Here is a 55,945-nt window from a genome sequence, read left to right as displayed (position 1 = left end):
AAACCCTAATTGATACAAAAGGTCTTACAGGTGATATCACTAAAGACGTGTTAGTAGCAAACGGTTTAGCCTCTAAAAATGACCTTGTGAAAATCATGGGTCGTGGCGAATTCAAAGCAGGAGTTTCAATTACTGCCGACAAATTCACCAAATCTGCGGAAGAATTAATTTCAAAAGCAGGAGGTAAAGCAATTACTCTTTAATCTCTTATTTACGTAATGAAAGAATTTATACAGACACTTACAAACATTTGGAACCTCAAGGAACTTAGGGAAAAAATTATTTTTACCTTAGGGTTAATTCTTGTGTATAGATTCGCATCTTATATTTCTCTCCCGGCCATTAACATGGCCGAGGTAGGGAATTTATTGGAATTATATAAAAATCAAGGTGGTAGTCAATCAGGAGCAGGTCTTCTAGGACTACTTTCTTCGTTTACTGGGGGGGCGTTCAGCCGGGCCTCTATTATGGCTCTTGGAATCATGCCTTACATTTCTGCTTCGATTATCGTGCAGTTAATGGGGATGGCCATTCCTTACCTTCAGAAACTTCAGAAAGACGGACAGAGCGGTAGAAATACCCTAAATCAAATTACGCGTTGGTTAACCATTGCTGTTTGTTTGGTGCAAGCCCCGTCTTACCTTACCTCAATTACGCAGATGTTCCTTCCGTACTCTCAATTCCAAAGCGCGTACTATGTAGAGCCCAATTCAATTATGTTTTGGCTTCCTAGTATTGTGATCTTGGTTGCTGGATCCGTTTTCGCGATGTGGCTTGGAGAAAAAATCACGGACAAAGGAATCGGTAACGGTATCTCAATTCTAATTATGGTAGGGATCCTAGCGGATCTTCCTTCCTCTTTCTTGCAAGAAATTGCAACGCAAACTGGAAAAGGAGGGTTAGGAACTATTATGATTCTGATTGAAGTATTGTTCTGGATGCTGGTCGTATTGCTAGGAGTCATCCTTTCGGTTGCCGTAAGAAAGATTCCAATTCAGTATGTATCGCGTGCGCAAGCTCGAGGAGGAGTGAACCGTAATTTAATGCAGGGTGCAAGACAGTGGATCCCTTTGAAAGTGAATGCTTCCGGAGTAATGCCCATTATCTTTGCCCAAGCACTAATGTTCGTTCCTGGTTTATTAACCAATATGGATGAGACTAACACATTTTTGGCTGGTTTCAAAAATGTTTTTAGCTGGCAGTACAATGTGCTGTTTGCAATCTTAATTATTGTATTCACATTCTTCTATACCGCAATTACAATTCCTGTGAATCAGATGGCTGAGGATCTAAAAAGGAATGGGGGGCTTATCCCTAAAGTAAGACCGGGGAAGGAATCGGCTGATTATCTGGATGATATATTGTCCAAAATTACTTTGCCGGGTTCAATATTTTTAGCTATCTTTGCAATCCTTCCGGCACTTGTGTACGGAACTCTGGTTCAGACAGATAGATTCGCCTTATTCTTTGGGGGAACTTCTCTGTTGATTATGGTGGGCGTTATATTAGATACCATTCAACAAATCAATACGTACTTGTTGAATCATCATTATGACGGATTAATGCAATCGAAACTCTCCAGAACCACAAATTTTGAATAGATAGATGGCTAAGCAAAAACATATTGAACAGGATGGCGTGATCGTGGAAGCACTTTCTAACGCCATGTTTCGCGTGGAGCTTGAAAATGGGCATATTTTAATTGCACATATTTCTGGCAAAATGAGAATGCACTATATTAAACTCTTACCTGGTGACCGGGTAAGACTCGAAATGTCCCCGTATGATTTAACGAAGGGGCGCATCACTTTTAGATATTAAAAATAATTACAATGAAAGTAAGAGCATCGATTAAAAAAAGAAGTGCTGATTGCAAGATTGTACGTCGTAAAGGAGTACTTTTTGTAATCAACAAAAAAAACCCAAAATTTAAACAAAGACAAGGCTAACATTAAATTATGGCGAGAATTTCCGGTATTGATTTACCAAAAAACAAAAGAGGCGTTATCGGTTTAACTTATATTTATGGAGTAGGTAGAAGCACAGCTTCTGCTATCCTTAAAAATGCCGGTATCAGCGAAGACAAAAAAGTCAACGAATGGAATGACGATGAATTGGCGGCTATCAGAAACTACATCACAGACAACGTAAAAGTTGAAGGTGAGTTACGTTCAGAGGTTCAATTGAACATCAAACGTCTGATGGACATAGGATGCCAACGAGGAATACGTCACAGACTCGGATTACCTTTAAGAGGCCAAAGAACGAAAAACAATTCTAGAACCCGTAAAGGAAGAAGAAAAACAGTTGCTAACAAGAAAAAAGCAAGTAAATAATCGTTAGAATTATGGCAAAACAAAGTAAAGTAGTTAAGAAAAGGAAAGTAAAAGTTGAGGCTATTGGAGAAGCACATATTCAAGCGTCTTTCAACAATATTATCATTTCTTTAACCAATAAAAGTGGGGAAGTAATCTCTTGGGCATCTGCCGGTAAAATGGGATTCAGAGGATCTAAAAAGAACACTCCTTTTGCAGCTCAAATGGCTGCTGAAAACTGCGCTACTGTAGCTCACGATGCGGGACTACGTAGAGTAAAGGTGTTTGTGAAAGGACCCGGACAAGGGAGAGAATCCGCTATCCGTACCATTCACAATTCAGGTATTGAAGTTAGTGAAATCGTAGATGTGACTCCAATGCCACACAACGGATGTAGACCACCTAAAAGAAGAAGAGTTTAATTTTTAGATTTAACCTATGGCTAGATATATTGGACCAAAAACAAAGATTGCGAGAAAGTTTGGTGCTGCAATCTTCGGAGACGACAAGAACTTCGAGAGAAGAAAAAACCAACCCCCAGGACAACACGGACCGAACAAAAGAAGAGGTGCGAAGAAGTCTGAATATGCGAATCAGCTTGCTGAAAAGCAAAAAGCTAAATATACTTATGGTATTTTAGAAAAGCAATTTGCAAACTTATTTGAAAAAGCCTCCAGATCCAGTGGCGTAACTGGGGAGATCCTACTTCAACTATGTGAATCAAGACTTGATAACGTAGTATACAGAGCAGGATATGCAAAATCAAGAGCAGGTGCAAGACAATTGGTTTCTCACAGACATATTACTGTGAATGGTGAGTTAGTGAACATCCCGTCTTATTCCCTTAAGCCTGGTGATGTAATTGCAGTAAGAGAGAAATCAAAATCTCTAGAAGTAATTGCAGATTCACTTGCTTCCAAATCCACCTACGAGTGGTTACAATTCAACGATGAAAAGAAGGAATGTAACTTCGTAGCTGTTCCCGAAAGAATTCAGATTCCTGAAGACATTAGAGAACAGTTTATCGTGGAACTATACAACAAATAATAATTAAATCAATTTTTGCTCAACCAACAATATGGCAATTTTACAATTCATAAAACCCGATAAGGTAATTCTATTAAACTCTGATGATTTTAGAGGTCAGTTTGAATTCAGACCTTTGGAACCTGGTTTCGGTCTTACCATCGGTAATGCTTTGAGAAGAGTATTACTTTCTTCTCTAGAAGGATATGCTATTTCATCTATCAAAATTGAAGGTGTAGAGCACGAGTTTTCAACTATTCCTGGAGTAATCGAGGATGTAACAGAGATTGTTCTTAATTTGAAACAATTGCGTTTGAAAGCGAAATCTGAAAATGAGGCCTCTGAGCAGGTTGTAGCTAAAATTTCTGGTCAAACTCAAGTGACGGCTGGCGATTTAGGTAAATCAATGAACGGTTTTGAAGTGTTGAATAAAGATCTTGTGATCTGTAATTTAACTAAAGACGTAAGTTTTGAAATTACTTTCAATGTAGAGAAAGGAAGAGGATATGTTCCATCGGAACAAAACAAGTCCAACAATGCTCCCCTAGGAACCATTGCGATTGATTCTATCTTTACGCCGATCAAGAAAGTACAGTATTCTATTGAAAACTACCGTGTAGAGCAAAAAACAGACTACGAAAAATTAGTTATTGACATCGAAACTGACGGTTCGATCACTCCACAGAATGCTTTAACAGAAGCTTCTAAGATTTTGATCTACCACTTCATGCTATTCTCTGACGAAAGGATTACCCTGGAAACAGAAGCAGTGAAAGCTTCAATTCAATACGACGAAGAAACTCTTCATACTAGACAACTACTGAAAACTAAATTATCTGATTTAGATCTATCGGTAAGAGCGCTTAACTGTCTTAAGGCAGCGGAAGTTGAAAGTTTAGGAGAACTCGTTTCTTACAGTAAGTCTGATTTAATGAAATTTAGAAATTTCGGTAAGAAATCTTTAACTGAATTAGAAGAATTAGTACATTCAAAAGGTCTTAACTTCGGTTTTGACGTCGCAAAGTATAAACTAGATGCTGATAAATAATTAACAATGAGACACGGTAAAAAATTTAATCACTTAGGAAGAACAGCGCCACACAGAAAGGCAATGCTTTCTAATATGGCTTGTTCTCTTATTGAGCATAAAAGAATCAACACGACTGTGGCTAAAGCGAAAGCTTTAAGAGTTTATGTTGAACCCCTTTTAACAAAAGCAAAAGAAGATACAACTCACAACAGAAGAACAGTGTTCTCTTACTTACAAAGCAAAGAAGCGATTACGGAACTTTTTAGAACCATCGCTCCTAAAATTGCAGGTAGAGAAGGAGGGTATACCCGAATCATCAAAACAGGTTTTAGACTTGGGGATGCTGCGGATATGGCTATGATCGAACTGGTTGACTTCAACGAGCTGTATAATCCAAACGAAGAGGAGAAGAAAACGACAAGAAGAAGCCGCAAGACTTCCACTAAAAAAGCTGAAGCAGTAGCTACTCTTCCAACGAAAGAGGAAGAAAAAGCTCCAGAAGCTGTGGAAGAGCCAAAAGCTGAATCCAACGAAGAAAAATCAGAAAACTAATCGTTTTTTGATTTCAAATAAAACAGTCCGCTTAAGCAATTAAGCGGACTGTTTGTTTTTACTAGTCTTGACCTCTTGCTTTTTTGAGTTCAATCACGTTATCCCCTTGGTCAAGTACGATACTATCTCCAAAGGCGCGGATTTCAATGTCGTGATCTTTGTAGATCGCCTCATTGTCTTTTGAGTCCACTTGAGGAACCGTTAAGGTCAGTTGATTGCTTTTAAGCGTAATGGTGTTGCCTCCATTTTCAGAGGCAAAGGTTACGTTTGTGTTCGATCCGTCGAACGCAACATAACGAAAGGTGCCAGGTTCCATGGTGTGTCTTAGATTGGCGCTATCGACTTCCACAGTGCTTATTGTATCTTGCGAATCTGCAACGACAAGGCCTTTGTTTCCTTCCGTTTTTGAACAACTAATTAGTAGGACTGCAGGAAGGGCTAGGAGTAAAAGTTTTGATTTCATCTTCTTATGATTTTTATAGATACCGAAAGTTACAATATTTTCAGTAAACCAAAGGGTGCAGAAAAGACTCGCTAAAATTTACATAAATGCTTTATTTTGATTATTTTTGTAGGATAAGTTTTTAGCTTACTAACATTTAATTATTTACACAATGAGTTACATTTCGTACATCGAAGCAAGACAAATTTTAGATTCTAGAGGAAATCCAACTGTAGAAGTGGATGTCTTTACAGAGAATGGTTCTGTGGGACGCGCTGCCGTTCCTTCAGGAGCTTCTACTGGAGAACACGAGGCCGTAGAACTTAGAGACGGAGGTAGTGATTATTTGGGGAAAGGAGTACTCAAGGCAGTAGAGAATGTTCGCGATGAAATTGCACCCGAACTCATTGGAATTCCCGTACACGAACAAAATTTGATTGATCAGATCATGATTGATCTTGACGGAACTCCCAACAAAGGTAGACTTGGTGCCAATGCTATCCTAGGGGTTTCTCTTGCGGCAGCTAGAGCAGCTGCAAAAGATTTAAGAATGCCACTATACAAATACGTAGGCGGTGTGAATGCAAATACGCTTCCGGTTCCGATGATGAATGTCATTAACGGAGGATCTCATTCGGATGCACCGATTGCTTTCCAAGAATTTATGATCATGCCTGTGAAGGCTGATTCCTTCTCCCATGCACTACGCAAAGGGACAGAAATCTTTCACCAGTTAAAATCCATTTTAAAATCTCGTGGCCTTTCTACAGCTGTAGGAGACGAAGGAGGTTTTGCTCCCACGTTTAAAGGGACTGAAGATGCCTTAGATACGCTTACCCAAGCCATTGAAAAAGCTGGATATAAACCAGGTGACGATATTATGTTCGCCCTAGACTGCGCAGCGTCTGAATTTTACAAAGAAGGGACTTACGACTACCGTAAATTTGAAGGCGACAAAGGAGCTCACCGTTCCCGTGAAGAACAGGTAGATTACTTAGCTGAACTCGCTGCGAAATACCCTATTATTTCTATCGAGGACGGAATGCAAGAGGACGACTGGGAAGGTTGGAAAATGCTCACTGATAAAATTGGAGACAAAGTACAGCTAGTGGGAGACGATTTATTTGTAACCAATGTAGAGCGCCTTTCAAGAGGGATTAAAGACGGTATTGCAAATTCTATTTTAGTAAAAGTGAATCAGATCGGAACTCTTTCCGAAACGATGGCCGCGGTACAAATGGCACAACACAACCGTTATACCTCAGTAATGTCTCACCGTTCCGGAGAAACAGAAGATTCAACCGTTGCGGATCTTGCGGTGGCTATGAACTGTGGACAAATTAAAACAGGGTCTGCTTCTAGATCCGATCGTATGGCGAAATACAACCAGCTACTTCGCATCGAAGAAGCGCTTGGAGATACGGCCGTATTCCCAGGTTTGGAAGCCTTTAAAATCAATCGTTAAACGAAATTAAACTATGCAAAACATCGGATATTCCGGTGTTTTTTTTATGAATCAAATGGACATGTAATCAGGCAGATAAAGGGAGTAGGGCTTTTCAAATTTTCCCGTGCATTTTTTTGAATCAAAATCATAGAAAAATTTAATTGAGATCCCGAGGGTATCACTTGATTTGTAAGTCTTTTTTGCGTAATTTTAACAAAAAATATAGAACAATATGTCAGACAACAAAGTAATATTAAGTTACGATGGAAATTCTTTTGAGTACCCAATTGTAGACAGTACAATCGGAGACCGAGGAATTGATATATCAAAATTGAGAGCCCAAACGGGACTGATCACCTTGGATTTAGGGTATAAAAACACAGGTGCAACTGTAAGTGAGATCACCTACCTAGACGGAGATAACGGAGAACTTTATTACCGTGGATATCCAATCGAACAAATTGCAGAGAAATCCAACTTTACGGAAGTAATGTATTTACTTTTGAATGGAGAACTTCCTACACAAGGACAATTTGCAGAATTCGAACAAGGAATTAAAAAATACAACTACGTGGCTGAGGATATGAAGAAAATCATCGATGCTTTTCCTCGTTCTGCCCACCCAATGGGAGTGCTATCCTCTTTAACTTCGGCTTTAACAGCGTTCAATCCGAAAGCGGTTGATGTTCGTAGCAAAGAAGGGTTAGACCATGCTGCGGAAATGCTAATCGCCAAATTTGCACATTTATGTGCATGGACCTTTAGAAAAACGCAAGGTTTCTCTCTGAACCACGCGGATAACAATTTAAATTATGTAGAGAACTTCTACAGAATGACTTTCCGTATGCCAAACCAAGATTTCGAAGTGAATCCAGTCATTGTAAATGCATTAGATAAACTTCTAATTCTTCATGCAGACCATGAGCAGAACTGTTCTACCTCTACGGTAAGAATGGTAGGTTCTGCCCATACAGGTCTTTTTGCTTCTATTTCTGCTGGGGTTTCTGCACTTTGGGGACCACTTCATGGTGGAGCCAACCAAGCAGTAATTGAAATGCTAGAAAGAATCGAGCAGGACGGTGGCGATGTAGCGAAATACGTAGCCAAAGCGAAAGACAAAGACGATGATTTCCGATTGATGGGCTTTGGACACCGTGTGTACAAGAATTTCGATCCAAGAGCGAAAATCATCAAGAAAGCAGCAGACGACATTTTGAACTCCCTAGGAATAGACGACAAAGCGCTTGATATTGCAATGCAATTAGAAAAAGTCGCTTTAGAGGATGAATATTTCATCGAAAGAAAACTATATCCAAACGTGGACTTCTATTCCGGTATTATTTACCGTGCCCTTGGAATTCCAACAGAAATGTTTACCGTTATGTTTGCACTGGGTAGACTACCAGGATGGATTTCTCAATGGAAAGAAATGAGACTTATGGAAGATCCAATTGGACGTCCAAGACAAGTATACAAAGGAGCGGCGGCAAGAAATTATGTCGACATGGCAAATCGCTAAGCTCTCAAGATCTTATATTCAATTCCGTTTCTCTTCCCTAGAGAAACGGAATTTTCATTAAAATTAGAATGATTCTTTTGTATCCATTTCTTTGATTATATTTGTAACAATCTCAACTTATGAAATTAAATATCACAAACGAAACGGCTCGATTAAAATCTGTAGTACTAGGTCAACCTGCTTCCCTTGGTGGGATCCCACTTTTAGAGGAAAGCTACGATGCCAAATCCTACCATTCCATTCAGAATGGAATTTATCCGAGTGAGTCCGATGTCATTCATGAAATGACAGAATTTGAAAAAATTCTGCTTAAGTATGAAATTGAGGTTCTACGCCCTGAAATCATCGAGGATTACAATCAAGTCTTCGCGAGAGACGTAGCCTTCGTGATTGACGACAAGATGATTATTTCCAATGTGATTCAAGACCGCGCAGACGAACAAGATGCCTACCGTAAGATTTTTGAGAAAGTAAAATGGAGGGATATTATCAATCTTCCAGAAAGTGCACACATTGAAGGTGGAGACGTGATCGTCTGGAATGATTTTCTGTTTGTGGGAACCTGCTTTTCAGAAGATTATAGAAATTTCAAGACAGCTCGTACAAATGAATATGCAATCAATATTTTAAAGGAATACTTTCCTAAAAAACGGATTATAGATCTTGAATTAAAGAAGAACGATACGGTTCCGTTTGAAGGAATTCTTCATTTAGACTGTACTTTTAATCCGATTGGAAAGGACAAATGCATCATTTACCAGAATGGATTTGTAGATCAGAGTGACTATAGGCTTCTAATTGATATTTTCGGCGAAGAAAATTGTTTCCATGTGAGCGATCAAGAAATGTTTGAAATGTGTCCAAACGTCTTTTCTATTTCGCCAGAGATCGTTGTGTCCGATTCCAGTTTTACAAGAATGAATACGTTTCTAAGAGAAGAGTGGGGCATCACGGTAGAGGAAGTTCCTTATCGTGAAATCTCAAAAATGGGAGGGCTTCTAAGATGCTCTACCATGCCACTTGTCAGATCCAACTAAAGATATTTTTTAAGTTTTTTAATCTCGTCCTCATTCACATAAGTTTCGTAGGTAGGAATTGCTGAGGAGTGAAAGGATTTAGCGCCTGTATGGAGTTTTAATAGCTCTACATTGTCCGACCTAACTTCACCACCCACGAGTATCTCAATTTTTCCAGCATACAATTCTACAAGCTGTTTAAGGCGGTCTTTTCCTTCCATAGCGCTTGAGGCTCCACCTGAAGTTAGAACGGTGGAAAAGCCAAGATCTATGAGCTGCTTAAAGGCTTGGTCAAGATCTGGAGTTCGGTCGACGGCGCGATGGAAAGTACACGGTAGGTCCCCCGCAAGCTCAATCAGTTCTTTGTTCTTTTCCGTATCGATGTGGTTCCCTTCGTTTAAAATTCCAAAAACAAACCCATCGGCTCCAGATGCTTTGAATTGCAAAAGATTCTTTTTCATTTGCTCAAATTCAGTCAGGTTGTAAAGGAACGAACCTTCTTTGGGTCTCAACATGACGCGAATAGGCTTCGTTGAAATACTCTTTAAGTATCGAAACTCGTCAATATTGGGAGTAAGTCCTCCCACATTCCTTTCTGCACAAAACTCAATTCGATCTGCGAGCGAGTTTAGGGCGATTTGTGCGGAGGTAATCTCAAAGCACGCTATTTCTAAAGTATAATCCATAGGGTCTTAAATTAAGTGGAGAGCCGATTTCAATTGGTTCTCTTGGGAGGTATGACAGGCGTAGGTGAACCCTTGCTGTAGGCTATAGGCACCTGTTTCTCCTTGTTTGTTTAGAGCGATAAAGCCGATTTGAGTATCCTTTAGAGATCTCTTCTGATTGATAAAATTTTGGTAAATACGTTCAACTGCTTTTTTGCATGCCGTTTGGGGACTATGACCTTGGCGCATGAGCTCCACGACTAAGAAAGAACCCACGGTTCGAATCACTTCTTCTCCATGGCCTGTGGCACTAGCCGCACCGATACTGTTGTCAACAAAGAGCCCCGCTCCAATGATAGGAGAGTCTCCGACTCGACCGTGCATTTTGTAGGCCATTCCAGAAGTCGTACATCCTCCGGAAAGGTTTCCATCCTTGTCAAGGGCGAGCATTCCGATTGTATCGTGGTTTTCAATATTGACTTTGGGTTGATAAGTGGAAGATTTTAGCCACTGCTCCCATTCCTTTTTGCTTGTCTCGGTTAGTAGGTCTATTTTTTGAAACCCTTGCTCGAGGGCAAATTGCAACGCTCCTTCCCCCACAAGCATGACATGGGGTGTTTTTTCCATCACGGCGCGTGCAATTGAAATTGGATTTTTGATATGCTCGAGTGCAGCCACGCTGCCAATCCCTGCGTTTTCATCCATGATGCAGGCATCGAGAGTCACTCTTCCATCGCGATCGGGTCGACCTCCATAGCCTACACTTCGTTCATTGGGATCGTCTTCGACTAGCCGCACTCCTTTTTCAATGGCATCAAGCGCGCGCCCTCCCGATTGAAGTACTTTCCATGCCTCTTCATTTGCTTTTATTCCAAAATCCCAGGTAGAAATCACCACGGGACCTTTGGGCACCTCGGATTTAGAGACCTTGGGTTGGGCTCCTAGTTTAGGGGTGAGGAGTCCGCCTAAAGCGCCAAGAGTAGTCAATTTTAAAAAAGTTCGACGATCGTGCATGTGTGGGAAGTTTACCTTACTAAAGTAGTCAAATTAATCGGACTGGAAAAGATTTGGCATTCGACTAATTATGGCTATTTTTGTTTTCTAAATTCAAAGAATGCAATCAACCAGTACACTTCTCATGATAGAGCCCGTTTCGTTTGGGTACAATGCCCAAACAGCGGAGAATAATTATTTTCAAGTGAACTCCGAAGGAGATTCAACCCAAGCGCAAGCTTTGCAAGAGTTCAATCAATTTGTTGAAAAATTGAGAGCTGCAGGGGTCGAAGTTATTGTCGTAAAAGACACCTTGGAGCCTCACACGCCGGATTCTATTTTCCCAAACAATTGGGTGAGTTTCCATAAAGACGGTAGTGTATATCTCTATCCTATGTTTGCTCCAAATCGTAGGGACGAGAGACGAATGGATGTATTAGAGAAAGTAAGAGCAGAGGGATTCGAGGTTTCAGAAATTATCGATCTTTCCTCTTCCGAGTTGGATGGAAGATATTTAGAAGGAACGGGCAGCATGATCTTTGACCATGAGAATAAGATTGCTTATGGTTCGGTATCACTTCGTTTGGAAGAAGAGCTATTCAACGAATTTTGCTTAAGAATCGGATACCGTCCGATTGCTTTTCACAGTTTTCAAAGTGCCGGAAATGAGCGCTTACCCATCTACCACACGAACGTTATGATGTGTGTTGCTGATAAGTTTGTGGTGGTTTGTTTGGATAGCATCGACGACGAAATGGAAAGAGAAAAAGTGCAAGAAACCATAAAAGCTTCGGGTAAAGAAGTGGTAGAAATCTCCGAGGAGCAAATGCATCAATTTGCGGGTAATATGCTGCAGGTTGAAAATAAGGAAGGAAAGAAATACCTAGTAATGAGTGAATCGGCTTATAAATCCCTTTCAAAAGAGCAGGTGGAACTTCTTGAGTCTTACAACGAGATATTGTATTCAAATCTGTCTACCATCGAGGAAAATGGAGGCGGAAGTGCACGTTGCATGCTAGCGGAGGTTTTTCTTCCAAAAGCGTAAAAGAGAAAATAGTAGGTAGATATAGGATAAGAAATGCAAATCAAAAACATGTTACGTCTTCTAGAATAGGAGACGCAATTTTTATTTTCTTAGATGTTTGTGCAGTGTCCTATTCTTCTTCGTGAATTTAGTTTAGCGCAATAAAATCGAAAAGCCAGAGTAGGGTTAAACTCTGGCTTTTCTCCAAAAATATTGAAATGAAATGAAATGAATTCTAATGGGGTTTATTGCGTTCTTGATTTAGCATCTGTGTTTGCATCTTTGATATCTCTAACCTTTTTCACTTTTTTATTTCCAAAATTGTAAGTGATTGAGAGCTCGATCGATTGATTGAAATTGTTGTTGGTTACATTGTTGTAGTTCCCATTGCTTTGGAGATCTTTCACTTTGACCACATTCGTTTTTAATAGGTCAAAGACCTGCAGGTTAAAAGTCCAATCATTCCAGATCTTTTTTATATTCATATCGAGGGAAGAGATGGGCTCTAAAGTTCCTATGTTTAAGATCTGAGAACCGATATGGAAAAAGTTAACGCCTAAGAACCAATCTTTCTTGCTGGAAAGTCTAAGGGTATTGTTCGTTTGGAACCAAATTGAATTGGTTGCTGTATCAATGGTAAAGGGATCAAATTTATCTCCTGTAATCGGGTCTGTATCTAGGAAGGCATCTACTTTTGCATGCTGTAGACCAATGGAAGTATTGGTGGTCCAAATCCCCTTAAAGTAGCTTTTTTGCATTCCCAAGGATACGGTGCTTTGCGTTTTATCTCCGTAGTTGGTTCGAATGTATCTTAATTCCTCGCCGCTTTGCAAAGGGACTTGAGAATAATCATCTCTGGTTAGGTTGTGGCCAATAATTAAGAAGTAGGAGTTTTTGTACATGTAGGTCAGTTCATGGTTGTAAACTTCTGCCGCTTTCACAAAAGGGTTGTTTTGTATGTAGTTCGTTGGCGTAAGATAGAGGCGGACCGGATTCAGTTCCCAGAAACTTGGTCTTTTTATGCGACTAGAAAAGGCGTAGGAAAGATTGTGGTTTGAATTAATCCCATAGCTTGCACTTGCATACGGTAGTATATTCGTATACTTGCGATCGATTGTAAGATCGGTCCCTAGTACTTCTCCTTTTGCTTTTGTATTTTCTAGACGAGAACCTATTTTTGCGGAAAGTCGATCCGAAAATTGTTTTTCTAGAGTAAGGTAAAGTCCGCTTATGGTTTCGTCGTAAACGAAATGGTTCGATTGATTAGGATCCATAACAAAATCCCCTGTGCTTAAATCTAGATTCTCTAGGTAGGTATCGTTGTCCGTTTTGGTCCGGCCATAATTCGCCCCTATAGAAGCAGTGAAATCATTTTTGAACTTTTGAATATAGTCCGCTGTGGCTGCGTAATTGTCGATTTTTTGAGGGGTCCTTTGTTTGAACTCCTGTTGTAAATCTAAAGTTTCTTCAAGGGAATTTGAACGGTGGGTGGTGTTGTGTGTAAACTGCTTTTTTTCGAAATGAAGATAGGCTGCGTTCAGATTTAACTTGCTTCCCAAATCGTCCGTGCGAAGTTCATAGTTTAAATTCGCGGAGTTGTTTGAGGATTTTTCATTTGCATCTATATGGGTTAGGCTATATTTCGATTCTCCATTTCTTGTTAGTTTATTGAAAAGATCCGATTGTGCATCCTTGCCTTCATTCTGATAAGAATTTAGGCTAAGGGCTATGTTTTGTCGGTCCGCTAGTTCATAATCTAAATTCAGATAGCCCCCAAAAGATTGATTTGGAAACTGGACATATCCTTTCGTTGAATTGTCAAGCTCGGGCGTTCCATTCTCTAAAAGTAGATCTTCGATATGACTACGGTTTCGAGTGCTTAATGAGGTGGATATACCAAGTCTATTTTTTCTTATATTCAGGGATACAGAGCCACTTTGCTGGTTTGTTTTGGATTGGATATTGCTTAGTCTCAAATTTCCGCTAATCCCATCGTCCAGTTTTTTCTTAAGAATTATGTTGATAATTCCGTCGGAGGATTCTACATTGTATTCGCTACCCGGGACCGTAATGACTTCAATTTTACTAATGTTTTCGGCCGGTGTGTTTTTTAATAGCTCTGTAATCGCTTCGGCGCTCATGTTCGTCTTGCGACCGTTCATGTAGATAAGAGCATTGCTCTTACCTAGAATCTTTAGCGTTGTATCGTCTGTGCTCGAAACAAGGGGAGTCTCTTTTAAGAGTCCAAAAGCAGTATTCCCTTTTGCGACTGGAGAGGAGGATACATCATACACGAAACGATCCGATTTTTTTTCGAAAACTTTTTTCGTTAAAGTGATTTCCTGAATATCGGACACTTTCGTCGAATCTGTCGTTTGCCCATAAGAATAGGCGGCGCAGACAAGTAGGATAGGTAGGATTAATTTTCTCATGTTATTTTTTTTGACAGGCTTTCAATGAAATTTGATTTCAAAGAATCACCTTAGTAGTTTTATTCTTGTAGAAGTTTCTTATGCAAAGATATATTATTATTCTAGTATTAGGCAATACAAAGTAGTAAAAATAATTGATTCGTGTTTTAATTTACTGATAATCAGTAGAATAAATTTGCATAAAAATTCCTTTCTGTTCTAATAAGACAGTTAGGGAGAGAAAACGTTACATCAAAATTGAAAAATACTACTCTTCGCGATCAAATTTTGCCAGTTTCTTGTCGATCCATATGGTAGCGAATGGAAAGAAGGCAGCCAAGATGGCAAAAATGAAATCCTCATCGTCCCAAGAATAGATGGTCCTGGCGGGAATTGTGAGTAGCAAATAGAGGGTAAAGAAGAGACCGTGGATATTTCCCACGACGATAATGAAAATCAGTGCAAAATCTGCTTCCGGAAAATAGCGCTTAAGGGGCATCGCCACTAAATATAAAAAGAAGCAGGTCCACGCCTCAATAATACAGGCTTTTTTGAACCAACGAATTACTTTTTCTTCGGTATATTTTGCTATAAATTTGTCGACAGTGGCTTGCATGAATAAAAATTTAAGATTTGTAAAATGAACTTCCTTCTAAATAGTCGTAGACTTCAGGAGGGAGCATCGGACGCACGTTCTTTCCTTCTTTGATCATTTTTCGAATCTCAGTGGCAGAGATTTCAATGATGGGGGCCTCAATTAAAGAGATCATAGGGCCTAACTCGGAAGGGGACTGGGTCTGCTGGTCGTCACTAAGTCGTGGATACACAATGATTTGATGGTTATTCATTATATAGGATGCATTTTTCCACTTAGAAAGCCCTTTCAGATTGTCCTCGCCCATGATAAGACTAAAGCTGTAAGTAGGGTGCTTTTCATGAAGGTATGCAAGAGTGTCTACAGTATAGCTTGGTTTAGGAAGTGAAAATTCAACATTAGAAGCTCGCATTTTAGGATAGAACGCGATGGCTTGTTGTACCATATCCAAACGGTGATGGTCGGCTAACAGGGATTTTTTGTCCTTGAATGGACTGTGGGGGCTCACCACAAACCAAAGTTCTTCCAAATCGGAAAATTCCAAGATGTAGTTTGCAAGAATCAAGTGACCAATGTGAATGGGGTTAAAAGACCCAAAGAAAAGTCCTACTTTTTTAGCTTTCATTGAACTTAACGTCTTTAATGTTTAAGTAATAGGTGACATTGCCTTTCCAATGATTTTCCTCTGCCGTAAACGCAATATCAAAGGACTTGGTGTTGAAATCAGAAAAATACTTTCCTAATTTAAATCCTACGCACTCAATGTTTCGGTTGTTCAGTGGATTGTGAAGATAAAATTTAATGTGATTGCCTTCTTTTCCCATTTGCTTAGCCACGCCTCTAATTTTACGGTTAGTGAGCGTAAGTACAGGTTTTTGATTGTGTGGACCAAAGGGACCTAGTTTTCTATGAAAATTAAAGAAATCCTTCCCCAAATCTTCGACTTCTACCTTGCCATCAATTACGATGGAGGGCTCTTTTTGATACTCTTCAATGGTCTCTGCTACCGTTTTTTCAAATTTTATTTTGAATTCTTCCAGTTTGTCTTTTTCCATGGAAAGTCCTGCTGCTGCAGGGTGTCCCCCAAATTTGGTGAACAGTTTAGAGCAGCTCTCGAGCGCCCTATGGACATCGAAATCAGACACGGAACGTGCAGACGCTACAAGCTCTCCATTGTTTCCGTCGGTAAAGACCACGGTAGGTTTGTAATGGCTTTCGGTGAGCCGCGAGGCCACGATTCCAATAACCCCTTTGTTCCAGTCAGGGCCGTAAACCACGGTTGTGGTTAAGGAATCCTGATGGGTGTCTAAAACTTGTTGCAATGCATCGGTCGTAGAACTTAAATCAAGTTCTCGACGAGAGTCATTTAAATCCACAATGTTCTTTGCGATTTTGTTGGCATGCTTTAAATTGTCGGACACCATCAGTTCAACCGCTGCTTTCCCATGGGAAATTCTTCCCGCTGCATTGATCTTAGGGGCAATCTCAAAAACGATGTTTGAGATTTCATAAGTAGCTAGCTTTTCCTCGGGGATTAATAAGCGCAGGCCAATGTTTCTTGTTTTTCTAAGGGTCTTAAGTCCCATCTTTGCGAGAACTCTGTTTTCTCCTGTCATTGAAACGATATCCGCCGCAATGGAAATGGCAAGCAGGTCGGTGAGTTCGTGAAGTTCTGTTTCAGGAATTTTATAAATGGTATTAAGTCCTTGACAGAGTTTAAACCCAACCCCGCAACCGGATAGTTCTTTGAAAGGGTAGCGGCAGTCTTTTCGTTTTGGATCTAAAACTGCGGCCGCCTTCGGAATTTCAAGTCCAGGCAAATGGTGGTCACAAATGATAAAGTCAATCCCAAAGGACTTGGCGTATTCGACTTGATCAATTGCTTTGATCCCGCAATCTAAGGCGATAATAAGAGAGTAGCCTTGGTCCCTCGCAAACTCGATACCTTCGTCCGAGATTCCGTATCCTTCTGAATTACGGTCCGGGATGTAATAGTCTAAATATTTTTTTTCAACCAGTTTGCTTAAGTAGAGATACATTAAAGCAACTGCTGTGGTGCCGTCCACATCGTAATCCCCGTAAACCATAATTTTTTCTCCCATTTCGATGGCCGTGGCGATGCGCTCTACGGCTTTCTGCATGTCTGCCATCAGAAAAGGGTTATGGATATCGGTAAGATTAGGTTTGAAAAACTCTCTGGCTTTTTGATAATTGTCTATTCCTCGCAGTACGAGGATTTTAGATTCCAGAGTCCCGAAACCTAGCGAGGTACTTAGTGCGTCGACTACATCCTCATTGGGCTCTGTTCTGTAAATCCATTTTTGTTTCATAGGTCTACAAAAATACATAAATATTTTTGTTTTACCGTGGTGGATCGAGGTGATAAATCCCCGCTGTTTTGACTAGCAAAAAAGAAAAAACCGCGCTTTGGTGAGCGCGGCTTAAGGATATGAGTTAGACCAGATCTAAGAATACATTTGTTCTCTTAGTTCTTTCATTTTTTTGTCTGACAAATACTCATCGTAAGTCATGTCGCGGTCAATGACTCCTTTTGGAGTGAGCTCAATGATTCGGTTACAGACCGTTTCCAACATTTCGTGGTCATGAGAAGAAAGTAAGATTGTTCCCTTGAAGTTAACAAGAGAGTTATTTAAAGTAGTAATACTTTCAAGGTCCAAGTGGTTGGTAGGCTCATCCATTAAAAGAACGTTTGCTCTTTGAAGCATCATGCGGCTAAACATACAACGCATTTTTTCACCTCCTGAAAGTACCGTGCTGGATTTAAGCGCTTCGTCTCCTGAGAAAAGCATTTTCCCAAGGAACCCACGCATGTATTCCTCATGTCTTTCCTCATCGTTCTTTGTAAACTGTCTTAGCCAATCTACTAGCGATAAGTCTTTGTCCTGGAAGAATTCGTTGTTATCAAGGGGAATGTAAGATTGGTTCGTGGTAACGCCCCACTGGTAATCTCCTTTATCCGCTTTCTGATTTCCAGATATGATTTCAAAAAATTCAGTGATCGCCAAAGAGTTCTTTGATAAGATCGCCACTTTGTCGCCTTTTTTTAATTTGAAATCTATGTTTGAGAACAAAAGTTCAGAATCTTTGGTTTTAGAAAGTCCTTGAACTTCTAGAATTTGGTCTCCTGCTTCACGTTCCGTTTCAAAAATAATAGCAGGGTAGCGTCTAGAAGAGGGTTTGATGTCGTCAATGTTTAATTTGTCGAGCATTTTCTTTCTTGCGGTCGCTTGCTTTGCTTTCGCTACGTTGGAGCTGAATCGAGCAATGAAGTCTTGAAGTTCCTTCTTTTTTTCCTCTGCCTTTTTGTTCGCTTGCTGTCTTTGTCTTGTGGCAAGTTGAGAGGCTTGGTACCAGAAGGAATAGTTTCCTGTATAGAGGTTAAGTTTCGCATAATCTAAGTCACCGATGTGTGTACAAACGGCGTCTAAGAAGTGACGGTCGTGAGATACAACAATTACGGTGTTTTCATAATCGGCCAAGAAATCTTCTAACCAAGCAATGGTATCAATGTCAAGGTCGTTGGTAGGTTCGTCTAAGATGAGAACGTCAGGATTTCCAAAAAGAGCTTGTGCCAAGAGAACCTTTACTTTATCCTTGTTTTCAAGTTCGCTCATCATTTGGTAATGCATGTCGTCTTTCACCCCTACGTTGGAGAGCATGGTTTGTGCATCTGATTCTGCGTTCCAACCGCCCATTTCTTCGTAAGTGACACCGAGTTCACCTGCCTTGATTCCGTCTTCATCTGAAAAATCAGGTTTTGCATAAAGTGCATCCATCGCTTCTTTAATTTCAAAAAGCTTTTCGTTTCCTCGAAGGACGGTTTCCAAAACTGTGAAATTATCGTAAGCAAAGTGATCCTGCTCCAACACAGACATTCTTTTTCCGGGTTCAAGTGAAACGGTTCCGGTGGTGGGTACTTGTTTTCCCGTGAGGATTTTAAGGAAAGTGGACTTTCCTGCCCCATTGGCTCCAATAATCCCATAGCAATTGCCCTTTGTAAACATAATGTTTACTTCGTCAAATAGCACTCTCTTACCGAACTGAAGAGATAAATTAGATACTGTTAACATAGAGTTTTGTAGATTTGCCGCAAAATTACGAAAACTAATTGGCTTTACCACGTATGTCATTTTATTAAAGAACTTTAGAAAAAATATATACGGTATATTTAAAAAGGGTTAAATTTGCACTTAGTTCTAAAAAACAAAGCTAAAATTATATAAATTCGAGAAACTTACCAGTTCGTACCTTTACCCCATCGAAATGAAGATAGAAAAAACGGTTACCATTTTAAACAAACGGGCTCGATTCGAATACGAATTAATTGAGCAAATCGAGGCAGGGATCGTACTTACAGGGACAGAGATCAAGTCCTTACGTTCTTCAAAAGCTTCGATTACGGAGAGCTTTTGTCAAATGATTGAAGGGGAATTATATGTAATCAATATGTCTATAGAAGAGTATAAACTCGGTACTTTTTACAACCACAAAACGAAAAGGGAACGGAAATTGCTCTTGCACAAAAGGGAATTACAGAAATTTGAGAAAAAACTCAAAGACGTAGGGACTACGATTGTGCCTTTGAAACTGTACATAAATGAAAAGGGAATTGCCAAATTACTGATTTCCTTAGCGAAGGGAAAAAAACTGTTTGACAAAAGAGAAGCTATAAAAGATAGAGAAAATAAAAGAAATATGGAGAGAATCCTAAAGGATAGGTGAAAAAATCTCTGTAAATCTTTGTTTATAAAGAAAAATTATATTTATTTTGCATTATCAATTATTTAATCATTTAATTCTATGAAAAATCTAAAATTAGGAATTTCAGCATTGGCACTAACCGTTGCCTCTACTGTATTTGCGCAGACAGCGAACAACCCGTGGTTAATCGGGGTGGGTGCTCACGCGGAGAATCACGTAGCAGCTGGTGGAAATGTTGGTGACGTTTTTAAACAAGCGTTCTCAGGTGAAGAGTTATATAGTATTAACAACTTTACTATTACACCACCACTTTCTAAATTAACTGTTGCAAGACACCTTACTGGTCCGTTAGTATTAGACTGGCAAACCACTGTAGGTAACGTAGACAACAAAAGAATCGGTATGGATAAAGAATTCATGCTAATGACTGGTCTAGGTCTACAATTAAAAGCAAACTCTCTTTGGAACGAAGAATCTTGGTTCGACCCGTACTTAAGAGTTGGTGCTAACTACCTAAGACATGACTATTCAGGTACAGGTGTAGTGAACGGAGACGGTGAAGCAGTTGGTGCTAACCATTTCGCTCTTGCAACTGGTATCGGATCTAACTTCTGGTTAACTGACAACTTCGGTTTAGGTATCCAAGGAGATTACGTTTCTACTCCAGGAGACAAATCTTCTGTTGCGAACTTTTTCCAAGCAGGTGCGTCTCTATTATTTAGATTCGGACAATCAGACAGAGATAAAGACGGAATCCTAGACAAAGACGATCTATGTCCAGACGAAGCAGGTTTACCTGAATTCCAAGGATGTCCAGATACTGACGGTGATGGAGTTCCAGATAAAGATGACCAATGTCCAGATGTTGCAGGTCCAGCAGATAACAACGGATGTCCTTGGCCAGATACTGACGGAGACGGAGTATTAGACAAAGATGACAACTGTAAAGATGTTGCAGGTCCAGCTGAAAACAACGGATGTCCTTGGCCAGATACTGACGGAGACGGAGTATTAGACAAAGATGATGACTGTGAAACTGTTCCAGGTCTTGCACAATACAACGGATGTCCTAAACCTCAAGAAGATCTTGCACAAGATGCAACGGTTGCACTTACCGATATCCTATTCGATTTCGATAAATCAACTGTAAGAGCTGAATCTCAACCAAAATTAGATGCAGCTGCTGAAATCATCAAATCTTCTAACGGTGGAACATTCCTAGTTGCTGGTCACACAGACAAAAAAGGTCCTGCTGCATACAACTTGAAGTTATCTCAAAGAAGAGCTGCTGCAGTTGTAAAAGGATTAGAAGCGAGAGGAGTTGTAGATTCTCAACTTAAATCAAAAGGTTTAGGTGAAACTGAAGCTACAGTTGACGAAAACGCATCTAACGAAGAAAGACTTAAAGACAGAAAAGTTGTCGTAAGCGCGGTTGATGCTGCTGCTTGGGATGCTATCCAAAAGAGAGATTACTAGTCGTAATTGAATCTTAATAAATGAAGTAGCCGCCTCAGAATTGAGGCGGCTATTTTTGTTGTAGTACTACCACAAAGCAAAGGATACTGCACCGCTCGAGTTTAAAGAGATTAACAAAGGAAAGATTGAAGAGATAGCGATGGAAGTCAAGGAGATCATCAGCAATTTTCTCAGAATCTAGAATAATACGAATGACAGGAAAAGGGTTCGAAAGATCCGGGCAGTTACAGTAAAGACGATTCAGACGCAACTCTTATGTGAATGGAAGAGAATCATATGCGAAAACGGGCAACTTAAACCCGCCTACTATGTAGAAAAATTTGTAGTACTAGTTCGGAATCCATTATGCACTACACTAGACTACCAATTTTATAATACTTTATGTCTCACCTATATCATGCTTTTAACTGCGTAGGATATCCTCTATGGGGAGTCTGGTTCAAAGTACAAGGGAACATAGCGCCCCTACGGAAATACAGCGCAAACCGCGTAGTTTGAAAATTGAGTGTATAGAGGTGGGGGAGCTAAAGTTAACTTCACTTCAAACAAAAAGGCTCAAGTTATAAAAAACTTAAGCCTAATACTTTTCAACTTTTTGGAATAGTGTCTTATAAGGATTCCATTAATTCGTCTGTGATTTCCATATTGTGGTAGACGTTTTGCACATCGTCATCGTCCTCAAATCTTTCAAGCATTTTCATGTTGGCTTTGAACTGCTCTTCATTAACCGCTTTGGTAGAATTCGCGATTCTTTGAAGCTCCGCACTCTTTGCTTCTAGGCCCATGGATTCAAGCTTGTGGGAAAGGGTACCAAAATCTTCAAACGCAGTGGTTACCATTACCTCCTCTGCATCACTGTCTATCTCGTCAGCACCTCCATCAATCATTTCCATTTCAAAATCATCCCAATCCATAGTGATTAGAGATCTATCTAGGGTGAAGATTCCATGACGGTCAAAAATAAAGGCAAGCTCTCCGTTCTTCCCAAGGTTTCCATCAAACTTATTAAATATAGCTCTAACGTTAGCTACTGTACGAGTAGGGTTGTTTGTGGTGCATTCCACAAAAAAAGCAACGCCTCCCTGTCCGTACCCTTCGTAAGTGACCTCTTCATAGTGTTCCGCTTCTGCACCACTTGCTTTTTTTATAGCACGCTCTACGTTGTCTTTGGGCATATTTGCACCCTTTGCATTTTGAATGCAACGCCTTAGCGTGGGATTCGTATCCGGATCCGGTCCACCTGATTTTACTGCGAGTGCAATATCTTTTCCAATTCTTGAAAAAGTTTTGGCCATTTTATCCCAACGGGCCATCTTTGATGCTTTTCTATATTCGAATGCGCGTCCCATATATACTATTTTATCTATGCAAAAATAATGAAAAATCTGCAAAATCAATGTGAATAGCTTTTTTATAGCCTGTTGACATTTTAATGCTAGAAATTAGGAGCTCTTTTCCAATTTTTTCAAGCAGTAGTAAGTTATTAATTTAACTGGTTTATTCCAATTTTGAACTGTTTACTTATGTGGTAGTCTTATATATGAAGTTGATTTGCTCGATTTTGTTTGAGGTGTTTTTATTTGCTTTATGAGCAGATGGTTTCTGGTCAAGTGTAGATCCACGGTCCCTATGACGAGCAGTATATAGTAAAAATGTTTAATACACATACTGCGGCTATTTACCCGATTAAATAGTGATAATTAATTAAGGTTAAATTTAATTTGCTAATTTGAATATAATATTTAACTTTACGCATTAACCAATTAAGTATTAATTATGAAAAAATTTGAAGGCATGGAAGCGTTGTTTCTTGCAAAGAAGTTTTCTCATAGATAAATAAGGCGGCTTCTTGTACATTTATTTTATGCCTCCGTCTGAACGTGTGTATCCAACGTCAAAAATACAGGAGTTAATCGATATACTTTGCTTCGATTATGTTCGCCAATAAATTCAACAATTATGGGTTTTCAAAAGCTATTTTTAATATTTGCCTTTTTTTCAACCTTTTACAGTACTGCTTTTGCTCAAGAAGTTGGTGCGGTTTATGAAATGAAATACAAATTAAGTCCTGAGACGCAGAAGGAGTATAGCAAGTCACTTGCTATGTTAGATTATATTAATGGCAAATCCGTTTTTCGACTTTTAGTAGATCGATCGTCGGATTCATTGGCAGAGATTGGAATGCCTGCAATGGTGACTTCTGGTTTTGAAAATCAGTTTTATGTAAAGAAAGACTTATCAAGGAATAAAATTGAGAAAGTTATAACGAACCAACAGTTTAATTACCTTCTCAATATTGCTGAAGATTTAAAGTGGAAAGTGAGCTCTGAGAAGAAAACCTTAGGAGATTTTTTATGTCAAAAAGCTTCGGTTGAATATGGAGGTCGTATTTGGAATGCTTGGTTTACATTGGATATTCCGATTGCAGATGGGCCTTATGTATTTCATGGTTTACCAGGTTTAATTGTAGAAATTGCCGATAATCGAGAAGAGTATTTATTTACTCTAACTCAAATTAAAAATAAAGGAAAGTTTTTTTTTGAGAGAAGGAACGCGATTCCCATCGATTGGAAGAAATTTAAGCAATTAGCAATGGTATATTATGAAAAGCCCAATATGGAATTAGAGCGTAGAATAAGTGGGGGAGCAAAGGTTACGATGCAGGACCCGAACGGAAATGTTTTGGATTTTGATATTAATGAAATGAATAAGCAACAACAAGAGGAGATAGAGAGTAATAATAATCCTATTGAACTTAATCATAAAATCAATTACAATTAACTCATGCAAAATTTAAAATGCAAATCTTTTTTCTTCCTCGGTTTCCTGGCCATAATTTATTTCTTGAGTAGTTCTTGTAGTCAGAAGAATTATATTAACTATTATACAGAAGTCAATAAAGTTGACAGCATATTACGCTATGAACAAGATTCCCTACTGGTTGTGAGAAAGTACAGGAAGCTATTCCGGCGGTACCCTCCCAAAAATCAAGATAGGATTGAAGAATTTGAGACATTCATAACTCTAGCAGAAAAGCAAAACTTAAGATTTGGTGGTAGAAGGGCACTACGGAAGTTCGCTCATCTTTATGCACCCTATGGTAATTCTTATAAACACTTCACTAGTTTGTATGATAAATATGGACTTGATGAAATAGCAATTGAGCAAGAAGTAGTGATGTGGAGGAGGAATTTAAATAAAAGATTGGTCGATTCCTTTTCTCAGGCCTTTACTAGAAACGAAATTAATAGACGTTCTGACCCTACGATCACAGCTTTAAATGATAAAAAAGATGCCAATCTATTAAAATGGACATTTGAAAATTATGGTTATCCGTCGGTAGATCGCATAGGAGTTATGGGCAATGGCAATGTGTTTATGCCTATGGATAATTTTATTGGAAATTTGATCGGTTCTGAGTCCTATTCTTTTTTCGATAATGAATTATTTAAAGCGGTACAGACGGGAGAATGTCCCCCTCGTATTTATGGACTCTTTGTAGATTTACATCACGTCTTGGTTTTAAAAGAAAATCCTGATTATGGAGTTTTTGAAACTTATGATACCGTCATTGATACAGTATTTGTAAATCATAATCGAAAAAAAATTGGTCTACCATCGTTACAACACAGAAAATTAATTCTTAGAGCTAGTAACTTAGGTAAATGATATTTAGAATTCGAAATATTGATTGAATCAAGCCTTTAAAGGGTTAAAATTGATTTCTTCAAATGGGGGAATTTTATCCGAGTTGATGCAAATGAAGTGCTTGAAAATAAAATGAATCACTACACATACATTTGTTTGAAGTGCAACCTTGGTTGCGAGATTAGGTTAGACCTGTTTTTCGTATCAAAAGACACTATCCCAAAAAGTGTGTAAGTTGAAAAGTATTGGCTTGAGATTTATAATTTAAGCCTATCTTCAAATATAAGCATAAATTGATTGAGTACGATACCCCAATCTCTAATAGGCATTGTCCATTTTTTTGTTGCTTCTCTTAAGGCGAGGAAAACTGACTTTAAAACTGCATCATCCGTAGGAAAGGACATTTTATTTTTGGTGTATTTTCTTATTTTTCCATTGAGATTTTCGATTAAATTTGTGGTGTAAATGATTTTTCGGATTTCAACAGGGAATTCAAAAAACACGGTTAATTCATCCCAATTATCTCTCCAGGACTTAATTGCATAGGAATATTTAGATTCCCATTTTTCTGCAAAATCATTTAAAGCGGCTTCTGCGGCTTGTTTTGTGGGTGCGTTGTAGATATGTTTCATATCGGAAGTAAAGGCTTTCCTGTCCTTCCAAACCACATATTTGCAAGCATTTCTAATTTGATGAACTACGCAAATTTGAGTTTGCGATTGGGGGAACACACTGCGAATAGTCTGGGTGAATCCATTAAGGTTATCCGTTGCAGTGATAAGTATGTCTTCCACGCCACGTGCTTTCATATCGGTTAACACGCTCATCCAAAAACTGGAGCTTTCACTCTTCCCTAGCCACATTCCTAGAACTTCTTTCTTTCCGTCACGTCGCAGACCCACAGCAAGATAGATGGTTTTATTGATGACTTTAGAGTTCTCACGAACTTTAAAAACGATTCCATCCATCCAAACAATAAGGTATAAATCCTCTAAAGGTCGATTTTGCCAAGCGACAATTTCACTGGAAACAGCATTGGTGATCCTGGAGATTGTTGAGGTTGAGACATCAAAATCATACATGTCCTTGATTTGTTCTTCAATATCACTCACACTCATTCCTTTGGCGTAAAATGATATTATAATATTTTCTAAACCATCAATAATATTGTGCCTTTTGGGAACTATCATCGGCTCAAAAGTACTTTGTCGATCACGCGGAACTTTAATTTCATCTTCGCCAAAAGAGGTTTTTATCTTCTTACTCTGATGACCATTGCGATAGTTGCCGTCTTTCGTTTTCTGATGTTTATTAGTATCTAGATGGTCATCTAGTTCTGCTTCGAGCATATGTTCTACGGCTCGTTTGTGCATTGTTTTGAAGAACGAGGTAAGATCTTCGCTGTTCTTGAAGGATTTGTAAAAATCCTTGTTGTTTAATAATTCTTCTTTGTCAATCATAACTGTATAAAGTTTAAAAATAGTAAAAAGTTATTTCCGAAAAAGTTTTGAGTTTTTAAGGACTCAAAATTTTTCAGAATAACTTTTCAACTTACACAGTTAGTGAAACACTACCTATCAAAAAAACCATTATTAAAAAAGCTAGAGTTTATTAACTATGCTTATGGCATTAGAGGTTGCACAAATGTTGGTAACGATGTTCCTGCATTTTCCGAAATAAACAGCATAAGCCGCGCATGTTTCTTAGTCGTTTGTCTTTAATAAAATATCTTGCACTTCCGGCATTCTCATCATAACAGAACGTGCATAAGAACAGTGTGGATAGACATTCCATTGGTTTTCTCGCGCAAATTCAATTGCATTGCTCACAAGATATTTCCCCATTCCTTTTCCCTCATGTTGAGGGTGAACCAAAACGAAGGAGATAATCATTTTTTTGTCTTCTGGGAACAGCGTATAGGTGAGTCGGCCAATTTCTTCCTGCTCTTTTTTCAAGAGGATCACACCTCCGTTGCCGCTTCTTTGATTTTCGTAAGTCATACTTGAAGTTTTTTAGTTCGTAATCACAGTATCTGTTCAAATAAACAGATTGTCCTATGTATGCAGCGAAAGAAGTGCCAATCTTTTCTTTCTTCTCACGAGGGGTCTTTTAATAATTTGGTATCTTTACATTTGGAACAACAAATACCCTATTTTATGCAAATTCATTTAGAACGAATCGACGAAAACTTCCTTTTTCAATGTACGAATGCATCTGGCAATTCTATTTTGCTTGACAATACTTCAAGAGAAGGTGCCAAAGGGGTTTCTCCCATGGAGATCGTACTTATGGCCGTGGCAAGTTGCAGTGGGATTGACATTGTTGCCATCTTACAAAAACAAAAACAAGAGGTAACGTCTTTTAAAGCTGAGGTCACAGGGGATCGCGAAAAAGTAGGGAGTGCAAAGCCCTTTAAAGCGATCTTGGTCAAGTTCTTTCTTGAAGGCGGCGTAGACCCTCAAAAAGCATTTAAAGCAGCTCAATTGTCCTTTGATAAATACTGTTCCGTCTCCAAGACCCTAGAGCCCAATGTAACCGTAAACTATGAAGTTCACGTCAATGGGGGCAAAGTAGAGGAGAGCGCGGTCAATTAACCTAGTCGAGGTTGAATTAGTTTGGCAAGGGTAGCGGTCCAACCACATTGATGGGAGGCGCCTACCCCTCGACCATTGTCTCCGTGGAAATATTCATAGAACATGATGTAATCTTTGAAATGGGGATCGTGGTTGAATAAATCATTGTTTGCATTAAACGCTCTTTTGCCCATTTCATCTCTCGTAAAAATAGATTTTAATCTTTCGATTAAATCTGTGGAAATGAAATCAAGGTTTCGCATTTCTCCGCTCCCTGTTGGGTATTCAACTTGGAGGCTTTCGTCGTAGTAATAGTGGAATCTTTGCAGACTTTCCACAATGAGAAAATTGATGGGGAACCAAATAGGTCCTCGCCAATTGCTATTGCCCCCAAACATGCTGCTGTCGCTTTCTGCAGGTAAGTATTGCACTTTGAAGTGTTGCTTTTCAAAAGTGAATTCAAAAGGGTTTTCTTCATATACTTTGGAAAGAGAACGAACGCCGTAGGGACTTAAGAATTCTTCCTCATCGAGCATTCGGTTGAGGATTCGAGAAAGTCTTGTTTTTCTCAAGATGCTCATCAAATGTTTCCTACCTTTTCCTTCGACTTCCCAATGCGATACCAAATTGGCTAACTCGGGCTTGTTTTTAAGCACCCATTCCATTCGGGTTTTGAAGTTCGGTAAGCGCTCAAGAGTTTCATGTTCGATCACTTCTACAGCAAACATGGGAATGAGCCCGACGATGCTTCTAAGCTTAAGGTTGACAGAGTCTCCATGCTGGTCTTGGAGGACATCGTAAAAGAACCCATCCTTTTCATCCCATAGTCCGTCTTTGTCGCCAATGGTCTCCATCGCTTCCGCGATGTAGAGGTAGTGCTCAAAAAATTTAATGGCCATGTCTTCGTAGACAGGGTTGTGAAGCGCTAGTTCCATTGAAATGCGCATCATGTTTAGAGCAAACATTGCCATCCAACTGGTGCCGTCTGCTTGTTCTAGGTACTGACCGTTCTGAAATTGCATGTTTCGGTCGAAGGCACCAATGTTGTCTAGACCTAAGAAACCTCCTCCAAAAATATTGTTGTCGTTCGGGTCTTTCCGGTTCACCCACCAAGTAAAGTTTAAGAGAAGCTTTTGGAAGACCGCTTCTAAAAACGGTATATCGGGAGTTCCATTTATCTTTTCATCAATTTTGAAGATTCGAAACGTGGACCAGGCATGCACGGGGGGATTGACATCACTAAAGTCCCATTCGTAAGCAGGAAGCTGTCCATTAGGATGCATATACCACTCTTTGGTTAGGAGTCGCATTTGGTTTTTCGCAAATTCACTGTCAATAAGGGCAAAAGGTACACAGTGAAAGGCTAGATCCCAAGTGGCAAACCAGGGGTATTCCCACTTGTCTGGCATGGAGATGATGTCTTTGTTGTGCATATGCGACCACTCCTGGTTCCGTTGGTAGGTGCTAGGATCTCGAGGTTGTCTATTTTTGGGGTCTCCTTTAAGCCATTTGTTCACATTGTAATGGTAGAACTGTTTGTTCCAAAGCAGTCCGGCGAAAGCTTGACGTTGAATGTTTCGTTCTTCCGGGTCTGGAATGACGTCTTGTAATTCTCCATAAAATTCATCTGCCTCCTTCTTTCTAGCCTCAAAGACCGTATCAAAGTCAAAAAAGGCATCCTGCATATCGTGGGGGGAAAGTCTAAACTCAAAGGTTTTGCTCTCTCCAGGTTCTAGGATTGTGTTCACTAAAAAAGCAGCCTTCGTTCCTGTTTTGTTTGGATTGACCGAGTCTAACCCATGCACGACGTGATCGTTAATCCCGTCTTTGTAAAACCCCTCCTGCTGAGAGGAGCCGGATAATTTGGGATGGTTCGTCTGGTTTTCACAAAATAGAGTGGTGGCTGTTTTGTCCTTACTGTATAGATATTTGTAGGGGAGAGATTCATGCTCAATTTCAATGACACCTTCCTTGCGATGCTTCAAATTGGGTTTGTAAGTGCCGTATCCCCAGTCCCAATTGTTTCGATACCATAAGGTCGGAAGTAAGGTAAGGGGGGCTTTCTCCTTACTGCGGTTCACGGCCGTCAGTCGAATTAGGATGTCGTCATGGTAGATTTTCGCATACTCAATAAAAAGATCGACATATTTGTTGTCTTCGAATACACCGGTATCGACGAGTTCAAATTCAGGATCCTTTTTACTTCGTATAGCGTTCTCATGAACGAGTTGTTCGTAGGGAAAAGCATCAATTGGATACTTATACACCATTTTCATGTACGAATGAGTGGGCGTGCCGTCTAAGTAATAAAAGATTTCTTTAATGTCCTCTCCATGATTCCCCTGATGGTTGTTTAAACCATAGAATCTTTCTTTTAGGATTTCATCTTTTTGATTCCAAAAACTAAAAGCGAAACAAAGTAGCTGCTTTTCATCGCTAAGTCCTGCGATTCCGTCTTCACTCCAACGGTAAGTTCGGCTTATGGCTTCGTGGTAAGAAGTATATCCCCATGCATTTCCATGATTGCTATAATCCTCTCTTACCGTACCCCATTGCCTGTTGCTTACATAAGGTCCAAAACTTCTCCATAATGGGTCTTTTAACCGCTTCTTTTCAATTGCCATAGTTCAGTATCAAAGTGCAAAATTAAGGGTTTTAGATTAATTTACGGAGTTCTAGCATTAAATGCTGTAACCTTCATCTACTCAAAGTGAAACCGCTAAAATCGGTGTACTACAGCCTTAATCGAAAGCGTAATAGAGACCTGAGAAATGGAAAATTTGAAATTATTTCGGGCTAAAATGTTTTAAGTGGATACGCTTTTTGCTCGGTCAAATCTATTTTAGCCTAATTTGTGGCAGGTAAAAGGGTTCAAATAGTGGCAAAAATAGCATCCCTAATGTAGATTTGAAAGGAGGATTATCTTTAGGTATTTTTAAAATCTCAAAAATTACTAGGTAGGTTCCTCAATTTTGTTCTATATTTGCGTCCAATTAGTTCATTCACATATTGAAAATGTTATCAAGAAAGGTGGAGGGAATAGACCCTACGAAACCTTGGCAACCTACCGCGATGCGGAAAGGTGCTAAATTCTACTCTTTAACAAGAGGGAGATAACAGTAAATTCTTTTTACCTTTTTAGGTCGCATTTTCAATTTTTAAATCTTTTAAAATTGAAACCGACATTTTCCTTTATTACTATAACCGATTTTAAAACTTCCCTAGGGGAGAGTATATCTCTTACCTTGAGTTACGAAGTTTTTGGAAAACCTTTGGCTGAGGCGCCTGTGGTTCTCATTAATCATGCCCTTACCGGAAATTCAACGGTGGCGGGAGAAAAGGGGTGGTGGAATAAAGTAGTGTACGAGGGGGGATCCATCGATTTAGATCGCTACAGTGTTTTGTGTTTCAACCTACCCGGAAACGGATATGACGGAATCGATCAAGTCCTTCCCGTCGAACTTGCACTGTCTGATATCGCTGCACTTTTTCTTGAAGCACTGTCTAAACTTAAGGTTTCTCATCTTCGTGCTCTCATCGGGGGTTCGATAGGAGGGTCCTTAGGATGGGAGATCCTTTCCCAGTCCCCGAAACTTACCGATTTATTTCTTCCCATCGCCTGTGATTATAAAACCACGGATTGGCTTTTTTCGCAGTGCCTTATTCAGAAATACCTTTTGTCTCATCCCGAATATCCTTTGCAAAAGGCGCGTGCCCACGCGATGCTTTGCTATCGCACACCTGAATCTCTTAACTCTCGCTTTCAAAGAGAAGTTTCATCGGAAAGTGGCAAGCGTCGGTCCCATGAATGGTTGGATTTCCATGGAGACAAATTAAACGAAAGATTTAGTTTAAAAGCTTATCGTTTGGTGAATCACCTTTTAACCACGATAAATGTTCAAGAAAAGTCACTACTTCAAATCGAAGCAAAAATTCATCTCATAGGAATTGACAGTGATTTGTTTTTTCCTGCAAAGGAGAGTAAGGACTGCTACGAGCTGCTTCTTGCAAATCAAAAGCAAACAGACTATAGTGAAATTCAGTCTGTTCATGGTCACGATGCCTTTCTAATCGAGTACACGCAATTAAATACAATTATAAATAAAGCCCTAGTATGAAAACCCAGAAAGAAGTGAAGCTATATAAAAACCGAGCGATTATTCGATTTGAAGGCGATGATTTTTTAGATCAAGTCGGTATCGACGGTCGAATTTTTAAAGCCTTAACCCTTGCTAGAATAAGTGTCGGGGTTATTTCTCAACAAGCCATTGAAAATGGACTCTCCATTTTAGTTCAATCCACGGATTCTCAAAAAGCCATCGAGTGCCTTGAAAGAGAATTTCAAAAAGAGAGAGAAGAGCAGAAAGTACAGTCCATTTATAGTATTAATGCAGTCTCGGTCCTTGCTTTCGATTGTGAGGACTATAGCAGGCTCTCCCAGGAGTTGGGCCGTAACGGTGTTTTCCCACTCATTTTAAGTCAAGTGGCCTCTGAGAATCGAGTCAATATTGTGGTGAGCTCCTCGCAAGACGAAAAGTCAAAAAGCATTATTGAAAGCGAACTTTTTGGAAAACCGAAAGTGGTGCATCTCGCCATCATTGGACATGGCAATGTAGGGGGAACCCTCATAGAACAAGTTTTGGACTCTCAAAAAGAAATTCGCCGTAGAAAGAATTTAGATCTTCGGATTGTTGGGATAGCCAATTCCAAGAAACAGATCTTTAATCCAAAAGGGATTCACTCGGAGTGGCGAAGTGAACTTGAGTACAGTGACTCTGTCTCGGATCTTCAAGCCTTGGTATCCCAGCTACATCGCTACCAACTTGAAAACCTGATTGCGATTGACAATACAGGGTCAAGAGAGTTTGTAGAACACTACCCGTATCTTGTTGAAAATGGATTTGACATTGTTTCTTCCAATAAAATATTCAATACCCTTCCCATTGAGAACTATCGCAGTCTTAGACGACTCCTAGCGAAAAACACCAAGCGCTATTTATACGAAACCAATGTGGGAGCAGGCCTTCCGCTCATCGACACCATAAAATTACTGCACTTATCTGGAGAAAACATTACAAGAATCAAGGGCGTTTTTTCCGGGTCCTTAAGTTATTTGTTCAATCAGTTTTCTCAGGGAGACCAGGCACTTTCCGAGGTTTTGCAGGAGGCTATTGACAAAGGATTTACAGAACCTGATCCCCGAGAAGATCTGTGTGGCTTAGACGTCGCAAGAAAACTTCTGATTTTGGCTCGTGAGCTCGACTTGGAAAATGAACTAGACGATATCAAAATTGAAAATTTGATTCCTCCTTCTCTTCGAGTGGGTTCAAAGGAGAACTTTTTAAAGCGAATCCATGAAATTGACTCACCGTACGAAAAACGTCGAAAGTCCCTAAAGCCAGGACATGTACTTCGATACGTTGGTGATCTTTCCGGTGATCTTCAAAAAGAAAAGGGAGATTTAGAAGTGAAACTGGTAGAGCTTCCTCTCCATTCCCCTTTAGGACAACTGAAAGGATCAGATTCCGTATTTGAAATCTATACCGAAAGCTACGGGGAGCAGCCTATTGTGATTATGGGCGCAGGTGCGGGCGCAAAAGTAACGGCGCGCGGTGTCTTTGGCGATTTGTTACGTATCAGTGAAACCAAGTAAGTAGAACCTTAAAAACAACATACGAATGAGTACTCATTTCGAAACGGATGCCATCCGTTCACAGACTCCTAGAAGTCAATACGGCGAACATTCGTCCGCACTTTATTTAACCTCAAGTTTTGTCTTCGACGATGCGGAGGACATGCGAGCTAGTTTTGCCGAAGAGAAGGAAAAGAATCTTTACAGTCGATATAGCAATCCCAACGTGAACGAATTCGTGGACAAAATGGTCCTGCTAGAAGGAGCGGAAAAAGGTTACGCATTTGCCTCGGGCATGTCTGCTATCTTTTCCACCTTTGGAGCCCTACTAGAATCCGGAGACCAAATTTTGAGCTGCCAAAGTGTTTTTGGAGCCACCCATGCTTTGTTCACGAAATACCTTCCCAAATGGCAGATTGGCACGAACTATTTTAAAGCAGAGCACCAATATGACATTGATTCTCTTATTACGCCTTCCACTAAAATTCTCTACGTGGAAACCCCAACGAATCCGGGAATTGAAATTTTAGATCTAGAATTTTTAGGTCAGGTGGCAAAAAAAAGAGGTCTTATTTTCATTGTGGACAACTGTTTTGCTACGCCTTATCTGCAGCGTCCTATTGAATTTGGAGCGGATGTCGTCGTCCACTCGGCGACCAAACTTTTGGACGGGCAAGGTCGTGTGTTAGGAGGGGTCGCAGTAGGAGCTAAAAAATACATTGATCTGATTTATGGATTTTCTAGACTTACGGGGCCTTCACTTTCGCCCTTCAATGCATGGGTGTTAAGCAAAAGCTTAGAAACCCTTGCTGTGCGCGTAGAGAAGCACTGCGAAAATGCACTGAAAGTCGCAGAGTTTTTAGAATCTCATGCAGGTGTGGAGAAAGTGAACTATCCCTTTCTAGCCTCTCATCCTAGTGTGGAAATTGCCAAACGCCAAATGAAATTAGGCGGGAATATCGTTGCCTTTGAAGTGAAAGGAGGCATTGAGGGAGGAAGGAATTTTCTAAATCGCGTAAAGCTCTGCTCTTTGTCCGCTAATTTAGGAGATACGAGGACCATCGTTACGCATCCTGCCTCCACCACGCATTCAAAGCTACTCGAATCGGAACGTATGGAAGTCGGTATTTCCCCTGGACTGGTGCGCTGCTCCGTCGGATTAGAAAATATAGAAGATATTATTGAGGATTTAAAATTAGGTTTAGATGGAAACTAAAAAACGAACTCTTTTAAAAAACAGTGAAGCTTTATACAAAGCTTTAAACGAGCGAATTCTCCTTTTGGATGGAGCCATGGGAACCATGCTTCAACAATATAAGTTCTCGGAGTCTGATTTCCGAGGGGTTCGCTTTGAGCATTGGGAATCGGACCTCAAAGGGAACAATGACCTTCTTTCCCTTACGCAGCCTGAGGCCATTCGAGAGGTTCACAAAGCGTATTTAGAAGTGGGTGCCGACATCGTCGAAACCAATACATTTTCTTCTACAACCATTGCAATGGGAGATTACCATATGGAAGAACTTGTGTATGAACTTAATTTCGAATCTGCACAAATTGCACGAAAAGTGTGCGATGAATTTACCGCTAAGGATCCGAGTAAACCTCGGTTTGTTGCCGGAGCGATGGGACCTACAAACAAAACCGCTTCCCTATCTCCTGACGTAAGCGATCCTGGATATCGAGCAATCACTTTTGAGCAGTTGAAATCGGTGTATTACCAGCAAGCCAAAGCCTTGGTTGAGGGAGGAGTTGATTTGCTCTTAGTTGAAACCGTCTTTGACACCCTCAATGCGAAGGCCGCTTTGTTTGCGATTGATTTGTATCGAGAAGAGTCAGGAAAGGAAGTTCCTATTATGGTTTCGGGCACGATTACAGACCAATCGGGTAGAACCTTAAGTGGACAAACTGCACAGGCCTTTCTGATTTCCATTTCCCATTTGGATCTTTTAAGTGTAGGATTTAATTGTGCGCTGGGCGCGCAGCAACTCCTGCCTCACTTAGAAACGCTTTCTCAAAATTCAGAGTTCTGCATTTCCGCTTATCCGAACGCTGGGCTGCCTAATGCTTTTGGAGAGTACGATCAAAGTGCGGAGCAAATGGCAAAGGAAGTAAAACAATATGCTGAGAAACAGCTTGTAAATATTGTGGGAGGATGTTGTGGGACCACTCCTGCCCATATTGAGGCTATTGGAAATGTGCTGAAGGGGTATAGTCCTCGAAGAGCAAAGAGAGAGGCTCATTAAAAATGAATTTATACAATTTGAAAATTAACTTTCTACGAAAATGAAGTATTTAAAATTATCCGGTTTAGAACCCCTTATCGTGACTCCTGAAAGCAATTTCATCAATGTGGGGGAAAGAACCAATGTGGCAGGAAGTAAGAAGTTTCTTCGTCTTGTGAAAGAGGGCGATTTTAACGAAGCCCTAAGCGTGGCCAGGGATCAGGTTCAAGGGGGCGCCCAGATTTTGGATGTCAATTTTGACGATGGACTGCTGGATGGTAAGGCGTGCATGGTAAAATTCTTAAATCTAATCGCCTCCGAGCCCGATATTGCACGAATTCCAGTGATGATTGACAGTTCAAAATGGGAGATCCTGGAAGCGGGTCTTCAAGTGATTCAAGGGAAGGGAGTGGTGAACTCCATCAGCTTAAAAGAAGGGGAAGAGGAGTTCTTAACGCAGGCAAAAACCATCAAACGCTATGGAGCCGCTGTGGTGGTAATGGCTTTTGATGAGCAAGGACAAGCGGATTCTTTTGAGAGACGAATTGAAATTGCCAAGCGTTCGTATGAACTTTTGGTAGGTGAGGTTCAGTTCCCAGCGGAGGACATTATTTTTGATCTTAATATTTTCCCTGTCGCAACTGGAATGCAAGAGCATAGAAGAAATGCGATTGATTTTTTTAAAGCAGTGGCATGGGTCAAAGAGAATTTGCCTTACGTTTCCTTAAGTGGAGGCGTTTCAAACGTTTCCTTTTCTTTCCGTGGAAACGACCGCGTTCGGGAAGCCATGCATTCTGCATTTCTTTACCACGCCATTAAGGCCGGTATGAACCTAGGCATTGTGAATCCGAATTTGCTTGGGATTTACGATGAGATTGAACCCGGTCTTCTTACTCTAGTGGAAGACGTTCTACTCGACCGAAATGAAGAGGCCACAGAGAAACTTGTGGATTATTCCATGACGCACGATTCTAGTGTTAAGAAGTTAGAAGAAGATTTAGCTTGGCGTGATGTGCCCCTACAGGAAAGAATTAACCACGCGCTTGTAAAAGGGATCGATCGTTTTATTCTTGAGGACATTGAACAGGCAAGAAGTGAGGCTGAAAACCCTCTTCATGTAATCGAAGGTCATCTTATGACCGGAATGGGAATTGTGGGCGATTTGTTTGGTAGCGGGAAGATGTTTTTGCCCCAAGTGGTCAAGTCCGCTCGCGTTATGAAAAAGGCGGTAGCCTATTTACAGCCCTTTATAGAGGAGCGAAAGGACGGTTCTAAACCGAGCAACGGTAAAATTCTTTTAGCAACCGTAAAAGGAGATGTACACGATATTGGAAAGAATATCGTGGGCGTGGTTCTAGGGTGCAATAATTATGAGATTATTGATTTAGGAGTGATGGTGCACCCTCAAACCATTATTCAAACAGCCATTGAACAAAAGGTGGATGCCATCGGTCTGAGCGGTCTTATAACACCCAGTTTGGACGAAATGGTCCATTTGGCGCAGGAGCTAGAGGATCAAAAACTTGATTTTCCGCTATTAATTGGGGGAGCCACCACTTCCAAAGCGCACACAGCCGTGAAAATCGATCCTGGATATAGTCGTGCTGTGATTCATGTAAACGACGCTTCACGCGCCGTTGGGGTTGTAAGTCGGCTAATCGGAGAAAAGAAAGAGTCCTATAAAGACGAATTAAAACTAGAATACAAAGACTTCCGAGAAAAGTTTCTGAGTCGCCAAGTAGAAAAGAAATACGTGGATTTAGCGGTGGCCAGAGCGCAAAATTTCAAAGTGGATTGGGAAAAGAGTCCGCCCGTTTTGCCTCGTAAGTTAGGAGTGCATGTACTAGAAGATCAGGATTTAAGTGAACTAGTTCCCTATATCGATTGGAGTCCCTTTTTCCGGACTTGGGAACTTCACGGAAGGTACCCCGATATTTTAAAGGACGAGGTAGTCGGAGAGCAAGCAAGAGAACTTTTTAAAGAAGCTCAGGAGAAGCTCTCTGAAATCATAGACCAAAAGCTCTTGAAAGCGAAAGCCATTTTTGGCCTTTTCAAGGCCAATTCAAATTCGGAGGATGACATTGAAGTGAGTGACAGCGCTGGAACGTATTTAGCCAAATTCCATACCCTTCGACAACAACTCGAACGATCCAAAGGGAAAGAGTACCTCGCACTTTCTGATTTTATTGCTCCCAAAGCTTCGGGGATTGAGGATTACATAGGGTGTTTTGCCGTTTGCACAGGTTTTGGTTCAAGCGAATTAGAAGCCAAGTACCAGGAGGATCATGACGATTACAACGCGATTCTCGTGAAATCTTTAGCCGATCGATTGGCAGAAGCCTTTGCGGAATTTTTGCATGAAAAAGTTCGAAAGGACTATTGGGGCTATGCAAAAGAAGAAAAGCTAGACAATGAATCGCTAATCAAAGAAGCGTATGAAGGCATTCGTCCTGCACCGGGGTATCCCGCGTGCCCCGATCACCTCGAAAAAGAAACCATTTGGAAACTCCTTGACGTGGAAGAAAAAATTGGACTCACCCTGACTCCAGGTCTTGCGATGTTTCCCACAGCAGCCGTCTCTGGTTATTACTTCGGAAATGCGCAAAGCAAATACTTTGGAGTGGGGAAAATTACCCCAGAGCAACTAGAAGATTACGCAAGACGTAAGGTGGTTGATGTAAGCTACGCTGAAAAATGGCTTAAACCCAATTTGTCTACGCATGCACTATAGAATAAGAACAAACCCTTGCAAAAAGAGCACCCTTAAACCATGAAAATTACAGAGCATATAAAAGCCGCAAAGAATAAAACCCTTTTTTCCATCGAAGTCATTCCTCCCACTCGAGGAACAGGAATAGAGGATTTGTATAGTCATATTGATCCTTTGATGGAATTTAATCCTCCTTTTATTGATGTGACCACCTCAAGAGAAGAATACGTGTATTTGGAAAAAGCAGGAGGGTTAATGGAGCGCCGAATGACGCGCATGAGACCCGGCACCCTTGGGATTTGTGCGGCGATACAACATAAGTATAAAGTGGATACCGTACCTCATGTGCTTTGCGGCGGCTTTAGCAAGGAAGAAACCGAGTATTTGCTTGTCGATTGTCTCTATCTAGGAATTGAAAACATCATGGCCTTGCGCGGAGACGCAAGAAAAGGAGAGGTTCATTTTGTTCCAAGCAGTGGAGGTCATTCACTCGCAAAACACCTCGTGGAGCAAATTAACGACATTGGTAGGGGCAAGTATTTAACCGACAGTGATCGCTGCGACTCAGAGAATAAATTTTGTGTGGGAGTAGCGGGGTATCCTGAGAAGCATATTGAGGCACCTTCCCTTGCCACAGATCTGCAAAGACTTAAAGAGAAAGTAGAGGCTGGAGCAGACTACGTCGTCACACAAATGTTTTTTGACAATCAAAAATACTTTCAGTTCGTCGAAAAAGCTCGTGAAATTGGGATTACCGTGCCGATCATTCCGGGGATTAAACCCATTGCAATTCAAAACCACCTATCCATGCTTCCTAAAACGTTTAAAATTGATCTTCCCCAAGATCTTGTGAAAGAAGTGCAGCAGGCCACGAGCAATCAGAGGGTCAAAGAAATTGGTGTTGAATGGACCATCCAGCAGTGCAAGGAACTTAAAGACGCGGGCGTACCTCTACTGCATTTTTATTCCATGGGAAAAAGTGACAACATCCGTAAAATTGCCAGCTCTTTATTTTAAGAGTAGAAATTTATACGTCCGTGAGGCGCTTGAAGGGTTTTTCGCGATCGAAAAGGTAGCGGTAGGTGGCTAATTTTTTAGTCACTGTGGTATCGAGCGCCTCCGCAATTTTGATCATCTTGGGATTAAAATCGCCAATCCATTGCAGTTCGGTTCGCTTAAAATCGGTATGCTTTCGTAGATGTTGAGTGCCTTCCCAAATCATATAGCCGTCGACCCCTGTTTTTTGCCATGCCGGTACGACGCCAAACACCATACCCACCATGGTGGTGTTCTTTTTGAATCGTTTAAGCCAGAGAAATTGAAGCTTTTGGAGCAGTCCAAATCGGCCTTTTAAGTATTTGAACCACTGGTTGACATCCGGAAGATTAAGCCACATGGCAATGGGCTCGTCGTTATGGTAGACAAACCAGGAAATGTGTTCGTTAATGAGAGGCTTCATCGATTTGAACATTCGAAGCGCTTTTTTGGGGTCCATTTGTTTTCCTTCTCCGTGAGAGGCCCAAGCCGCGTTGTAGACAAGGGTGAAGTCCTTTGCGAATTTTGAGAGTTGGTTTCTTTTAAGAGGGATGGCTTTTAATTCAGGATTTCGAGAATGCTTCTTATGCATAAGGGTGAAAAGCCTAGAAACCTCACCGTGCACCGGTCTAGAAAAACAAAGTTGATTGAAATAGACTTCAAATCCATAGGTTTCAAAAAGCGACTTGTAATAAGGCGCATTGTAATTCATTCCATAGAGAGGCTCTTCAAAGCCTTCAATTAAAACGCCCCAGAATTTATCTCGCTCTCCAAAGTTAATTGAGCCGTCCATCGCCTCCATCCCGCGATCTTGCAAATATTTTTTTGCAAAATCAAAGATGAAATTGGCAACATTCTGATCGTTAATGCAATCAAAGAATCCGATTCCTCCAGTGGGTTGGTCTTGCGTGTATTTTGCATTGACAAAGACCGCCACTTTTCCTAGGGTCTGGTTTTCCTTATCTACAAAAAGGAATCGCTCACATTCACCCGATTGAAAAAGCTTGTTCTTTTTAGGATCGAAAACGGCTTCAACATCCATGTCTAAGGGACGGATATAATGAGGATCCTCCGCATAGAGCCGTGCAGCGAATTCCAGAAATTCTCGCTTTTGACTGTCATTTTGCACTTTTACTGCCTTCATCTAAACCCGAATTTAGTAGACAGGACAGTGCTGTACACCCACTGAACTTATTTTTTGTGTTTTGTCTTTGAGGATGAATTCTACGTTTGGAATCATCCCGTAGAGACAATCCGAAGTCATCTCGTTAAAGCTTCCATTTTCTGCGTTCACTTGAATCTCCGGCCCACTTAAAGTGTAATTGTTCTCGGAGAATTGCATTTTGGTAAGGCCATAGGATTTGCCCTCTACGACTGCTTCCCCTTTCTGCGCCTGTAAATCGAAGGACAGGATCACATTTTCGTCTTTTTTAAATTGAAGTTTGCTCTGTGCCGATTGCTCATTAAGTGCCGTGGCCAGAGAATCCGCTTTTAATTGATCTTGAAAGGCAAGAGAATCGTTTGCAGTACTAGGAGTCTGTAGGGTGTCCACTACAGGGGTTTCCGCGACAGGAGCTTCCTTTTTACATCCTGCTAAAAACAGAATCGCGGTAAGAAATAATAGAATTCGTTTCATTCGCTAAAATTAGGAAATTTCTAGCAGCTAGACATTCCTTTAAAAGTGTTAAATTTGTGCCACTAATAGTAAACTATGATTTTATCAATGACCGGCTTTGGTAGAGCCGAAGGTATATTTGAAGGCAAGAAAGTCACTGTAGAGATTAAGTCTCTCAATTCCAAGGGTATGGATTTAAGTATGCGGGTGCCCATGCGATACAAAGAAAAGGAATTTGAAATCCGTAAAACACTTAACGATCAAATCGTTCGAGGCAAGGTAGATTGCTACATCAACAGTGAAACTTTGGAAGACCATCAAGAGGTTCGCCTAAGCAGATCTTTGCTTGAGGCCTATATGCAAGAGCTGAAAAGCGTTGCGTCCGACGGTCCCGATTTTGAGTATTTAAAAATGGCCATTCGAATGCCTGAGGTAATCTCGTCGAAATCGGACGAGCTCACCGAGGAAGAGTGGGAATTTTTGAAAAAAGTTCTTCACGAAGCGTTGAGTTCCTTCCAAGCCTTTAGAGCAGAAGAAGGTCGAATTTTAGGGGAAGAACTAAAAAGCAATTTACAGTTAATCCAGCAGTATCTTGGAGAAGTTGAACCTTTTGAAAGCGTAAGAATGGATGCTGTAAAGCAGCGTTATGAAACGACCTTAAAGGAGTTCGAAGCGGTAGACCAAACGAGATTCTACCAAGAATTAGCCTATTACACAGAAAAGTTAGATATTGCTGAAGAGAAAGTTCGCTTAACTCAGCATTTAATTTATTATCAAGAAGTCTTAGAGACCGAAAATCAGAACGGAAAGAAACTTGGGTTTATTGCGCAGGAAATGGGTCGTGAGATCAATACCCTTGGTTCGAAAGCAAATCACGCAGAGATTCAAAAGCTAGTGGTGAAAATGAAGGACCATCTAGAGAAAATCAAAGAGCAAACTTTAAACGTACTATAATGGAGTCAGGGAATAGCAATGAGAAAGTAATCGTCTTTTCCGCTCCTTCCGGAAGCGGTAAAACCACGCTTGTGAAGCATGCTTTAGGGGTTTTTGACCAGCTTGAATTTTCAATATCGTGTACCACAAGAGCCCCTAGAGGAGGGGAGATCGAGGGTCAAGATTATTATTTTTTGTCTCTAGAAGAATTTCAAGGTGCAATTGCGAAAGACGCTTTTGTAGAATATGAAGAGGTCTACGAAGGAACCTTTTACGGCACGCTTAAAAGCGAAGTAGAACGAATTTGGGGCCAAGGGAAAACGGTGATTTTTGATGTAGATGTGAAAGGAGGAATCGCCCTAAAGAAATTTTTCGGGGAAAAAGCATTGAGTCTGTTTATTACAGTCCCTAGTATAGAGGAATTGGAACAAAGATTGATTAATAGAAAGACAGAGGATCGTAAGACCATAGCGATGCGTGTAGAAAAAGCAGCCTATGAAATGAGCTTTCAACCTCAATTTGACCAAATTTTAGTGAATAAGGAGTTAGACAAAGCGCAAACCGAGCTCGAAAGCCGGATTAGGGCTTTCTTAGCTTAAATTTTCCTTCCAACGAATAGAAACAAAAAGCATGAGTACAGAGAATTTTCAAAAAGCCAAAGCGAATTTACCCGTAAAAGGGTTTTTAGACATTAGCGATATCGTTATTCCCCAAGGGGATGCGTTAGTGGAGGCTATTTTAGAGCTGAAAAAAGAAAAGAATGCGGTAATCCTTGCCCATTACTACCAGCCCCCTGCCATTCAGGACATAGCGGACTTTTTGGGAGACTCCCTTCAATTAGCGCGTCAGGCAAAAGACACAGATGCAGATATGATTGCTTTTTGTGGTGTTCATTTTATGGCGGAAGCAGCTAAAATCCTTAATCCTACTAAAAAAGTGGTGCTTCCCGATTTGCAAGCGGGATGTTCTCTTGCAGACGGTTGCAGCGGCGAAGGACTGAGAGCCATGCGCGAAAAGCATCCGGGCGCCTTAATTGCGACCTATATTAATTGCAACGCAGAGACCAAAGCAGAAAGTGATATTATCGTGACAAGTTCCAATGCGGAAACCATCATTAATTCTTTGCCGAAGGATAAACCCCTTATTTTTGCTCCCGATAAAAACCTAGGTCGCTACCTAATGAAAAAGACAGGACGCGATATGATTTTATGGGATGGAAGTTGCATCGTTCACGAGGCATTCTCCATGGAGAGAATCGCCGCTCAGATGGCTGAGCATCCCAATGCGAAGCTCATTGCGCACCCAGAAAGCGAAACGCCTGTACTTGATCTTGCTCATTTTATTGGATCTACTTCTGCCTTACTCAATTTCGTGGAAAAAGACGAAGCGACCGAGTTTATCGTAGCGACAGAAGAAGGAATTCTTCATGAGATGCGCAAACGCGCACCGGAGAAAACCCTGATTCCAGCTTTGGTATTTGACGAAAGCTGTAATTGTTCTGAATGTTTCTTTATGAAAAGGAATACACTTGAAAAATTATATTTGTGTATGAAATATGAGCTACCTGAAATCACAATGGACGAAGAACTTAGACTAAGAGCACTCGTGCCTGTAGAAAAAATGTTGGAACTTTCTCAATCGGTTAAATAGTCGAGGGCTCTATGGCAAAAATCATTTTAGAAGATCTTAAAATCTATGCGTACCATGGTGTACTAGAAGAGGAGACTCTAACAGGTACTTATTATCTTTTGACCTTAGAGCTGCATGCCGATATCGAAAAGGCGGTTGAGTCTGACTCCCTTGAGGACACGATTAATTACGCGATTGTAAATGATATTGTGCATGAGGAAATGAAAATTCCTTCCAAACTTCTAGAGCATGTTTGCGGACGTATTTTAAATAAAATTCATCTCGAATTTCCCCAGGTGGAGTTTATGAAAATCAAACTGACAAAAACCTCGCCCCCAATGCGTGGAGAAATGCGTGGTGTTAGTGTGGAAATTGAGAGGAGCTACAAGTAGCCGAAATCGATAAAAGAACCTAACGGAATAAAAATAAACAAGCCCTAGACATTGTCTGGGGCTTGTTTCGTATTCTTTTTAGTTGCGAAGTTCGCTTACTACTTCTTGAAGAATTCGATAGGATTCTTTTCGTGCATTCGCGTCGAAGACCGCAGAATTGATCATGATTTCATCTACGTTAAATCTTTCTTGGAACTCTGTAATTTGCGTTTTCACTCCTTCTTTACTTCCTATGAAACTGTATTTCAATTTTTGCATCAAATGGATTTTTTCTTGTGGGCTCCAGATGGCATCCATATCGTCCACCGGTTTCGCATAGGGTTTTCTTTCGTTTCGAATTAGACCTAAAAACGTAAGGTATAAGGTTGAGGATATCTTTTGAGCCTCTTCTTCTGTACTAGCTGCCATCCCATTTACACAAGCGATTGTATAAGGTTTTTCAAACTGAGCACTTGGTTCAAAGCGTTCGTGATAGATTTTAAAAGCTCTTTCCATCATCTCGGGTGCGAAATGCCCTGCAAAGGCATATGGCAGGCCTAGTTCGGCTGCCAAATAAGCACTGTCCGTTGAAGAGCCTAACATATAAATAGGGATATTACTTCCTTCTCCAGGGATGGCGCGTACAAGAGCACCACTATTTTCGGAGGAGAAATAAGTTTGAACTTCATTAATCTGCTTTGGAAATTGCGTATTAATGGTCATTGGGTTTCTACCCAGTGCTTTGGCAGTGTATCCATCGGTACCTGGCGCGCGACCTACTCCTAAATCAATCCGGTTCGGATAGAGAGCTTCAAGGGTTCCAAATTGCTCCGCAATCACTAAAGAGGAGTGGTTGGGAAGCATCACTCCACCAGAACCCACTCTCATCGTTTTCGTTCCCGAAGCGATGTATCCGATTAAAACAGAAGTAGCGGAACTAGCGATGCCTTCAAAATTATGGTGCTCTGCGAGCCAATAGCGGTGATAGCCTAAAGACTCAACATATTTTGCTAAATCCATGCTTTCATTCAGGGCCTGTTTGACAGAACTGCCCTCCTTAATAGGAGCGAGATCCAGAACGGATAATTTAAATGCTTTCATATATTTCAATTAATCTGTTAAGATACGAAGGCTTTTTCTTCAAGCAAAAAAGATTCAATTCAAAAAACCTATGAGTATCGATTAAACTATGAATCAGTCCTCTTTTGGAGCAAAAAACGAGCTAAGCAGTCGAATTTCTCCGTATTCGAATTCAGGGGGAAGAATCGCTTTCCACTCATTTAAAGTGTGCTTAGGCTCTTTTGAAAAATGAGATTCAAACGTTTTAATCTTCTCTTTGGGCAAGAGTCGCAAAAGGTCCTCCATATCTAGCGAGCCGTTCTGAGCAAATTTATCAAAATGCCCAATGAGTGTAGCCCGAATCAGACCTCTGTGTTTTTCAATCTCCGTAAGGGTTTTGCCTTCTTTAAAGAGCTGGAAGGTCAGTTGGTGGCTAGGGATCTTGACTACTTTTGTACTTAAATCCAGATTAGTGTCCGAGTCTAAAAGTGGAGTGTCTAGTAGTTTAAGGTCTCTTAAATCCTGTAAATAATTTTGAAAATCTTCGAGTAAATCTTTCGTCTTTTCATTAAACCCTTTTAAACCACTGACTCCCTTCGTATGCGAATAGAGCAGTTTGAAGGGTTGGAAAAGATTTTCGTGAACGCTTTTGAAGAAAAATTCGGTGGCTCCTTTTGTTTTAAGATCTAGCGCTTCCCAAAGAATTTCTCCTGCAAAGAATTTCTCCTTCATTTGGGGAAGGATGCGAAAGAATTTTTGATAGATTGCTCCTAGATGCTCAAGTTCCTTCTGGCTTCTAAATTCTAAAGATTTGACATCGCTTTGGTCGATATTTTTACTTTCTTTTGCCGCTTTATGCCATACACTCAATTCTTTCTTCGCCCAAGTGATGTCAAGCTTTTGCAAGATTTTCGAAATTGTAAAATCATATTTTTCTCTTTCTAAAATTTCTTCAATCCTATCGTTTGCGTGCGTAGAGTCCTGAAAGCTAGCGATTCGACGGTCCGAAAATATGACCTCCGGAGTGATTTTAGACTTAAGCACAATGCCTTCTAAAGTACGGCAACGAGAGAGTGCTACATAGACCTGGCCGGAAACAAAAGAATTTCCCGCATCAATGATTACATTTTCAAAGGTAAGCCCCTGGCTTTTGTGAATGGTTACTGCCCAAGCTAGGCGAATAGGGTACTGCTCAAAGCTTCCAAGTACGTCTTCTTTAATGTTTTTATTTTGATCAAGTGAGTAGGATTTCTGTTCCCATACTTCTTTTTTAAGCGTATAAAGAGATTCACTCCCTTCAATCTGTACTTTAATTGAGTCCTGTGAAAGGGATTGTACCACAGCTAGTTTTCCATTGAAATAGCGTTTCTCAGCCGAGGCATCGTTTCGGATAAACATGATTTGAGCCCCCACCTTTAGTTCAAGATTGGTTTCACAAGGGTATTGGTTTTCTTTAAAATCGCCAACTATGCTTGCAGGGTAGAACTCGGAAGACCCTGGGAGCTCCTCTATTTTTTTTCGGTTAATGGCATCTGCCATTTTATTATGAGACGTGAGGTATACATAAGATTTTTCATTCGGCTCGAAATCGGGATCGTAACGCTCATTTAGCCGATCGAAATCAATGGCATCTACATCCGCGTCTCGAATCGCATTTAAAAGATCAATGAAGTCCTGATCACTTTGGCGATAGACTTTCGTTAACTCCACCGTAATTAAGGGCAAATTTTGGAGGACTTTCGCACTAAAGAAAAAGGGAGTGGGATAGTAGCGGCCTAAGGCCTCTTGTTCACGAACCACGGGGGGTAGTTGATAAAGATCCCCAATGAATAGCATTTGAACTCCTCCAAAAGGAAGAGGGGAGCGTCGTACAAAACGTAGAGAATAATCCATCATGTCAAGGACGTCTGCGCGAAGCATGGAGACTTCATCAATAATGAGAAGCTCTAATTCCCGAAGTAGTTTTAGTTTTTCTTTGCGGTATTTAAAATGTTGAAGTAAATCGTTTACGTTGTTGCCTAAATGCCCGTCAATGCGATCGATGGTCGGGAGAAAAGGACGAAGAGGAAGACCAAACATCGAATGAATAGTGACTCCGGAGGCATTAATGGCTGCGATTCCTGTCGGGGCTACCACGATGTGTTTTTTGCGAGTTTTCTTGACCAGCTCATTCAAAAAGGTGGTTTTTCCGGTGCCCGCTTTTCCGGTTAAAAAAAGACTTCGGTTGGTGTATTCCGCAAGCTCAAAAAGAGGTGGGTTCATGGCTCAAATTTAAAGAAAAAAAAGGGATTTTCTTCGGCCTGAATCTTGCTTCCTTTTTCTTAGATTTATGCTGTAATACCCTTTTCATATGAACCGAATTGCCTTTTTTCTACTCCTAACTTTATTTTTGTCCGGATGCAAAAGCAAGGACTCCGCACAAAAACAGGAGCGATTGCCAAAAGATGTAGCCTTAATGCCTGAGAGAGATTATACGGATAAAGAAGATATGGATATTGAAAGGGACCGTGGGTTCCTTAGAGGATTAAAAGCCTCCATTGCGGAGCAGATCGCAAGCGTAAAATGCTCAGATCCCTTGGAATGGAGAGTGTCGCCTTTAGGGTCCAAAGCTTGTGGAGGACCGGCAAGTTTCATTGCATACCCTATTGAACTAGAAGAAGAACTCCTTCCTCAAATTTCGAAATACAATCAGGCGAGCTCAAGTTTTAATTTGAAGTATGGAATTATTTCAGACTGTTCCGTCACGCAGGCTCCTGCAGGGATTCGTTGTGAAGAGGGAGTGGCTACTTTGTATTACGGACAAAGTGCACTAGACGTTGCTCAATAAATAGGAATCGAAAAAGCCACAGATTCTGTGGCTTTTCGTGTGCTTCTTGTTATTTTTCTTCCTTGTACCAATTTGAGTACATCACATAATTGTCTGCAATCCGATTTACTTCGCCTTCTAAAAGATCCACAGAAATGTCTTTTAGTTTTCTTGCGGGTGTTCCTGCCCAAACTTCACCGGATTTAATTCGGGTTCCTTGGATAACCACGGAGCCTGCTCCTACAATAGAATTGCTTTCAATCTTGCAGTTGTCCATTACAATGGCTCCCATGCCGATTAAAACGTTGTCCTCTAATGTGCAGCCGTGTACAATGGCATTGTGGCCAATTGAGACGTTATTTCCAATCACAAGTGGATATTTTTCATACGTACAGTGCAGCATTACGTTGTCCTGCACATTCACCTGGTTTCCCAATTTAATGAAATTCACATCCCCGCGAATCACCGCATTGTACCAGATACTACAGTCTTTCCCCATCTGAACGTCTCCGATTACAGTAGCTGTTTCTGCTAAAAATGTACCCTCTCCAATTTGAGGGGTTTTTCCTAAAAGTTCTTTTACAAGTGCCATGACTTAAATTATTTTATGATAAATGTTAATTGACAAACTCTACTGCACTTCAGCTTTTATGTGGGCTTAATTGCGTATTTTTGCTATTCAAATTTACGAAAAATGAGACAACTAACGATAGAGACTACTGCGAATCCAAAAGTAATTAAGTTCGCAACCGATTATACCTTGATACCAGGCTCTTTAGAGCTGGATCGGGACACGGATAATTCAGAAATTCCCCTAGCAGGAGAACTTCTGAAGTTCCCTTTTGTTGAGAAAATTTTCATCACGGCCAATTTTATTGCTGTGGCGAAAGCAGACGGCGTAGAATGGGACGCAGTTCAAGATCAATTAAAAGAGATTATTGAAGACCAACTGTTAGAAACCCCGAGAATTTACGCAAAAACAAAGAAAAGAGAGCTTTTCCCTGTCTATGCAGAAATGACTCCAAACCCTGCCGTAATGAAGTTCGTTTCCCAACGATTTATTGTGGAAGGATTTCTAGAAGTGAAATCCCGAGAGGCAGCTTCTCAGGTTCCCTTAGCAAGCGCATTGTACGAAGAATTTGAATTTGTGACCGAAGTGTTTATTTCAGATAATTTCGTGGCGGTAACAAAGGATGATTCCGTAGAGTGGCATCAGGTGATGGTGGCTGTAAGAGGATTTATCGCAGAATTTTTGCAAAGTGGAAATACGGTAGCGCTTATCAAGGCGCAAAGCCACGAAGCGCCTGCTATGGAGCGTATTCAAAGAGAGTACACCGATGCAGAACAAGAGATTTCCAATATATTAGATGAATACGTTTCTCCCGCTGTAGAAAATGATGGAGGTAAAATCACTCTCATCGAATACGATGCTGACAGTAAGACTGCAAAAATGCTATTACAAGGTGCTTGTTCAGGATGCCCTAGTTCAACCGCAACCCTTAAAGGGGGGATTGAAAACATTCTGAAGCAATTTGTACCTGAATTAGTGGAAACCGTAGAGGCGGTGAACGGATAATCGAGAATCAAGATCCCTAGAAAGCAGAGACTTTTAGGACAAAAAAAAATTATGAAGGGAATTTTATTAGTCAATCTTGGATCGCCAAAGTCGACCGAGGTAGAGGATGTCAAAACATATTTAGACGAGTTTTTGATGGACGAACGTGTCATTGATTACCGTTGGTTTTTTAGGAATTTGCTGGTAAGAGGCATCATCTTAAAAACACGTCCTAAGAAATCCGCTGAGGCCTATCGTTCCGTTTGGACGGATAAAGGCTCACCTCTTATTGTGATCACGCAGCAAATTAAAGAAAAGTTGCAGCCCCTAGTGGATGTACCTGTGGCTGTGGGAATGCGATATGCAGAGCCAAGCATTGAGACTGGGATTCGAGAGCTTGTGGAAAAAGGAGTCGATGAAATCGTCCTTTTCCCACTGTATCCGCAGTATGCAATGAGTACGACAGAAACGGTGATTGAGAAGGCAAAAGAAGTACAGGCGCTAAAGTTCCCGAATGTGAAAATTAATTACGTTCCTGCGTTTTACGATAGGGATATTTACATTGATGCTCTTGCGAAAAGTATTGAAAAGGATTTGCCTCAAACGTTTGATAAATTGCATTTTTCCTACCATGGAGTTCCTGAAAGACATTTGCGTAAAACCGATCCTACCAAGACCTGTCGCATAGACAATTGCTGCCAAGAGGATTCTTTACCTGCTCACAAATACTGCTACCGACATCAATGTTTCCGAACTACGGAACTTGTTCGTGAGCGTTTAGGGTTAAGCAAGGATCAGGTGGCAATTTCCTTCCAATCCCGTTTAGGAAGTGACAAATGGATCGAGCCCTATACCGACAAAACCTTAGAAACTTTCCCGGAAAATGGTGTGAAAAAAATAGCCATTTGCTGTCCTGCGTTTGTGTCCGATTGCCTCGAAACCTTAGAGGAGATCGCAATCGAAGGAAAAGAACAGTTTACCCATGCGGGAGGTCAGGAATTTAAGTACATTCCTTGTATGAACGATCAGGATCCATGGATCCAAGTAGTTAAAACCCTTTGCGAGGAGCAAATGAATTTTAACTAAATCCTATTTAATCTTCTAAAAGCTCATCAAACTCTCTAGTCTAGATGAGCTTTTTCTTTTAATGGACCCTATCCAATTGCTATTTCCTTATTTTTGAAACTAGAACCTTTTTCTTATGTTTGACTTTGAACCCTTTGCATTTAATCCTTTTTCCGAAAACACGTATGTCCTCTATTCTAAGACTCAGGCTTGGATCCTAGATCCTGGAAATAGCAACGAGATAGAAACTAGGAGGCTGTTTGATTTTATTGAATCTAAGGAGCTTAAGGTAGAAGGGATTTTACTAACTCATGCGCATATCGATCATGTTCTAGGGCTACAGGCGTGTGTTGACCGGTACAAGGTCCCGGTTTCTTTGCATGGCCTTGAAAAGGAGAATTTGTCCAGAAATCCTCTTGATGCAAGAAGATTTGGTTTTGAATTTGAAGCGTTTCGTGGAGAAATTAAAGAGCTAACCGAAGGGGAGGTTTTGTATTTACACGACCAACAATTTGTAGTACTGCACGTGCCTGGACATTCTCCTGGACATGTGGCGTTTTACTCGAAGCAAAACAAGGCCATTTTTAGTGGAGATGTGCTATTTCAAGGAAGCATTGGTCGTACGGATCTCTATAAGGGAGATCATCCAACGCTATTAAAAAGCATTGAAGAGAAACTTTTCACTTTAGATTCAGACACAAATGTATATTGCGGTCACGGTCCATCCACTAGTGTTGGGTTTGAAAAGCAGTATAATCCCTATTTCTAGGTGCGCGTTTTAGATAGGAGAATTTTAAATAGAAAGAGAAATTCCTACTTCCATTTGATGCCGCATCCTAAGCTCGGTTTTTGAAACTCTTCTTGAGGGGCGCCCGCCAGTAGATTTTCAAAAGCGATAATTAAATCCTCGCCCGTGATTTCTTTTGTATTGCCAGGTCTGGAGTCGTCCATTTGTCCGCGGTAAATAAGGTCCAATTTTTCATCAAAAAAGAAGAAGTCTGGCGTACATGCAGCATCGTATGCTTTGGCAACCGATTGACTTTCATCGAATAAATAAGGAAAATCAAAACGGCGCTCAATCTGAAACTCAATCATTTTTTCAGGAGAATCGGCTGGGTATTTTTCAGCGTTGTTCGCGTTAATTCCAATGAACTCGATTCCTTGACCTTGATAGTCTTCATACAGTTCAGTAAGCTTGTCAATCACATGCTGTACAAAAGGACAATGGTTGCACATGAAAATAACAAGAGTTCCTTTTTCTCCTTTCAATTGCTCAAGGCTTTGAATTTCTCCTTGGGCTGAAGGATTAGGAAGTTCGAAGTAAGGGGCTCTGGTTCCTAAAGGGAGCATATTTGAAGGTGTATCTGCCATGGGGGAAGTGTGTTTTAATCGTGATTTCGAAAATCAAAAATACTGAATTTTTTCCAATATAACCCTGCTCTTGAAAAGTGCTAGGATCTTTCAATTGTTAGAGCTAGTTAGGGGCTCTAAAGGTGCGAGTGGATGGGTTTTCAAGTACTGCATGCTTTGCTCGAAGGCATCGCTGTGGTCGACCCAAAAAATATCATTTTCCTTCCGGTACCAAGTGAGTTGACGCTTTGCAAACCGCCGAGAATTTTTCTTGATTTCTTCGACCGCATTTTCTAAGCTGCACAGGTGTTCAAAATATTGAAAAAGTTCGCTATAGCCTACGGTCTGCAAAGCGGGGTAGTCTTTGAAGGGTAGTAAAGATTTTACTTCTTCTAAAAGTCCTTTTTCCATCATGGAGTCCACCCGTTGGTTTATTCGGTCGTATATCAGTTCTCGAGGAGCTTTGATTCCAACTCGAATGGATTGAAAAGAACGAGATGATTTTGATTCTTGTAAGAGTGTAGAATAGGGAGACTTAGTTTGCCAGATAATATCTAGTGCACGAAGCAATCTACGCGGATTTTGAAGGTCAACTTGACTATGATAGAGAGGATCTAACTCTAAAAGTAGATTTTGAAGAGCCTCCAGTCCTTGGTTTTGCCACAATTCAAGTAGTTTTTCCTGGTTTTCCTCATTGGCCGTAGGAAGAGGGTGAAGTCCTTCTAGAACGGCTTTTTCATACATCATGCTACCTCCGACTAGGATGAGAATTGAGGATTTCTTAAACGAAATTTCCAGCTCTTCTAGTACGTCATGCTCGTATTGGCCAATGGAGTAGGGCTCAGAAATAGACCTCTGCCCAATAAAATGGTGAGTAGCCTCTTGGAGTTCCTCCATAGAGGGTGCCGCTGTTCCGATCGGCATTTCTTTGTAAAATTGACGAGAGTCACAGGAGAAAATCTCGGTCTTCAGCTCCTTAGCTAAATCAATAGAGAGTTTTGTCTTTCCAATTCCTGTCGTACCTACAATTGAGAGTAATGTCTTCACGGCGTAAATTTGAGGAAAAATTTGGTAAAATAAAACCGACGAAGGATATTCGCCGGTTTTGTATTTGATTTGTTATCTTATTTCTATCCTTGAGCTTCAAGATCAAGCGTTGTGATTCCTTCTTTTTGCATGGCTTCCCAAAGCAGGAACTTATCAATTTCTTTGATTAATCTAGGTATGATAAAGGCGAGTACCGCAAGATCGTCTAACGATCCGATGACCGGTACCGCTATTTCCGGGATAAGGTCAATAGGAGAGATCACATAAAGCAACCCTAAAATAGGGATAATTAAATCGATTGCTTTGGTAGGGTAGACTCCTTTTCTCCATAGTTTGACCATGCGCCAAATGACAGGAACTTTTTGTAGGAAACCTTTATGCTTAATAGCTTCCTTGATAAGTGCAATTTTTGAATATTTCATTTTGTGTTGTTAGGCTAATTTAATTGCAAAATGCATTCCATAATGCTTTACGCTAATTAAATTGCCAACAAATTATTTCAGCATATTGTCAATGAACTCATTGGACTCCACACTGTTCCAATCTTTCGTTGCGGTTTCTTTTTGCAAGATTCTTCCCGTTTTATCGAGGATAAATGTGGTGGGATAAACCTTGGGAAGAATTTTGCCACTTACTGGGCTTTTGGCTAAGTAAACGGGCGCAGTATACCCTTTTTCTTTCATGAATTTTAAAACTGCTTCTTTTTCGTCTAGCATTGCGATAAGAACAAAGTCCATCTCTTCTTTACGGTCTTTGTAGAGCGCTTCAATCGTAGGCCATTCTTCTCGACATGGGGCGCACCAAGTGCCCCAGAAATTTAGAAAAAGGAGTTTTTTGCCTCGAAAATCTTTAAGGTTTGCATCTGGAGTATTCAGTCCTTCAAGGGCAATGTCATAGTCCTCTTCATTCACTTTCACCGCTTCTTCTATTTCAGCGACCGGCATAAACATTTCCTTTACTCCCGGTACAAATGCGATGATACCTAAAGCGGCTAAGAGTACAATGTAAATTAAATTCTTTTTCACTACTATTTTGTTTGTGGATTTATATTAAATCTATAAGTTCTTCAAGGGCGTCTTTTCCTTTGTTCTTTGCATAATACACTTGCAAATCGTTGTAGAATTCTTCCTTCGGGTAGGCTTCTGGATTCTCTTTGAATTTCTTTAGAAGTTCGAAACCGTGTTTAGGTCGAGGCCCCCAATGGGCCAAAACCTTATAGTCTTGATTTAAGACTAAAGCAATCGGAATCGACTGCGTACCGTTTGTAAGATATTGGTCAATGAGTGAGGTGTCGTCGTCGCGAAGGAAGATCTTCACCTCATGGGTATCCTTGAAAAACTCATGGATGGCAGGAACCGTTGCACTAGCATCACCACACCAGGGTTCAGAAATAATAAGAATTTTGCCGTTGAAATTTTTTGATTTTAATTTTTCAACTAAGGCTTCATCCTTTTTAAAGGTTTTTAGAGTTCGTGCCATTCGCTGCGCTCCGAGATCATAGTATTCCTTGTAGGATGCTTCCTGCTCGTCCTTCGGCTGTTCAAGTCGTTGGTTGTTTACTTCTAGGTACTGATCAAGACTAATAGCTTTGTCCCAGTATGATTTTACGTTGTTCATGGTATTATAATTTTCTAGTTTTTTGAATTAAGAATAAATCTGCCAGCACAAAGGCAGCCAGATTTTCAACAATAGGAACGGCCCTAGGAAGTACGCATGCATCGTGTCTTCCTTTTCCTTCCACTTGCACTGCGTTTCCATTTTGGTCGATGCTAGGTTGAGGTTTTAAAAGAGTGGCTACCGGTTTAAAAGCCACCCGGAAATAGATAGGCATTCCATTGGAAATACCCCCTTGAATTCCTCCTGAAAGATTAGTCTTTGTAGTGAAATCCTCGTTGAACAAATCGTTATGCTCACTTCCTTTCATCTTGGCTCCACAGAAACCACTGCCGTATTCAAAACCTTTGGCTGCGTTAATATTGAGCATCGCTTTTGCAAGTTCTGCTTGAAGTTTTCCAAAAACAGGTTCGCCTAGTCCCGCAGGAACATTTTCAATCACGCAAGTAATGGTTCCGCCAATGGTATCTCCTTGTTTTTTTATCTCTTTTATTTTGGCCGTCATCTTTTCTGCAGAGTCTTTGTCGGGGCATCGAACATCAAAATCCTCGGTTTTTGAGAAATCTAACTCTTGATACGGTTTTTCACAAAATATTTCCCCCACGGAAGAGACGTACGCATTAATGGTAACGCCTTCCAAGAGGTGTCTTGCGATCGCCCCAGCGATGACCCAATTAAGAGTTTCTCTTGCCGAGGATTTACCTCCTCCTCGATAGTCACGAAACCCAAATTTTTTATCGTACGTGTAATCTGCGTGGCTAGGACGATAACTCTCTTTTAAATGGTCGTAATCTTTGCTTTTTTGGTTTTCATTTTCCACTAAGAAACCAATCGGAGTTCCCGTGGTTTTTCCCTCAAAGATTCCACCAAGAAATTGAACGGTGTCACTTTCTTTTCTTTGTGTGACTAGTTTGCTCTGTCCTGGTTTTCTTCGGTCTAGTTGATACTGAATTGAAGGGAGATCTAACTCAATCCCTGCAGGAAAATTACTTAAAATACCTCCATAGGCAGGGCCATGGCTTTCGCCGAAGGTGGATAGTGTGAGGAAATTACCAAGTGTGAACATAGTACAAATATAAGCAATGTTCTGGGTGCTTGCCTAAGGATTGTAGTGAATTTAATCATACGGAAGAAAAGATAAGATCCTGCATTGCTTTTTTTCAAATCCTCTATTTAGATGGGGAAGAAGTGGCAAAAAACAACCGTCCGGAATCACTAGACTCCGGACGGTTTATAATATAAAATTTTGTTCTTTTTGGAAGGACTTAACGAACTACACGTCCGTCTTTCCTGTCTTTCGATCTACCAATGGTATATCCTGTTGCACCCCCAATGATACCTCCGACTACAGCTCCTGCGCCTCGGTTCTTTTTGCTAATAATGGCACCTGCAGCAGCTCCCCCTACGGTACCAATAATGGTTCCTTTGGCGGCTTTACTCATTCCTCTTCTTTCAGGTGCTTCTTGGTATGTTCCATTGTCGGCTGGCCCTGCATAAGATCCAGAATTAGAAGATGGGTTGTCTCTATATACAGTTCTTTCTACCACTCTTTCTCTGACCGGAGTTGCGGCTTTTGAAACTGCGGCCTGTTTTTCAGTCTCTACTTTTGCGATACTATCTTTGGCTCTTTCGAATACCATTTTCTCTTTTTCAATGGCAAGTTTTTGCCTTTCAATTTCTAATTGACGAGCTTGGTACTCAATTTTTTCTTGCTCAAGTGATTTTTGAGCGACGGTTTCGTCTTTCTTACATCCACTCAGCATTAAAACTGAAGCGGCTCCTAGTATTACTATTGCTTTCATTTCGTCTATTTTTCAGTTAGAATAAATAATTCTACTGTACCTATAG

The 55,945-nt window shown here is 40.6% G+C and carries 56 protein-coding genes and 1 riboswitch (1 of these 57 only partly in view); of the genes, 32 read left to right on the top strand and 24 right to left on the bottom strand.

From position 1 onward, the window contains the following. The 9 genes in view from rplO to rplQ are tightly spaced (at most 31 nt apart) and all read left to right on the top strand, a layout consistent with a single transcriptional unit that may run on beyond the window. On the top strand, positions 1-203 hold the end of the coding sequence (rplO, locus tag AC3IRX_RS06200) for a 50S ribosomal protein L15 (RefSeq protein ID WP_459083254.1). It extends 247 nt beyond the left edge of the window; 203 of the gene's 450 nt are visible here — the last part of the coding sequence; the start codon falls outside the window, past its left edge; its stop codon occupies positions 201-203. Between the two features lie 15 nt (positions 204-218). Further along, a complete protein-coding gene (gene secY / locus AC3IRX_RS06195; RefSeq protein WP_489208993.1) occupies positions 219-1,601 on the top strand; it encodes a preprotein translocase subunit SecY in 1,383 nt (460 codons plus the stop codon). A gap of 4 nt (positions 1,602-1,605) precedes the next feature. Then, positions 1,606-1,821: a translation initiation factor IF-1 gene (gene infA / locus AC3IRX_RS06190; RefSeq protein ID WP_459083256.1), complete on the top strand. Its 216-nt coding sequence runs from the start codon at positions 1,606-1,608 to the stop codon at positions 1,819-1,821. A gap of 11 nt (positions 1,822-1,832) precedes the next feature. Further along, a complete protein-coding gene (rpmJ, locus tag AC3IRX_RS06185; protein WP_007839480.1) occupies positions 1,833-1,949 on the top strand; it encodes a 50S ribosomal protein L36 in 117 nt (38 codons plus the stop codon). 9 nt (positions 1,950-1,958) lie between these two features. Beyond that, the gene (gene rpsM, locus AC3IRX_RS06180) at positions 1,959-2,336 is read left to right on the top strand and encodes a 30S ribosomal protein S13 (RefSeq protein ID WP_459083257.1); all 378 of its coding nucleotides are present in this window, start codon (positions 1,959-1,961) and stop codon (positions 2,334-2,336) included. Between the two features lie 11 nt (positions 2,337-2,347). Next, a complete protein-coding gene (gene rpsK / locus AC3IRX_RS06175; protein WP_459083258.1) occupies positions 2,348-2,737 on the top strand; it encodes a 30S ribosomal protein S11 in 390 nt (129 codons plus the stop codon). Positions 2,738-2,753: 16 nt separating this feature from the next. Beyond that, positions 2,754-3,362, top strand: a complete 609-nt coding sequence (gene rpsD, locus AC3IRX_RS06170; RefSeq protein WP_489208989.1) for a 30S ribosomal protein S4 — start codon at positions 2,754-2,756, stop codon at positions 3,360-3,362. 31 nt (positions 3,363-3,393) lie between these two features. Beyond that, positions 3,394-4,389 (top strand): DNA-directed RNA polymerase subunit alpha, encoded by a 996-nt coding sequence (locus AC3IRX_RS06165; protein ID WP_489208988.1) that lies wholly within the window; start codon positions 3,394-3,396, stop codon positions 4,387-4,389. A gap of 6 nt (positions 4,390-4,395) precedes the next feature. Further along, positions 4,396-4,923: a 50S ribosomal protein L17 gene (gene rplQ / locus AC3IRX_RS06160; protein ID WP_489208986.1), complete on the top strand. Its 528-nt coding sequence runs from the start codon at positions 4,396-4,398 to the stop codon at positions 4,921-4,923. A 61-nt stretch (positions 4,924-4,984) separates the two neighbouring features. Here the strand turns inward: rplQ and AC3IRX_RS06155 are convergent, their stop codons facing one another. Next, on the bottom strand, positions 4,985-5,386 hold the full coding sequence (locus tag AC3IRX_RS06155) for a hypothetical protein (RefSeq protein ID WP_489208984.1): 402 nt from the start codon (positions 5,384-5,386) through the stop codon (positions 4,985-4,987). Between the two features lie 151 nt (positions 5,387-5,537). On the opposite strand from AC3IRX_RS06155, the gene eno reads away from it, so the two are divergent. From eno to AC3IRX_RS06140, 3 genes are all read left to right on the top strand, one after another. Further along, positions 5,538-6,830 carry a phosphopyruvate hydratase gene (eno, locus tag AC3IRX_RS06150; RefSeq protein WP_489208982.1) on the top strand — a complete coding sequence of 431 codons (1,293 nt, stop codon included), beginning with the start codon at positions 5,538-5,540 and terminating at the stop codon, positions 6,828-6,830. Positions 6,831-7,044: 214 nt separating this feature from the next. Then, positions 7,045-8,331 (top strand): citrate synthase, encoded by a 1,287-nt coding sequence (locus AC3IRX_RS06145; protein WP_489208981.1) that lies wholly within the window; start codon positions 7,045-7,047, stop codon positions 8,329-8,331. A gap of 119 nt (positions 8,332-8,450) precedes the next feature. Continuing rightward, complete coding sequence (locus tag AC3IRX_RS06140; protein WP_489208979.1) at positions 8,451-9,368, top strand: dimethylarginine dimethylaminohydrolase family protein; 918 nt, start codon at positions 8,451-8,453, stop codon at positions 9,366-9,368. Here the strand turns inward: AC3IRX_RS06140 and AC3IRX_RS06135 are convergent. Further along, positions 9,365-10,033 carry a copper homeostasis protein CutC gene (locus tag AC3IRX_RS06135; protein ID WP_489208977.1) on the bottom strand — a complete coding sequence of 223 codons (669 nt, stop codon included), beginning with the start codon at positions 10,031-10,033 and terminating at the stop codon, positions 9,365-9,367. The genes AC3IRX_RS06140 and AC3IRX_RS06135 overlap by 4 nt on opposite strands. Positions 10,034-10,039: 6 nt before the next feature. Continuing rightward, positions 10,040-11,026 (bottom strand): isoaspartyl peptidase/L-asparaginase family protein, encoded by a 987-nt coding sequence (locus AC3IRX_RS06130; RefSeq protein WP_489208975.1) that lies wholly within the window; start codon positions 11,024-11,026, stop codon positions 10,040-10,042. A 100-nt stretch (positions 11,027-11,126) separates the two neighbouring features. Here AC3IRX_RS06130 and ctlX point away from each other — a divergent pair, with 100 nt between their 5' ends. After that, positions 11,127-12,050: a citrulline utilization hydrolase CtlX gene (gene ctlX, locus AC3IRX_RS06125; protein ID WP_489208973.1), complete on the top strand. Its 924-nt coding sequence runs from the start codon at positions 11,127-11,129 to the stop codon at positions 12,048-12,050. 224 nt (positions 12,051-12,274) lie between these two features. Here the strand turns inward: ctlX and AC3IRX_RS06120 are convergent, their stop codons facing one another. The 5 genes from AC3IRX_RS06120 to AC3IRX_RS06100 form a co-directional block, all read right to left on the bottom strand. Beyond that, entirely contained in the window at positions 12,275-14,461 is a 2,187-nt protein-coding gene (locus tag AC3IRX_RS06120; RefSeq protein ID WP_489208971.1) for an outer membrane beta-barrel family protein, read from the bottom strand. 247 nt (positions 14,462-14,708) lie between these two features. Continuing rightward, positions 14,709-15,056, bottom strand: a complete 348-nt coding sequence (locus tag AC3IRX_RS06115; protein ID WP_489208970.1) for a DUF3817 domain-containing protein — start codon at positions 15,054-15,056, stop codon at positions 14,709-14,711. A gap of 10 nt (positions 15,057-15,066) precedes the next feature. Beyond that, positions 15,067-15,660, bottom strand: a complete 594-nt coding sequence (gene nadD, locus AC3IRX_RS06110) for a nicotinate (nicotinamide) nucleotide adenylyltransferase (RefSeq protein ID WP_489208968.1) — start codon at positions 15,658-15,660, stop codon at positions 15,067-15,069. Then, positions 15,650-17,365 carry a single-stranded-DNA-specific exonuclease RecJ gene (gene recJ / locus AC3IRX_RS06105; protein WP_489208967.1) on the bottom strand — a complete coding sequence of 572 codons (1,716 nt, stop codon included), beginning with the start codon at positions 17,363-17,365 and terminating at the stop codon, positions 15,650-15,652. Before recJ ends, nadD begins: the two co-directional genes overlap by 11 nt. A 135-nt stretch (positions 17,366-17,500) precedes the next feature. Beyond that, the gene (locus AC3IRX_RS06100) at positions 17,501-19,126 is read right to left on the bottom strand and encodes an ABC-F family ATP-binding cassette domain-containing protein (protein ID WP_489208965.1); all 1,626 of its coding nucleotides are present in this window, start codon (positions 19,124-19,126) and stop codon (positions 17,501-17,503) included. A 193-nt stretch (positions 19,127-19,319) separates the two neighbouring features. On the opposite strand from AC3IRX_RS06100, the gene smpB reads away from it, so the two are divergent. After that, positions 19,320-19,778 (top strand): SsrA-binding protein SmpB, encoded by a 459-nt coding sequence (gene smpB / locus AC3IRX_RS06095; RefSeq protein ID WP_489208963.1) that lies wholly within the window; start codon positions 19,320-19,322, stop codon positions 19,776-19,778. A gap of 78 nt (positions 19,779-19,856) precedes the next feature. After that, a complete protein-coding gene (locus tag AC3IRX_RS06090) occupies positions 19,857-21,233 on the top strand; it encodes an OmpA family protein (protein WP_489208961.1) in 1,377 nt (458 codons plus the stop codon). A 608-nt stretch (positions 21,234-21,841) separates the two neighbouring features. On the opposite strand, the gene AC3IRX_RS06085 is transcribed toward AC3IRX_RS06090, so the two are convergent. Further along, the gene (locus tag AC3IRX_RS06085; protein WP_489208960.1) at positions 21,842-22,582 is read right to left on the bottom strand and encodes a YebC/PmpR family DNA-binding transcriptional regulator; all 741 of its coding nucleotides are present in this window, start codon (positions 22,580-22,582) and stop codon (positions 21,842-21,844) included. Between the two features lie 610 nt (positions 22,583-23,192). On the opposite strand from AC3IRX_RS06085, the gene AC3IRX_RS06080 reads away from it, so the two are divergent. After that, on the top strand, positions 23,193-24,014 hold the full coding sequence (locus AC3IRX_RS06080) for a GLPGLI family protein (protein WP_489208959.1): 822 nt from the start codon (positions 23,193-23,195) through the stop codon (positions 24,012-24,014). Between the two features lie 3 nt (positions 24,015-24,017). Continuing rightward, complete coding sequence (locus AC3IRX_RS06075; RefSeq protein ID WP_489208957.1) at positions 24,018-24,902, top strand: hypothetical protein; 885 nt, start codon at positions 24,018-24,020, stop codon at positions 24,900-24,902. 236 nt (positions 24,903-25,138) lie between these two features. Here the strand turns inward: AC3IRX_RS06075 and AC3IRX_RS06070 are convergent, their stop codons facing one another. After that, on the bottom strand, positions 25,139-26,341 hold the full coding sequence (locus AC3IRX_RS06070) for an IS256 family transposase (RefSeq protein ID WP_489208805.1): 1,203 nt from the start codon (positions 26,339-26,341) through the stop codon (positions 25,139-25,141). Between the two features lie 243 nt (positions 26,342-26,584). Continuing rightward, positions 26,585-26,881: a GNAT family N-acetyltransferase gene (locus AC3IRX_RS06065; RefSeq protein WP_489208956.1), complete on the bottom strand. Its 297-nt coding sequence runs from the start codon at positions 26,879-26,881 to the stop codon at positions 26,585-26,587. Between the two features lie 156 nt (positions 26,882-27,037). Between AC3IRX_RS06065 and AC3IRX_RS06060 the strand changes: the two genes are divergently transcribed. After that, a complete protein-coding gene (locus AC3IRX_RS06060) occupies positions 27,038-27,475 on the top strand; it encodes an OsmC family protein (RefSeq protein WP_489208954.1) in 438 nt (145 codons plus the stop codon). Here AC3IRX_RS06060 and AC3IRX_RS06055 read toward each other — a convergent pair. Next, complete coding sequence (locus AC3IRX_RS06055; RefSeq protein ID WP_489208953.1) at positions 27,472-30,078, bottom strand: MGH1-like glycoside hydrolase domain-containing protein; 2,607 nt, start codon at positions 30,076-30,078, stop codon at positions 27,472-27,474. The genes AC3IRX_RS06060 and AC3IRX_RS06055 overlap by 4 nt on opposite strands. 391 nt (positions 30,079-30,469) lie before the next feature. Further along, positions 30,470-30,574, top strand: a riboswitch (SAM riboswitch). A gap of 53 nt (positions 30,575-30,627) precedes the next feature. Between AC3IRX_RS06055 and AC3IRX_RS06050 the strand changes: the two genes are divergently transcribed. Genes AC3IRX_RS06050 through metF form a run of 6 tightly spaced genes read left to right on the top strand, consistent with a single transcriptional unit; the run spans position 30,628 to position 39,035 of the window. After that, positions 30,628-31,572, top strand: a complete 945-nt coding sequence (locus tag AC3IRX_RS06050; RefSeq protein ID WP_489208951.1) for an alpha/beta fold hydrolase — start codon at positions 30,628-30,630, stop codon at positions 31,570-31,572. Continuing rightward, positions 31,569-33,107: an ACT domain-containing protein gene (locus AC3IRX_RS06045; RefSeq protein ID WP_489208949.1), complete on the top strand. Its 1,539-nt coding sequence runs from the start codon at positions 31,569-31,571 to the stop codon at positions 33,105-33,107. Before AC3IRX_RS06050 ends, AC3IRX_RS06045 begins: the two co-directional genes overlap by 4 nt. Before the next feature lie 25 nt (positions 33,108-33,132). After that, positions 33,133-34,302 carry a trans-sulfuration enzyme family protein gene (locus AC3IRX_RS06040; protein ID WP_489208948.1) on the top strand — a complete coding sequence of 390 codons (1,170 nt, stop codon included), beginning with the start codon at positions 33,133-33,135 and terminating at the stop codon, positions 34,300-34,302. Then, positions 34,292-35,329, top strand: coding sequence for a homocysteine S-methyltransferase family protein (locus AC3IRX_RS06035; protein ID WP_489208946.1), 1,038 nt, complete (start codon positions 34,292-34,294; stop codon positions 35,327-35,329). The genes AC3IRX_RS06040 and AC3IRX_RS06035 overlap by 11 nt, the downstream gene beginning before the upstream one ends. Before the next feature lie 40 nt (positions 35,330-35,369). Further along, positions 35,370-38,039, top strand: coding sequence for a methionine synthase (gene metH / locus AC3IRX_RS06030; protein WP_489208945.1), 2,670 nt, complete (start codon positions 35,370-35,372; stop codon positions 38,037-38,039). Between the two features lie 39 nt (positions 38,040-38,078). Continuing rightward, positions 38,079-39,035: a methylenetetrahydrofolate reductase [NAD(P)H] gene (gene metF / locus AC3IRX_RS06025; protein WP_489208943.1), complete on the top strand. Its 957-nt coding sequence runs from the start codon at positions 38,079-38,081 to the stop codon at positions 39,033-39,035. Between the two features lie 10 nt (positions 39,036-39,045). Here metF and AC3IRX_RS06020 read toward each other — a convergent pair whose 3' ends face one another. Then, positions 39,046-40,197 carry a hypothetical protein gene (locus AC3IRX_RS06020; protein ID WP_489208942.1) on the bottom strand — a complete coding sequence of 384 codons (1,152 nt, stop codon included), beginning with the start codon at positions 40,195-40,197 and terminating at the stop codon, positions 39,046-39,048. Between the two features lie 12 nt (positions 40,198-40,209). Next, on the bottom strand, positions 40,210-40,689 hold the full coding sequence (locus tag AC3IRX_RS06015; protein WP_489208940.1) for a lipoprotein: 480 nt from the start codon (positions 40,687-40,689) through the stop codon (positions 40,210-40,212). Between the two features lie 75 nt (positions 40,690-40,764). Here AC3IRX_RS06015 and AC3IRX_RS06010 point away from each other — a divergent pair, with 75 nt between their 5' ends. From AC3IRX_RS06010 to folB, 4 genes are read left to right on the top strand one after another with little or no spacing between them, the layout of a single operon-like run. Further along, on the top strand, positions 40,765-41,622 hold the full coding sequence (locus tag AC3IRX_RS06010; protein WP_489208939.1) for a YicC/YloC family endoribonuclease: 858 nt from the start codon (positions 40,765-40,767) through the stop codon (positions 41,620-41,622). After that, a complete protein-coding gene (gene gmk / locus AC3IRX_RS06005) occupies positions 41,622-42,200 on the top strand; it encodes a guanylate kinase (protein ID WP_489208937.1) in 579 nt (192 codons plus the stop codon). Before AC3IRX_RS06010 ends, gmk begins: the two co-directional genes overlap by 1 nt. A 31-nt stretch (positions 42,201-42,231) precedes the next feature. Beyond that, on the top strand, positions 42,232-43,251 hold the full coding sequence (nadA, locus tag AC3IRX_RS06000; RefSeq protein WP_489208936.1) for a quinolinate synthase NadA: 1,020 nt from the start codon (positions 42,232-42,234) through the stop codon (positions 43,249-43,251). A gap of 11 nt (positions 43,252-43,262) precedes the next feature. Continuing rightward, complete coding sequence (folB, locus tag AC3IRX_RS05995; RefSeq protein WP_489208935.1) at positions 43,263-43,622, top strand: dihydroneopterin aldolase; 360 nt, start codon at positions 43,263-43,265, stop codon at positions 43,620-43,622. Between the two features lie 78 nt (positions 43,623-43,700). On the opposite strand, the gene AC3IRX_RS05990 is transcribed toward folB, so the two are convergent. Together AC3IRX_RS05990 and AC3IRX_RS05985 are read right to left on the bottom strand one after the other, a co-directional pair. Then, complete coding sequence (locus AC3IRX_RS05990; RefSeq protein ID WP_489208934.1) at positions 43,701-44,702, bottom strand: LLM class flavin-dependent oxidoreductase; 1,002 nt, start codon at positions 44,700-44,702, stop codon at positions 43,701-43,703. 93 nt (positions 44,703-44,795) lie between these two features. Next, positions 44,796-46,922 carry a helix-turn-helix domain-containing protein gene (locus AC3IRX_RS05985; RefSeq protein ID WP_489208932.1) on the bottom strand — a complete coding sequence of 709 codons (2,127 nt, stop codon included), beginning with the start codon at positions 46,920-46,922 and terminating at the stop codon, positions 44,796-44,798. An 88-nt stretch (positions 46,923-47,010) separates the two neighbouring features. Between AC3IRX_RS05985 and AC3IRX_RS05980 the strand changes: the two genes are divergently transcribed. Beyond that, a complete protein-coding gene (locus AC3IRX_RS05980; protein WP_489208930.1) occupies positions 47,011-47,487 on the top strand; it encodes a hypothetical protein in 477 nt (158 codons plus the stop codon). Between the two features lie 49 nt (positions 47,488-47,536). On the opposite strand, the gene AC3IRX_RS05975 is transcribed toward AC3IRX_RS05980, so the two are convergent. Continuing rightward, positions 47,537-48,058 carry a gamma carbonic anhydrase family protein gene (locus tag AC3IRX_RS05975; RefSeq protein WP_489208928.1) on the bottom strand — a complete coding sequence of 174 codons (522 nt, stop codon included), beginning with the start codon at positions 48,056-48,058 and terminating at the stop codon, positions 47,537-47,539. A gap of 102 nt (positions 48,059-48,160) precedes the next feature. Here AC3IRX_RS05975 and AC3IRX_RS05970 point away from each other — a divergent pair, with 102 nt between their 5' ends. The 3 genes from AC3IRX_RS05970 (at position 48,161) to AC3IRX_RS05960 (ending at position 50,855) form a co-directional block, all read left to right on the top strand. Next, entirely contained in the window at positions 48,161-49,042 is an 882-nt protein-coding gene (locus AC3IRX_RS05970; RefSeq protein ID WP_489208926.1) for a NifU family protein, read from the top strand. Positions 49,043-49,093: 51 nt separating this feature from the next. Next, positions 49,094-50,107, top strand: a complete 1,014-nt coding sequence (gene hemH / locus AC3IRX_RS05965; RefSeq protein ID WP_489208925.1) for a ferrochelatase — start codon at positions 49,094-49,096, stop codon at positions 50,105-50,107. Between the two features lie 115 nt (positions 50,108-50,222). Next, positions 50,223-50,855, top strand: a complete 633-nt coding sequence (locus tag AC3IRX_RS05960; protein WP_489208923.1) for an MBL fold metallo-hydrolase — start codon at positions 50,223-50,225, stop codon at positions 50,853-50,855. 44 nt (positions 50,856-50,899) lie between these two features. Here the strand turns inward: AC3IRX_RS05960 and AC3IRX_RS05955 are convergent, their stop codons facing one another. The 7 genes from AC3IRX_RS05955 to AC3IRX_RS05925 form a co-directional block, all read right to left on the bottom strand. Next, positions 50,900-51,457 carry a thioredoxin family protein gene (locus AC3IRX_RS05955; protein ID WP_489208921.1) on the bottom strand — a complete coding sequence of 186 codons (558 nt, stop codon included), beginning with the start codon at positions 51,455-51,457 and terminating at the stop codon, positions 50,900-50,902. A 90-nt stretch (positions 51,458-51,547) separates the two neighbouring features. Then, the gene (gene miaA, locus AC3IRX_RS05950; RefSeq protein ID WP_489208919.1) at positions 51,548-52,483 is read right to left on the bottom strand and encodes a tRNA (adenosine(37)-N6)-dimethylallyltransferase MiaA; all 936 of its coding nucleotides are present in this window, start codon (positions 52,481-52,483) and stop codon (positions 51,548-51,550) included. An 83-nt stretch (positions 52,484-52,566) separates the two neighbouring features. After that, positions 52,567-52,905: a YkvA family protein gene (locus AC3IRX_RS05945; protein WP_489208917.1), complete on the bottom strand. Its 339-nt coding sequence runs from the start codon at positions 52,903-52,905 to the stop codon at positions 52,567-52,569. 72 nt (positions 52,906-52,977) lie between these two features. Continuing rightward, positions 52,978-53,508 carry a TlpA family protein disulfide reductase gene (locus AC3IRX_RS05940; protein WP_489208915.1) on the bottom strand — a complete coding sequence of 177 codons (531 nt, stop codon included), beginning with the start codon at positions 53,506-53,508 and terminating at the stop codon, positions 52,978-52,980. A 19-nt stretch (positions 53,509-53,527) separates the two neighbouring features. Beyond that, positions 53,528-54,100: a thioredoxin family protein gene (locus tag AC3IRX_RS05935; protein ID WP_489208914.1), complete on the bottom strand. Its 573-nt coding sequence runs from the start codon at positions 54,098-54,100 to the stop codon at positions 53,528-53,530. 4 nt (positions 54,101-54,104) lie between these two features. Beyond that, the gene (gene aroC, locus AC3IRX_RS05930) at positions 54,105-55,163 is read right to left on the bottom strand and encodes a chorismate synthase (protein WP_489208912.1); all 1,059 of its coding nucleotides are present in this window, start codon (positions 55,161-55,163) and stop codon (positions 54,105-54,107) included. A gap of 199 nt (positions 55,164-55,362) precedes the next feature. Continuing rightward, positions 55,363-55,899, bottom strand: a complete 537-nt coding sequence (locus AC3IRX_RS05925; RefSeq protein ID WP_489208910.1) for a YMGG-like glycine zipper-containing protein — start codon at positions 55,897-55,899, stop codon at positions 55,363-55,365. Positions 55,900-55,945: the final 46 nt, after the last annotated feature.

The organism is Epilithonimonas sp. KH_059 (genome assembly GCF_057838485.1).
The sequence above is the reverse complement of the archived record's forward strand: the minus strand, read 5'-3'. Positions and strand labels throughout refer to the sequence as shown.

Excerpts from the sequence above, each read along its gene's own strand:
- secY (WP_489208993.1), top strand. The coding sequence starts at position 219 with ATGAAAGAATTTATACAGACACTTACAAACATTTGGAACCTCAAGGAA.
- infA (WP_459083256.1), top strand. The coding sequence starts at position 1,606 with ATGGCTAAGCAAAAACATATTGAACAGGATGGCGTGATCGTGGAAGCA.
- rpmJ (WP_007839480.1), top strand. The coding sequence starts at position 1,833 with ATGAAAGTAAGAGCATCGATTAAAAAAAGAAGTGCTGATTGCAAGATT.
- rpsM (WP_459083257.1), top strand. The coding sequence starts at position 1,959 with ATGGCGAGAATTTCCGGTATTGATTTACCAAAAAACAAAAGAGGCGTT.
- rpsK (WP_459083258.1), top strand. The coding sequence starts at position 2,348 with ATGGCAAAACAAAGTAAAGTAGTTAAGAAAAGGAAAGTAAAAGTTGAG.
- rpsD (WP_489208989.1), top strand. The coding sequence starts at position 2,754 with ATGGCTAGATATATTGGACCAAAAACAAAGATTGCGAGAAAGTTTGGT.
- AC3IRX_RS06165 (WP_489208988.1), top strand. The coding sequence starts at position 3,394 with ATGGCAATTTTACAATTCATAAAACCCGATAAGGTAATTCTATTAAAC.
- rplQ (WP_489208986.1), top strand. The coding sequence starts at position 4,396 with ATGAGACACGGTAAAAAATTTAATCACTTAGGAAGAACAGCGCCACAC.
- AC3IRX_RS06155 (WP_489208984.1), bottom strand. The coding sequence starts at position 5,386 with ATGAAATCAAAACTTTTACTCCTAGCCCTTCCTGCAGTCCTACTAATT.
- eno (WP_489208982.1), top strand. The coding sequence starts at position 5,538 with ATGAGTTACATTTCGTACATCGAAGCAAGACAAATTTTAGATTCTAGA.
- AC3IRX_RS06145 (WP_489208981.1), top strand. The coding sequence starts at position 7,045 with ATGTCAGACAACAAAGTAATATTAAGTTACGATGGAAATTCTTTTGAG.
- AC3IRX_RS06140 (WP_489208979.1), top strand. The coding sequence starts at position 8,451 with ATGAAATTAAATATCACAAACGAAACGGCTCGATTAAAATCTGTAGTA.
- AC3IRX_RS06135 (WP_489208977.1), bottom strand. The coding sequence starts at position 10,033 with ATGGATTATACTTTAGAAATAGCGTGCTTTGAGATTACCTCCGCACAA.
- AC3IRX_RS06130 (WP_489208975.1), bottom strand. The coding sequence starts at position 11,026 with ATGCACGATCGTCGAACTTTTTTAAAATTGACTACTCTTGGCGCTTTA.
- ctlX (WP_489208973.1), top strand. The coding sequence starts at position 11,127 with ATGCAATCAACCAGTACACTTCTCATGATAGAGCCCGTTTCGTTTGGG.
- AC3IRX_RS06120 (WP_489208971.1), bottom strand. The coding sequence starts at position 14,461 with ATGAGAAAATTAATCCTACCTATCCTACTTGTCTGCGCCGCCTATTCT.
- AC3IRX_RS06115 (WP_489208970.1), bottom strand. The coding sequence starts at position 15,056 with ATGCAAGCCACTGTCGACAAATTTATAGCAAAATATACCGAAGAAAAA.
- nadD (WP_489208968.1), bottom strand. The coding sequence starts at position 15,660 with ATGAAAGCTAAAAAAGTAGGACTTTTCTTTGGGTCTTTTAACCCCATT.
- recJ (WP_489208967.1), bottom strand. The coding sequence starts at position 17,365 with ATGAAACAAAAATGGATTTACAGAACAGAGCCCAATGAGGATGTAGTC.
- AC3IRX_RS06100 (WP_489208965.1), bottom strand. The coding sequence starts at position 19,126 with ATGTTAACAGTATCTAATTTATCTCTTCAGTTCGGTAAGAGAGTGCTA.
- smpB (WP_489208963.1), top strand. The coding sequence starts at position 19,320 with ATGAAGATAGAAAAAACGGTTACCATTTTAAACAAACGGGCTCGATTC.
- AC3IRX_RS06090 (WP_489208961.1), top strand. The coding sequence starts at position 19,857 with ATGAAAAATCTAAAATTAGGAATTTCAGCATTGGCACTAACCGTTGCC.
- AC3IRX_RS06085 (WP_489208960.1), bottom strand. The coding sequence starts at position 22,582 with ATGGGACGCGCATTCGAATATAGAAAAGCATCAAAGATGGCCCGTTGG.
- AC3IRX_RS06080 (WP_489208959.1), top strand. The coding sequence starts at position 23,193 with ATGGGTTTTCAAAAGCTATTTTTAATATTTGCCTTTTTTTCAACCTTT.
- AC3IRX_RS06075 (WP_489208957.1), top strand. The coding sequence starts at position 24,018 with ATGCAAAATTTAAAATGCAAATCTTTTTTCTTCCTCGGTTTCCTGGCC.
- AC3IRX_RS06070 (WP_489208805.1), bottom strand. The coding sequence starts at position 26,341 with ATGATTGACAAAGAAGAATTATTAAACAACAAGGATTTTTACAAATCC.
- AC3IRX_RS06065 (WP_489208956.1), bottom strand. The coding sequence starts at position 26,881 with ATGACTTACGAAAATCAAAGAAGCGGCAACGGAGGTGTGATCCTCTTG.
- AC3IRX_RS06060 (WP_489208954.1), top strand. The coding sequence starts at position 27,038 with ATGCAAATTCATTTAGAACGAATCGACGAAAACTTCCTTTTTCAATGT.
- AC3IRX_RS06055 (WP_489208953.1), bottom strand. The coding sequence starts at position 30,078 with ATGGCAATTGAAAAGAAGCGGTTAAAAGACCCATTATGGAGAAGTTTT.
- AC3IRX_RS06045 (WP_489208949.1), top strand. The coding sequence starts at position 31,569 with ATGAAAACCCAGAAAGAAGTGAAGCTATATAAAAACCGAGCGATTATT.
- AC3IRX_RS06040 (WP_489208948.1), top strand. The coding sequence starts at position 33,133 with ATGAGTACTCATTTCGAAACGGATGCCATCCGTTCACAGACTCCTAGA.
- AC3IRX_RS06035 (WP_489208946.1), top strand. The coding sequence starts at position 34,292 with ATGGAAACTAAAAAACGAACTCTTTTAAAAAACAGTGAAGCTTTATAC.
- metH (WP_489208945.1), top strand. The coding sequence starts at position 35,370 with ATGAAGTATTTAAAATTATCCGGTTTAGAACCCCTTATCGTGACTCCT.
- metF (WP_489208943.1), top strand. The coding sequence starts at position 38,079 with ATGAAAATTACAGAGCATATAAAAGCCGCAAAGAATAAAACCCTTTTT.
- AC3IRX_RS06020 (WP_489208942.1), bottom strand. The coding sequence starts at position 40,197 with ATGAAGGCAGTAAAAGTGCAAAATGACAGTCAAAAGCGAGAATTTCTG.
- AC3IRX_RS06015 (WP_489208940.1), bottom strand. The coding sequence starts at position 40,689 with ATGAAACGAATTCTATTATTTCTTACCGCGATTCTGTTTTTAGCAGGA.
- AC3IRX_RS06010 (WP_489208939.1), top strand. The coding sequence starts at position 40,765 with ATGATTTTATCAATGACCGGCTTTGGTAGAGCCGAAGGTATATTTGAA.
- gmk (WP_489208937.1), top strand. The coding sequence starts at position 41,622 with ATGGAGTCAGGGAATAGCAATGAGAAAGTAATCGTCTTTTCCGCTCCT.
- nadA (WP_489208936.1), top strand. The coding sequence starts at position 42,232 with ATGAGTACAGAGAATTTTCAAAAAGCCAAAGCGAATTTACCCGTAAAA.
- folB (WP_489208935.1), top strand. The coding sequence starts at position 43,263 with ATGGCAAAAATCATTTTAGAAGATCTTAAAATCTATGCGTACCATGGT.
- AC3IRX_RS05990 (WP_489208934.1), bottom strand. The coding sequence starts at position 44,702 with ATGAAAGCATTTAAATTATCCGTTCTGGATCTCGCTCCTATTAAGGAG.
- AC3IRX_RS05985 (WP_489208932.1), bottom strand. The coding sequence starts at position 46,922 with ATGAACCCACCTCTTTTTGAGCTTGCGGAATACACCAACCGAAGTCTT.
- AC3IRX_RS05980 (WP_489208930.1), top strand. The coding sequence starts at position 47,011 with ATGAACCGAATTGCCTTTTTTCTACTCCTAACTTTATTTTTGTCCGGA.
- AC3IRX_RS05975 (WP_489208928.1), bottom strand. The coding sequence starts at position 48,058 with ATGGCACTTGTAAAAGAACTTTTAGGAAAAACCCCTCAAATTGGAGAG.
- AC3IRX_RS05970 (WP_489208926.1), top strand. The coding sequence starts at position 48,161 with ATGAGACAACTAACGATAGAGACTACTGCGAATCCAAAAGTAATTAAG.
- hemH (WP_489208925.1), top strand. The coding sequence starts at position 49,094 with ATGAAGGGAATTTTATTAGTCAATCTTGGATCGCCAAAGTCGACCGAG.
- AC3IRX_RS05960 (WP_489208923.1), top strand. The coding sequence starts at position 50,223 with ATGTTTGACTTTGAACCCTTTGCATTTAATCCTTTTTCCGAAAACACG.
- AC3IRX_RS05955 (WP_489208921.1), bottom strand. The coding sequence starts at position 51,457 with ATGGCAGATACACCTTCAAATATGCTCCCTTTAGGAACCAGAGCCCCT.
- AC3IRX_RS05945 (WP_489208917.1), bottom strand. The coding sequence starts at position 52,905 with ATGAAATATTCAAAAATTGCACTTATCAAGGAAGCTATTAAGCATAAA.
- AC3IRX_RS05935 (WP_489208914.1), bottom strand. The coding sequence starts at position 54,100 with ATGAACAACGTAAAATCATACTGGGACAAAGCTATTAGTCTTGATCAG.
- aroC (WP_489208912.1), bottom strand. The coding sequence starts at position 55,163 with ATGTTCACACTTGGTAATTTCCTCACACTATCCACCTTCGGCGAAAGC.
- AC3IRX_RS05925 (WP_489208910.1), bottom strand. The coding sequence starts at position 55,899 with ATGAAAGCAATAGTAATACTAGGAGCCGCTTCAGTTTTAATGCTGAGT.